The following is a 57,671-nucleotide window of genomic DNA, read 5'->3' on the forward strand; positions in this document are numbered from 1 at the left end:
AAAGCATAGTTTAAAGTCATGTTGGCACTTGTCATTCTAAACAGACTTCCGCCATTATGTGGATGGCGGAGCTGGGCAGCAGCGTCGCCAGCAGCGCGCGTTCGAAACCGCGCGGGTCGTCCTGGGCATGCGGCGCCTCGGGGCCGACAAGGTTGTGGCGGCGCGCCAGCGCGTCCAGCAGCGGCAGCATGGGCGCGGCCATGGCGCCGCGCTGCACCATGACGCTGGCCTCAATGACATGACGCGCGAGCCGGGCGCTGTTCTCGGCGCGCTCGGTGTAGCGGCCAAGCCAGAAGAGGTTTTCGGCGGCACGGCTGGTCACCGTCCAGTGCACGTCGCGCAGGTCGGTGGCCTGCAGGGGCTGGGCCAGCAGCGAGGTCGGGTCGACCTCGCCGTCGGTCATGACCCAGGTGTCGGCGCTCAGGGAGCCGCGCTGGATGGACAGCCAGGCGTCGGCCAGCGGGTCGCGCTTTGGCGCCACGCGCGCGAGGCCGCCGGGCAGCACGGTCCAGCCGCCCTTGCCGTCACTGTCATGCCCATACAGCGCAAAGACGCGCAGCACGGCCACGCGCGGCTCCAGCGCACCGCGCACCCAGACGGGCTGCTTGGTGGGCTTGACGCGCGCCTGCAGCGTGTAGGCGGTGGGGTTGGCGTCGATGCGAGTGACCAGGGCGCGCAGCTCCACCTCGTCCAGTTCTGCGGCCACGATGGGCCCGAAGTGCTGCGTCGTGCTGCTGGCCGAGAAGGTGGGCACGACGACGAACTCGGCCAGGCGGGGGCGCAGCGAACGCCAGGCGCTTTCCTCGCCGCACCACCAGCTTTGAATGGCCGGCAGCTTCAGGTCCTCGCCCAGCAGGCTTTCGGCGACGCCGGGCCAGAAGGCGGTGAGGCCGGGGCTTTCCAGCCAGCCGGCGCCGGGCGCGTTGGCGATGACGACCTCGCCGGCGCGCGCCGCCTGCAGCAGGCCGGGCACGCCGAGGATGGAGTCGGGGCGCAGCTCCAGCGGGTCCAGCCAGGTGTCGTCCACACGGCGCAGCAGCACATGCACGCGCTCCAGGCCGGCCAGCGTCTTGAGGTAGACCTTGTCGGCGCGCACGGTGAGGTCGGCGCCCTCAACCAGGGTGATGCCCAGATAGCGCGCCAGGAAGGCCTGCTCGAAATAGGTTTCGTTGCGCGGCCCCGGCGTCAGCAGTGCAATGCGGCTGCGCTCGCCGGCGGGTGACAGCTGCATCAGCGTGCGGATGAAGTCGCGGTAGCTGGCGGCCAGGCGCTGCACGGCCATCTGCCGGAAGGCCTCAGGGAACTGCTGGGCAATGATGAGGCGGTTCTCGAGCACATAGCCCAGACCCGAGGCGGCCTGCGTGCGCTGGCCGACCACCCACCACTTGCCGTCGGCGCAGCGGGTCAGGTCGAAGGCCAGCACCTGCAGGTGCACGCCACCAGCGGGTTTGCTGCCGTGCATGGCGCGCAGGTATTGCGGGTGGGCCAGCACGAGGGACGCCGGCAGCAGGCCTTCGCGCAGCAGCTTGCGCTCGCCGTAGGTGTCGGCCATGACGGCGTCGAGCAGCCGCGCGCGCTGGGCAATGCCGGCTTCGATCTCGCGCCACTCGTCGGGCGCGATGAGCATGGGCAGCAGCTCCAGCGGCCAGTGGCGGGCCAGCGGCGCGCCGTGCTGGCCGTTCTCGCCGGGCAGCGGCGGGCCGTCGCTGTGCACGTTGTAGCTGGCGCCGTCCTCCAGCACCCGGCGCTGCACGCGCAGGGCCTTGGCCGACAGCTCCTGCCAGCCGGCCGCACCACCGGCCTCGAAGAAACGCTGCCAGCGCTCGGCCAAGCCGGCTTGAGGCTCGCCGGCGTGGTTGACCTCGCCCGTCAGTTCGTAGAAGTGGCCATCACGGCTGCGCAAGGCGGCGGACGCGGCCCGCACCAGGGGATCGGGCGCGGCTGGCTCATCCGGCTCATCGGGGAGCAGGCTCCACTGACTGGGTGTGAGCTCGGGCATGGTGGCGGCTGGGGGTGAAGCGGGATTGTCAAGCAATGTCCAGGCACCACCAGGCCGCCGCCGATGCTGGCCGCCCCTTTTTCTCGAAAGGCTGCCGACTCTCGATCACGCGCCGAGAAAGCGGCGCAGCGCGCGCTCGGCCGCCTCCGGGGCGTCGCGCCAGGCACCGTGGCCCACGCCGGGGAAGCGCTCGAAGCGGGCCCATTGCGGCGGCAGCGCGGCCACGATCTCCTCGGCGTCTTCGAGCGGCGTGACCGGGTCTTGCTCACCCGCCATGACGAGCACCGGGCATTGCACCTTCGCCAGGCCGGGCGCCAAGTCCATGCCGGGCAGCTCGACGCGCGTGTGCTCGAACAGGATCTCGGGCTTGAAGATCTTTCCGCCCCCGGCGTCCGCCTGCTGGGGTTGGGTGTTGTAGAGATGGCGGCAGAGCCGCTCATAGACGGCCCAGGTGTCCGGGCCGGGCCGCTCCCAGAAGTCGCGCGTGGCGTCTGCCGCCGCTGGCCCGCCGAGCCGGCCGAAGTGCTCGATCTTGCGCGCCAGGCCGAAGTGGTGCGAGGTGCTCGACAGCACGACCTTGGCCGGATGCGCCGGGTGGCGCGCCAGATAGCGCTGCGCAACGAAGCCGCCGAAGCTCTGGCCGAGCACGATGGGCTTGACGATGCCGAGCGCATCGCAGAGGCGCACGACGTCGTCGGCAAACACATCCAGCCGCCACTCCTCGGCCGGGCGCGGGTCACTGCGGCCATGGCCGCGTTGGTCGAAGTAGACGACCTGGCAGAGGTCGGTGAAGCGGCTGAAGAAGGGGCGAAAGCCGGTGTGGTCGAAGCCCGGGCCGCCGTGGATGAGCAGCAGCGTCGGCTTCTCGCGCAGGCGGCGGCCGTCGGGCGATTCGTCAGGCACCAGGCCCAGGCCTTCGATGTCGACGAAGAGGCGGACGCCGGGTTGGATTTCGATGTGCATGGATGTCGACGACTAGCGGGATTCGCGCTGATGGCGGATGGCCACGATGACAGCGACATCGGTACGGGGCATGTAGCGATAGCGCACGACATATCCACGAGCGCCACGGCCCACGACCAATTCGCGCGTCCCGGCGCCAACCCGGCGCCCGATTTCAGGCGCATGCGTCAACACACGAAGTGCCCCTATCAAATCGTCCTTGCGGTCTAACGCATTGTCTGGATCGTGTGCCATCAGGAAGTCGGTGATGCGATCAAGATCAGTCAGCGCACCCCGCTGGAACTCAACGCCCGTCATTAGATGATCTTGCGCGGCACCGGCAAGGCGGCGGGTCGTCCCGCCAACTTGGCATCGAGATAGGTCTGGACTTCCTCAAGGCTGACCGCCTCACCAGTCACCAAAAACTCCGCCCAGCGCTCCTCGCAGATCTGGTCCATCTCTGCGTCGAACTCCGCCTGCGCGACGGACTCGGCGATGGCATCGCGGATGAAGGCGTGGGAGGTCTTGCCGGCACGCGCGGCGGCCTCGCTCACGCGCTCCTTGAGGTCGTCTTCGAGGCGGATGGTGGTCGTCGACATGGCGCTACTCCTGCAAAAATGAGTAGCGCAATTGTGCTACAGCAGCGCTTAATAAGCTCCCGCGAGGGACTCGTTCAGCGTTGCCGTCTATCACCCCACCTTGCGCAGATCCAGCGTGAACGGGAACTCCAGGCTGCGCTGGAGCTCAGTCGCCTCGACCTTGCCCGGCGTGTGGCCCATGGCCACGAAGCGTGCGAGGCGGCGGCTTTCGGCCTCGTAGGCGTTGACGGGCAGCGTCTCGTAGCTGCGGCCACCCGGGTGGGTGACGAAGTAGCGGCAGCCGCCCAGGCTCTTGTTCTGCCAGGAGTCGACGAGGTCCACCGTCAGCGGCGCGTGGATGCCGATGGTCGGGTGCAGGGCCGACGGTGGCAGCCAGGCGCGGTAGCGCACGCCGGCCACGTACTCGCCGACACGGCCGGTGGGCTGCAGCGGCAGCGACACGCCGTTGACGGTCACCCGGTGGCGGGTGTCGACGAGGCCGGTGACGTGCACCTCCAGCCGCTCCAGCGACGAGTCCACATAACGCGCCGTGCCGCTGGAGGAGCCCTCCTCGCCCATCACATGCCAGGGCTCCAGCGCGCTGCGCAGCGTGACATGCACGCCGCGCGCTGCGAACTCGCCGTACTTGGGGAAGCGGAACTCGAGGTGCGGCGCGAACCAGGCGGCGTCCAGCGCATAGCCGGCGTCGCCCATGTCCTGCATGACGTCGGCGAAGTCCTCGCGCACGAAGTGCGGCAGCAGCCAGCGGTCGTGCAGTTCGGTGCCCCAGCGCACCAGGGGCGCGCGGTAGGGCGTCTTCCAGAAACGGGCCACGAGGGCGCGCAGCAGCAACTGCTGCACGATGCTCATGCGCGCATGTGGCGGCATCTCGAAGGCGCGCAGCTCCAGCAGGCCCAGGCGGCCGGTCGCGGAGTCCGGCGAGTAGAGCTTGTCGATGCAGAACTCGCTGCGGTGGGTGTTGCCGGTCACGTCGACCAGCACATTGCGCAGCGTGCGGTCCACCACCCAAGGCGGCATGAACGAGCCCCCACGCCCATCCGGCGAGCCGGACGTGCTGCCCCCCGAGGGGGCGCTCGCGCCTTGGGACGGCCCGGCGGCGCTCAGCTCGCCGTACTCGTCACTGGCCTTGAAGATCTCGCCCAGCGCGATCTCCATCTCGCGCAGTTGGTCGTTGCGTGCTTCGTCCACACGCGGCGCCTGGCTGGTGGGGCCGATGAACAGGCCGCTGAACAGATAGCTCAGCGACGGGTGGTTGTGCCAGTAAGCAAGCAGCGAGGCGAGCACTGTGGGCCGGCGCAGGAAGGGCGAGTCTGCCGGCGTGGCGCCGCCGAGCACGAAGTGGTTGCCGCCGCCGGTGCCGCTGTGGCGGCCGTCCAGCATGAACTTCTCGGTGGACAGCCGCGTCAGGCGCGCCGCCTCGTAGAGGAACTCGGTGTTCGCCACCAGTTCGCCCCAGTTCTGCGCCGGGTGGATGTTGACCTCGATGACGCCGGGGTCAGGTGTGATGGCCAGCAGCTTGAGGCGCGGGTCGCGCGGCGGCGGGTAGCCTTCCAGCACGATCTTGTAGCCGGTGTCCTCGCAAGCCGTCTCGATGGCCGCCAGCAGCTCCAGGTAATGCTCCAGCTTTTCGAGCGGCGGCATGAAGACGTAGAGCGCGCAGCTGGCCTTGCCCTTGCGCTCGGCCTTGGGGCCATTGGCCCGTCGCGGGTCACGCGCCTCGACGCAGAGCGCCGTGCGCGTGAGGTCGCGGGCACTTTCAAAGCGGGCCGGCGCGGCTGCCGTTGCAGCCGTCCCAGCGACACCGGCCGCAGCCGTGCCCGCAGGGCCTGCGCTCGAACCCGCAACAGCACCCGCAGCCTGGCCACCGCGCGGCACACCGGCCACAGGGCCGACGGCCGCCACGCTCATCGTCTGCGCGCGCAGGGCGGCCGCTGCGGGCAGCATGCCGCGCGGGGCGAACGGGTCCTGTTCGATCAAATGCGGGAAGTCACCCTTGCTGACCCAGGGCAGCGAATCCAGCGGCAGGCGCCAGCCCATCGGCGAGTCACCGGGGAAGAGGTAGAGCCGCTCGCCGCGGAAGTACCACGGCCCCGTCTGCCAACGGTTGCCACCCAGCGGCGGCGCGGCCTCGCTGCGGCTCAGCGGCAGCGCGTAGCCGACGACATGGGCCAGGCCCTGTTCATAGATGCGGCGCAGGCGCGCGCGCTCCATCTCGTCGTCCAGCCGCGAGTCGAAGGGGTCGACGTTGACCGGCAGGCGGCGCTCGCGCCACAGGTAGTAGAAGGTGTCCTCGTAGCCCGGCTGCACATGGCTGTCCGTCACGCCCAGGCGGCGGGTCAGCGCGGCCATGAAGGCCTTGGCGTCGTCACTGGTGTAGGTGTGGCCGGCACTCTCGTCGGCAAACCAGTCGGGGTTGCGCCAGCAGGGCTGGCCGTCGGCGCGCCAGTAGATGGACAGCGCCCAGCGCGGCAACTGCTCGCCGGGGTACCACTTGCCCTGGCCGAAGTGCAGGAAGCCGCCCTGGCCGTATTCGTCACGCAGCCGGTGCGTGAGTTGCTGGGCATAAAGGCGCTTGGTCGGACCGAGCGCGTCAGTGTTCCATTCGTCCGCGTCGCGGTCCTCGACGGCGACGAAGGTCGGCTCGCCGCCCATCGTCAGCCGCACGTCGCCGGCGACGAGATCGCGGTCGACCTTCTCGCCGAGCTTGAGCACCTCGACCCACTGCTCGTCGGTATAGGGCCGGGTCACGCGCGGCGACTCGTAGATGCGCGTGACGCCCATCTCATGCTCGAACTCGACCTCGCTCTCGTCGACGCCGCCACTGATGGGCGCGGCGCTGCCGGGCGTGGGCGTGGCGGCCAGCGGAATGTGGCCTTCGCCGGCCAGCAGGCCCGACGTTGGGTCCAGGCCGATCCAGCCGGCGCCGGGCAGGTAGACCTCGCACCAGGCGTGCAGGTCGGTGAAGTCGACCTCGGTGCCGCTGGGGCCGTCGAGCGCCTTTTCGTCGGGCGCCAGCTGGATCAGGTAGCCCGACACGAAGCGCGCCGCTAGGCCGAGGTGGCGAAGCAGTTCCACCAGCAGCCAGCCGGAGTCACGACAGGAGCCGGACGCCTTGCTCAGCGTCTCCTCGGGCGTCTGCACGCCCGGCTCCATGCGGATCAGGTAAGAGACGGCGTTCTGCACCTTGCGGTTGATCTCGACCAGGAAGTCGTTGGTCGTGCGAGGGGTACGCGGCACCTCGGCCGCGAAGGCCGCCAGCAACGGCGTGGCGGGATCGACCTGCAGATAGGGCGCCAGCTCGATCTTCTGCGCCTCGTCGTATTCGAACGGGAACTGCTGCGCGTGCTCTTCGAGGAAGAAGTCGAAGGGGTTGTAGACCGCCATCTCGGCGACCAGGTCGACGGTGACCGTGAACTCGGTGGTCTTCTCGGGGAAGACCAGCCGCGCCAGATAGTTGGCGAACGGGTCCTGCTGCCAGTTCAGGAAATGGGTCTTGGGCTCGATGCTGAGCGAGTAGGCCAGCACCGGGGTGCGGCAGTGCGGCGCGGGCCGCAGGCGCACGACCTGCGGGCCGAGGCTGACCGGGCGGTCGTATTTGTAGCGGGTGACGTGTTTGAGGGCGACGTGGATGCTCATGTCATTTGCTCCGCCGCGCGCGCTGCGGGCTGCTGTTTCGTTGAATTCGATCGGTCATGCCAGGCCATCAAGCCGACGGCACAAGGAAATCGCGGCTGATGCTCGCGCCCAGATCAGCCACCTCGGCCAGGAAGCCGTCCAGGAACGGATGCAGCCCGCCCGCCTGGATTTCATCGATGCGCGCAAAGGCCAGTTCGGCCTCCAGCCGGCCGACGCGCCGAAGCGTCTCGCCGGACTGTGGATTGGCCACCCGCTTCAGGTTGGCCAGCATGCGCGTGACGCAGTGCGACATCGACCGCGGCATGTCCGGCCGCAGGATCAGCAGCTCGGCCACCTTTTCTGGCTGGATGACATTGCTGTAGACCTTGCGATAGATCTCGAAGCCCGACACCGAGCGCAGCACGGCTGACCAGTAATAGAAGTCGCGCGCGTCGTCGTGCTCGTCCGAGATCTCTTCCTGGCGGTAGAACTTGACGTCCAGCAGCCGCGCCGTGTTGTCGGCGCGCTCCAGGAAGGAGCCGATGCGGATGAAGTGGAAGGCCTCGTCCTGCAGCATGGTGCCGACCGTCACGCCGCGCGACAGGTGGCTGCGGTACTTGACCCACTCGAACAGCGCCGACGGATCGCGCGCCAGCAGGCCGTCGCGCAGCAGGCGGCGGAACTCCAACCAGGTCTGGTTCATCGTTTCCCAGACCTCGGTCGTCAACGCACCGCGCACGGCCCGCGCGTTCTCGCGGGCGGCGCGCAGGCAGCTGAAGATGGACGATGCGTTGTCCTCGTCGGCCACCATGAAGTGCATGACGCTGCGGCTGTCGATGCGCGCGTGCTTGGTGTTGTAGAGGCTGTTCAGCTCGGAGATGGACACCAGGCTGCGCCAGGACTGCTCGGAATCCTCGGCCGACTGCGGCTGCAGCGAGGTCTGGTAGGCGATGTCCAGCATGCGAGCGGTGTTTTCGGCCCGTTCGATGTAACGGCTGAGCCAAAAGAGATGGTCGGCAGTCCTAGACAGCATGCTTCGACTCCCGTTCGTTGGCCGAAAACACCGCCCGCGCTGACGCGCTCCGCTGTGTTTTGGCTTCGCCACAAGCGCTGCGCGCTTGACCCGCTCGTTCGATGTATCGGCTCAGCCAGAAGAGGTGGTCTGCGGTTCTAGAAAGCATCGTTCAGTCCTCCAGAACCCAAGTGTCTTTTGTCCCGCCGCCCTGGCTGCTGTTCACCACCAGGGAGCCGTCCTTCAACGCCACCCGCGTCAGCCCGCCCGGCACCATGCGCACAGTCGATCCCGACAGCACGAAGGGACGCAGGTCGATGTGGCGCGGCGCGATGCCGCTCTCGACGAATGTCGGGCAGGTGGACAGCGACAGCGTCGGCTGGGCGATGTAGTTGCTCGGGTTGGCAATCAGCTGCGCGCGGAAGGCCTCGACCTCCGCCTTGGTCGCCGCCGGGCCCACCAGCATGCCGTAGCCGCCCGCGCCATGCACTTCCTTGACGACCAGTTCGTTCAAGTGCGCCAGCGTGTAGGCCAGGTCTTCCTTGTCGCGGCAGACGTAGGTCGGCACGTTCTGCAGGATGGGTTTCTCGCCGAGATAGAACTCGATCATCTTCGGCACGTAGGGGTAGATGGACTTGTCGTCCGCGATGCCGGTGCCGATGGCGTTGGACAGCGTCACCTTGCCGGCCTTGTAGGCGTCCACCAGGCCGGCGCAGCCCAGGGTGGAGTCGGCGCGGAAGACCTTGGGGTCGAGGAAGTCGTCGTCCAGGCGGCGGTAGATGACGTCCACTCGCTTGGGGCCGCGCGTGGTGCGCATGTACACAAAGCCGCCGTCGACGAACAAGTCCTGACCCTCGACCAGTTCCACACCCATCTGCTGGGCCAGGAAGGCATGCTCGAAGTAGGCCGAGTTGTACATGCCGGGGGTCAGCACGACGACGGTGGGGTCCGACACGCCCTGCGGCGCCACGCTGCGCAGCGTGTCCAGCAGCAGGTCGGGGTAGTGAGCCACGGGCGCGACGCGGTGGCCGGTGAACAGCTCGGGGAAGAGCCGCATCATCATCTTGCGGTTTTCGAGCATGTAGCTCACGCCGCTGGGCACGCGCAGGTTGTCTTCCAGCACGTAGTAGTGGCCCGTGCCGTCGCTGTGGCCGGCGCGCACGATGTCGACGCCGGCGATGTGGCTGTAGACGCCGCCGGGGACGTCCACGCCCATCATCTCGGGGCGGAACTGCGCGTTGTTCAGGATCTCGTCGGCGGGCACGATGCCGGCCTTGAGGATGTCCTGGTCGTGATAGACGTCGTGGATGAAGCGGTTCAGCGCCGTGACCCGCTGGGCCAGGCCGGCCTGCATCGTCGTCCATTCACTGGCCGGGATGACGCGCGGAATCAGGTCGAACGGGATCAGCCGCTCGGTGCCCTCGCCGCTGTCCTTGTCGCCGTAGACGGCAAACGTGATGCCCACGCGGCGGAAGATCAGCTCCGCTTGCTCGCGCCGTTCGCGCATCAGCGACTCGGGCTGCTCGGCCAGCCAGCGGGCGTAGCTCTCGTAGTGGGCGCGCACGCCGGCAGCCTGCTGGCCCTGGCCGGTGGCGCCTTGCCACTGCTGTGCAGCGGCGTTCATTTCGTCAAAGGCGGTCTGCATCGTTGCTCCTCTCGCAGCCTGACGACGCAAATTCCGCGCCCACTCGGGCTGCGGTTTCTGGTGCGTGCGGGCACTGCAAAGGTGCAGTGCGCCCGCCGCACAGGCGCCAAGGCACCAGGGTTATACCGTCAGAAGCGCAACTGAAGGCCCGTGCTCGCCGAACGGCCCGCCTGCGGTGCCAGGTCGCGGATGGTCGGCACGGCCGTGGCGTTGTAGGCCAGCTTGTTGCCGAGGTTGTCCAGTTTCAGGTACCAGAACGCGTCCGTCTGGCCCCAGCGGAGCTGGCGCGCGACGGACAGGCGCACGGTGCCGTAGCCCGGCGTGGGCGTGTCGAACTCGGCCACGCGGGTCTGGCGGGCGGCGCCGCGCCACTCCAGCTTGCCGGACCAGTCGCCCTGCCGTGCCTCCAGCCCCAGCATGGCGCGCAGCGGCGCCAGGCGCGGCAACGGTTCACCGGTCGCCCGGTTGTCGCCTCGCACGATGTCGAGCTGGGCCAGCAGCGCGACGGCCGGGTGGGCCTGCCAGCGGCCTTCTAGCTCCACGCCGCGCAGCCGCGCCGGCACGGCCTGGAAGTTGTAGACGGGCACAGCCTCGCCGTCGTTGTCGACCATCTCGCCGGTCGCCTGCAGCGCGATGTAGTTGGTGAAGCGCGTCTCATAGACGTTGACGTGCACATGGCTCTGCTCGCCTTCCCACTTCAGGCCGATGTCCGCGCCCTTGGAGCGCTCCAGGCCCAGCGTCGCGTCACCGCGCTCGAAGGCGGCGCTGGCCACATGCAGGCCATTGGCGAACAGCTCGTAGTAGGCAGGCGCACGCTGGGTGCGGTTCAGGTTGGCGCTCAGGCTCCAGGCCTTGTCCAGCGGCAGCACGCCACTGAAGGCCAGGCTCAGCGGGCTGAAGCGGCGCGACTGCGCGGGGCCGAAACGATCTCCGCCCTCCGAGTCGACCGTCACGCGCTCGGTGCGCGCGCCGGCCGACCAGTCCACGCCGCCCAGCCGCGCCTGCTCCAACACGAAGACGCCGGTGCTGCGCGTGCGCGTGCTGGGCACGAAGGCTTCCTCGCCGAGGGCCGAAAAGTCCAGCGCCTCGGTCTGCACGCCGACGATGCCCTTGACTGGCCCAAGGGAGGCATGTTCCACCTCCAGCCGCCCGTCGGTGCCGGAGCTCTTGAAGGTCGTGCCGACCTCGTCGCCCTCCATCTCCACGTGCTCGTAGCGGTTGCGGCTGAGCTGCCAGCTGATGCGGTGGATGGGCCCGTCGGCGGTCGCCCACTCACCCGCCGTGGCGATGCGCTGGCGCTGCATCTTGATGGTCACGTCGGCTTCCGCCGTGGTGCCGTAGTCGGTGTGGAAGTCGTCCACCGACACGCCGGCAAAGCCGCCCTGGAAGAACACCGAGCCGCCCACCGCGCCGCCGTGGCTGCGTGCGGCGGAGTTGCGCACGCTGGTGCGGCTGTCGCCATCACTGTCGAAGCGCGGCGCACGCTGGTCGTCGGCGTCGCGGCCGGCCAGATCGACGTGCCAGCCGACACCCGACTGCGGCGTGCCGCTGCCGCCGTCCAGCACAACCGCGCCACTCTTGTCGTTGCTGGCCCCGCCGAAGCGCACCTCGGCGGCGCCGCTCAGGCCATCGATCAACGTGCGCGGGATGCGGTTGTCGAGCGTGTTGACGACGCCGCCCACCGCGTTGCCGCCGTACAGCAGCGCCGCCGCGCCGCGCAGCACCTCGACCTTGTCGATGACCAGCGGGTCGATGGCCACGCCGTGGTCGAAGCTGAGGTTGGACGCGTCCACCGAGGCACCGGAGTTGTTCAGGATGCGCACCCGGTCGCCATCGAGCCCGCGGATGCTGGGCCGGCTGGCGTTGGGGCCGAAGTTGGTGGCCGCCACGCCGGGCAGGCCCTGCAGCGTGTCGCCGAGGTTGGCGGCGCGGGTCAGCACGAGCTGGTCGCCGGAGAGGGAATCGCTGGGCTGGGCCAGCACCTGGCTCTTCAGCGGGTTGCCGGTGACGACGACCTTGTCGAGAGATTCGGCCGGGTCGGCATGGGCGATGGAGACGAGAACGGACAGGCAGGCGGCCGCAACGGGCGCCAGGGCAAAGGAACGCATGAGGGTACTTCCACGAGAAAACGTTGTGCCCGCGCCCCGAAACATCGGGCGCGGGGAGGCTTGACGAGTTCAGGCGGAAGCGGGTGGCCCTCGGGCGGGCGGCAGGCTGAGGCTGACGGCGCGCGGCGCCGTGCCGCGTGCGACCAGAGGCGCGGCGTGCGTGGCGGCGCTGGCGACACGTTGAACCGGCTCGGCGGCCGGCGCGCCGCTGGCCAGGTCCGCTGCGGTCAGGCAGAGATCGCAATGGACCAGATGGGCGATGCCATCGTCCTGCCGGTCGCCGACGTGCGAGAGCGCGTGCACCCCCGCCAACGCCTGCGCGATGGGGAGGAGCAAGACCAGCCACAAAAGCCAGCCGCGGACGTTGCGACTCATATTCACGGGCGCAATCCTAAACTCGGGCCCTCACAGAGCCTGAAGTCACCCTCTCATGAAGCTCATCGACACCATCCTGGCCGACGCGGCCGAGATCACGGCCATCCGCCGCGACCTGCACAAGCACCCCGAACTCTGCTTCCACGAGGAGCGCACCGCGGACGTCATCGCCAAGGCGCTGACCGACTGGGGCATTCCCGTCCACCGGGGCCTGGGCACGACCGGCGTCGTCGGCATCGTCAAGAACGGCACGTCCGACCGCGCCGTCGGCCTGCGCGCCGACATCGATGCGCTGCCGATGACCGAGCGCAACGAGTTCCCGCATGCCAGCAGCACCCTCGGCCGCATGCATGCCTGTGGCCACGACGGCCACACGGCCATGCTGCTGGCGGCGGCCAAGCACCTGGCCACGAACCGCAACTTCGACGGCACGGTCTACCTCGTCTTCCAGCCCGCAGAGGAAGGTGGCGGCGGCGCGCGCGAAATGATCAAGGACGGCCTGTTCGAGAAGTTCCCGATGGAGGCCATGTTCGGCGCCCACAACTGGCCCGGCATGCAGGCCGGCCAGTTCGCGCTGCGGACCGGCCCGGTGTTCGCCAGCAGCAACGAATTCAAGATCACGCTCAAGGGCAAGGGCTCGCACGCCGCCATGCCGCATCTGGGCGTGGACCCGGTGCCCGCAGCCTGCCAGCTCGTCACGGCCTTCCAGACCATCATCAGCCGCAACAAGCGTCCCATCGACCCGGGCGTTATTTCCGTGACGATGATCCATGCCGGCGAGGCCACCAACGTCGTGCCGGACACGGTCGTCATGGAAGGCACGGTGCGCACCTTCACGCTGGAGCTGCTGGACCTGCTGGAGCGCCGCATGAAGGACATGACCGAACAGCTGGCCGGTGCCTTCGAGCTGACGGCCGAGTTCGAATTCCGCCGCAACTACCCACCGACCATCAACCACCCGCAGGAGACCGAGTTCGTGCGCGGCGTGCTGACCGACATGGTGGGCGCCGACAACGTGCAGGACTTCGAGCCGACGATGGGCGCCGAGGATTTCAGCTACTACCTGCTCGACAAGCCGGGCTGCTACTTCCTCATCGGCAATGGCGACGGCGAGCACCGCATCGGCGGCCACGGCATGGGGCCCTGCATGCTGCACAACCCGAGCTATGACTTCAACGACGAGCTCATCCCTTTGGGCGGCTCGATGTGGGTGCGGCTCGCTGAAGCCTGGCTGAATCGAAAGTAAGAAAGAAACACAGCCACAGAGGCACAGAGGCACAGAGAGAGCACCACTTTCTCTGTGCCTCTGTGTCTGCAGTGGCTGTGTTCAAAGGATCTAGGAATGAATCAACAGCAAGTGATCAACGACACCCGCAACTGGGTCGTCAAGGCCGTCATTGGCCTCAACCTCTGCCCGTTCGCGAAGGCGGTGCATGTCAATGAACGGATCCGTTATGTCGTCAGCGATGCGACCGACCCCGAAGCGCTGCTGAAGGATCTGGCCCGCGAACTTTTGGCGTTGAACCGGGCCGATCCTGAAGAGGTCGACACGACATTGCTGATCCACCCCGGCGTGCTGGCCGACTTCCTGGACTTCAACGACTTCCTCGACGCGGCCGACGCGCTGGTGGAGGAACTCAAACTGGACGGCGTCCTGCAGATCGCCGACTTCCACCCCGACTACCAGTTCGAGGGCAACGAACCCGACGACATCGCCAACTACACGAACCGCTCGCCCTACCCGACGCTGCACCTGCTGCGCGAGGAGAGCATCGAGCGTGCGGTGGAGTCGATGCCGGACACGGCGTCCATCTACGAGAACAACCTCGACACGCTGGGCAAGCTGGGACATGACGGCTGGCGCCAACTCGGCCTCAAGGGCTGAGCGCCTTCCCCAGACATCACGCGTTCGGGCCGAGCGCCGGGCCGCTCCCAAGCCGGCCCGCTTGGCGATGTGCTTGGCGGTCGAGCCGCCAAGCATCGCCGTCCCCTCGGGGGACCGGCTGGGCTCGCCCGCGTGCAGCGGGAGCGAGCCCAGACGAGGGGTTCACTCTTTCACCCACGAGAAGCCACCAACCTTCTTCGGCGCATTGGCCCGCGTGCGCAGTACCGCGTCGAAGCCACTCTTGCCGCCGTTCCAGAGCGCCGTCAGCAGGCCGACGACATCCTCGCGCGTGTAAGGGTCCAGGTCGGCCCGGAACTGCTTGATGGCTGCGGCCAGCACGTCGCGCGGCAGCTCCTGGTGGGTGGCCAGTACGGCGAACATCGCGGCGTGCAGATCGGGCCAGGCCGCACACAGCGCCTGGATGCGCCGCAGCGCCTCGGCCGGCGCGGGGCGGTGGCCAGGCAGCAGCCAGTCCAGCCCGTCGGCGCTTTCAGCGCCATCTTCTTGCGTGGCATCGTCCATCGCTTGTCTCCTTGTGCCGCGATATTTCCCGAGATTTCTCACTTCCGGCTGCCGATGTCAATCATTTATCGCCTATGGCACTGCGCAAATCCGCACGACAAGGGCGGGTGATTGCGCCCTGACGCCTCAGTCATACGGCAAACTCGCCCGCTGCTCCCGTGCCCCCGCCGCCATGCAACCCAAGACCCTCGCCCTGATCGACGACGACGCCGAATACTCGGAGTTCCTGACGCAATTCCTGCAGGAGCAGGGCATCGCGGTGAGCCGCTACGACGACAGCAACGCCTTGCTCGCCGCACCCGAGGCCTTCGCCTTCGACTTCTATCTGGTGGACCTGATGTTGCCGGGCGTCAGCGGCGTGGAGCTGATCAAGATCCTGCGCCGCCGCACCGATGCCGGCGTCGTCGTCGTGTCCGGGCGCCTGGGGCCCGAGGTGTTCCGCGAGGTCATCACGGCCGGTGCCGACATGTACCTCGTCAAGCCCGTGCAATTCGAACAGGTGGCGCTGGCCATCGCCGCCGTGCAGCGCCGCGTGGCCAAGCCCGCTGCGGCCGACGCCGCCTGGAAGCTGGACCGCGCCAGCGGCGAGCTCATCGTGCCGGACGGCACCCGCATCCAGCTCAGCGAGGCCGACCGCCAGTTGCTCGAATGCTTCGCGGCTGCGGGTGGCGAGCCCGTCACGCGCGAGGCCTTGCTGAACAAGCTCGGCCGCGAGCTGCCCGAGGGCGAGACGGACGACGGCCTGTCGGCCACCATCTACCGCCTGCGCCGCCGCATCGAGCGGGCCACGCCCACGCTGGTGCCGTTGCAGAGCAAGTCGCGCGTCGGCTATGTGTTTCGCGCGCCGCTGCAGCTGATCTGAGCGGGGTATCGCGGGCTGAGCGCCGGGCCGCTCCCAAGCCGGCCCGCCTTTGGCGATGTGCGAGCGGGGCCTTCCCCGCGAGCATCGCCGTCCCCTTGGGGGCTGAGGCCGGACACGGCAAGTCCAGTGGACTTGTCGTGCCTGCCGAAGAGCAGCCGTTCCGTCGGCTGCGCGGTCTGCAAGACCGACCAGATTTGCGCGCGTTCAGCGGCGCGAGGCTGGGCGAGGGGCTTCATTCCTGCGGCAAGGTCAGCCGCATCACCGTGCCCAGCGGGCCGGTGCGCTGCAGCTCGGCCCCGCCACCATGCAAGTCCATCACGCGGCGGACGATGTACAGGCCCAGGCCGTGGGCAGACTCCGCCCCGCCGCCGCGCGCGCCGCGTGTGAACAGGCGCGGCAGCAGCTCGCGAGGGATGCCGGGGCCGGCGTCGGCCACCTCGAACTGCAACACGGCCGGCTCGTCGAAGTCCATCACGTGCAAGGTGACCGGGCTGACGCCGGGCGCGTACTTGAGCGCGTTGGACAGCAGGTTGCGCAGCGCCAGGCGCATCAGGCTCATGTCCATCATGGCCGTGCGCGTGGCGGTGTGGCGGTCCACGACGACACGGTCGCGCTGGTCGCGCGGCAGGTCGGCAATGGTCACGGCGATCAGCGTGTCGATGTCGGTGTCCAGCCGCGCGATGCGCCCGCCACCGGCCAGCAGGCTGGCGGCTGCCAGCGTGTTGTCCACACCTGCCAGCACCTGGCCCAGCACGGCCTGGGCGCGCATCAGCCGCTCCTGGGCCTGGCGCTCGCCACGGCCGGCCAGGCTGGCGGCTGCGCTCTGCAGCGCGGCGCTGGCGTTGTTGAGCGGCTGGCGCACCTCGTGGGCCAGCACGTCGAGCATCTCGGAGCGCTCGCGCAGCAGCTGGTCGAGCTCCTGCACATGGCGCTCGGTCTGGCGGCGCATCTGCTGCTCCTGCGCCAGCTCGGCGCGGCGTTGCAGCTCCTCGGTGATGTCCTCCACCAGCGCCTGGGCACGCTGCGGGCGGCCGAGGGCGTCGTACTCGGCCACCACCGAGACGAGCACGTCACGCAGCCGGCCGTCGGCGCAGATGAGCTGCACGGGGCAGTCATCGACATGACCGTCGCGCCACAGCGCCGGCCGGTAGACCTCCCGCACCTGCTGGCTGGCGGCAGGCGTCAGGAAGTCATCGATCGAGCGGCCGATGACCTCCGCGCGCCGGTAGCCCAGCCGCTCCAGCCAGCGGTCCGACACGCTCAGCACGCGCCCGGCCGCGTCGATCGAGTGCATCAGCGCCGGCGTCGACTCGTAAAGCGCCCGCAGCCGCTGGCGGTTGTGCTCCAGTTCGACGGCGGCGCGGTGGTGCTCGGTGACGTCCTGCATGGCGCCCACCAGCCGCACCGGCGCGCCGTCCTGCCAGTCCACCTGGCCCTGCGCCAGCACCCAGATCTCGCGGCCGGTGGCGGTGAGCAGCGGCAGCTCCAGGCTCCACGGTTCGCCCTGGCTGATGCCGCGATGCATCGCGGCCTCGATGGCGGCACGGGCCTCGGGCCGGAAATAGCCGATGGCCTCTTCCAGCGTCGGCCGGTGGCCCGGCGGGAGGTCGTGGATGCGACAGGTCTGGTCGCTCCAGACCAGCTCCTCGCTTTGCAGGTCCAGGCTCCAGCCACCCACGCCCGCAACGCGGCCGGTGCGGTCCAGCAGGGCCTTGCTGTCGCGCAACTCGCGCTCGGCGCTGAGCTTGTCGGTCACGTCCTCGGCGATGCCGACATAGCCAGCCAGTTCGCCGTCAGGCGCCAGCAGCGGCCGTGCGCGCGCCCACACCTGGCGCAGGCCGCCCGATGCCGGATTCGTGGGGCTGCGCACGCGGTAGCGCATCTCGAAGGACTGACGCCGCTCCACGCAGCGCGCCCAATGGGCCAGTACGGAGTCCAGGTCCTCCGGCGCCAGCGTGGCGGCCCAGCCTTCGCCCAGCGCGTCCCGCGCATTGATGCCGTAGATGCGCTGCCAGACGGGGTTGGTGTAGACGCAGCGGCCCGCCGCATCGGCCCGGAAGATGCCCAGCGGCGCCGTCTCGGCTAGCAGGTGAAAGGGCTGCTCGCCCGCGCCGGAATCGGCCTTGCCGTGGGCACGCTCGCGCATCATCAGCGCCTCGGCGGCCGCGTCGGCCAGGCGCGTCAACGCCTCGCGCTGCGCCTGGGTCAGCTCGCGCGGCCGGAAGTCCACCACGCACAACGTGCCCGGTTGGCTGCCGTCATCCAGGCGGATAGGCACGCCGGCATAAAAGCGCAGCGACGGCTGGGCCAGCACGTCGGGGTGGTCGACGAAGCGCTCGTCCAGCCGCGCATCCTTCACCTCGAAGAGACCGTCACCCAGCAGCGTGTGGGCGCAGAAGGTCAGCGCCCGCGGCGTCTCGCTGCGGCCCCAGCCCACCCCCACGGCGGCCTTGAACCACTGCCGCTTGTCGTCCAGCAGGCCCAGCAGGGCGACGGGCGTGCCGCAGATCTGCGCGGCCAGGGCGGTGAGATGGTCGAACAGCGGCTCGGGCTCGGTGTCCATGACGGCCAGCGCGGCCAGGCGGGCCAGGCGGCGGTCTTCGTCGGGCGGCAGGTCGGGGGTCACCATGGGTGGCAAGCTTATGACACGGTGATGTCACGGCGCGCACGTCACGTGGCCGGCAACGCCATCAACACCACCAACAACGGCGCGGTCAGCTTCCAGACCGTGGCCTGAGCGACGTCATCCCGACTGGGGTTGCGGCCCCGCAGCGACATGGCTAGCCTCCCGGCTTTATTCCGGGGGAGCCGCCATGCCCAGAATCCCTTGCGCCGCTGGCGCCTTGCTGCTGGCCCTGCTGGCAGCCTTGCCGGCGAGCGCCGACGTCGTCAGCGACTTGGCCGAGGCCACGCCCAAGGTGCTGTCCAGATCGCCGCGATCGCAGCTACTGCACACAACGCTGCTGACCGACCTGGCGATGTTCAATGCGCTGAACGCCATCACGCCGCGTTACCAGGCCTATGGCGTGGCGCCCGCGTCGGTGCCGGATGCCTCGCCCGACGCGACCGTCGCCTCGGCCGCCCGCGTGGTGCTGGGCAGCGTGCCGGGCGCCGATCAGGCCTTGCTCGACAAGACCTACGAAGTCTCGCTGAAGAGCGTGACCGATGCCGCCGCCCGCACCCGGGGCGTGGCGTTGGGGCGCCGCGTGGCGCTGGCCTTGCTGGCGATGCGGGCCGATGACGCCTTTGGCCGCGTCGAGCCGCCCAAGGTAGAGCCGGCCGCAGGCGTGCATGTGCTGACGCCGGAGTACAAGCAGGAATCCGGCGTGGGCCTGGCGCGCATGAAGCCCTTCGGCATAAAGGACGCTGCCGCCTTCGACCCCGGCCCACCGCCGGCCGTGGGCAGTGCCATCGCGCTGCGCGACCTGGCCGAGGTCAAGGCCCTGGGTGGCCGGGTCAGCACGGCGCGCACTGGCGAGCAGTCGGTCATCGCGCTGTTCTGGAACTCCGGCGAGGGCGAGGACGGCGTGCAGATGCTGAAGACGCTGGCCGAGCACCGCAAGGCCACGCCGCTGGAGTTCGCGCGCATGCTGGCGCTGATGGACATGGCCGATCTGGACTCGCGCATCGTCTACAGCGGCATCAAGACCAAGTACCGCCACTGGCGGCCGTACAACGCACTGCGCGGCCCATTCGCCGATGCCACGTTGCGCGACGCGACCTGGGAGCCTCTGATCCACACGCCGCCCAACAGCGACTACCCCTCGGGCGGTGCCGTCGGCGGCGGCACGCTGCAGACGCTGATGGCGGCCTTTCGTGGTGACAGCGGGGCGCCGCTGGTGTGGGTCAACAGCGCGCTGTCCATGACGCGCAGCTGGGCCACGCCCGAGGCCATGGGCCAGGAGCTGGCCAACTCACGGGTGTGGAGCGGCGTGCATTTCCGCAACTCCGTCGACGTGGGCTACCGCCTCGGCCAGAAGGTGGCCGAGGAAGTGCTGGCGACGCAGCTGCGGCCGCTTCCTTAGCGTTGTCAGGGCGCTGCACGGGCTTGGCATTCCTGGTGAGCCCGGCGTGCAGCCGGCCGCCCGCCGGGGCGGACTCACGGCAACGGTAATCGGCACAAAGGAGGAGCCGCTAAAAGGACCTGCACGCTGCGGCGGCGGCCATGGCGGGTTTCAACCCGCCCTACACGACTGTTCGTCACGGCGCCACGATGCGCGGCGGCGTCGAGTCCCGCGACTTGCGCCACAGTGCGATCGCCACATGGATGGCCAATCCCGTACCCAGCAGCAGCACGGCGCCAACGCTCCACACCACCCAGGCCAGCGCGTGCACCCAGCCGGACAAGCCCGGCAGCGCCCCGACAAGCGCGTGAAGCTGCGGCGAGAAGTTCTCCAGCGTGCCGACCAGCCACTCAGCCGCCCATGCCGGCAGCAGGTCGGCCAGCGACTGCGGCAGGCTCCAGTCGCCCGAGCCCAGCACGCTGGCATGCGACAGCAACGCCGCCAGCATCGCTTCGCCAGACCACACCAGTGCGGACCACAAGGCCAGCAGCAGCAACACCAGCACCCAACCCGCGAGGAACACCATTTGCGCCGTCTCCATTTATTGAAGCGTTGGAGTGTGTGTGGGCGGGTGGCGTTGGGTAAGAGGCCTGAGGCTCAGGGAGGGTTCGGGAAAGCGGAAGCTGTGTGGTCGGCGTTCGCGGGTTGATCAGGTGGTTTAAGTGGGTCCATCTTTGTGCCGAGTAAGGTTGCCGGGAGTCCCGCCCGGCGGCGGGGTAACTTTCTTCTGCGGGGCCAGAAGAAAGTCACCAAAGAAGAGGCCCTGAACCGCACTCGAGTGCCACGACGCCACCAACGGCGCGCGAAAACAATCGGCGTCGTTGCGGCCAGACGCGACCCGCTGCGCTCTCGCTGCTGTCCTTGTCACCAGCACCATTCATCGCACCGTTAGCCCGCTTAACGCGCAGCTGCACGCCGTGCTCACCAGGAATGCAAACATAGCGGCGCTCGGGCGCCGCGACAGCGCCGTAGAGCGGGTCGTGACCCGCCGGCACCGTTGCCACACGGCCCGATGGCGGGTCTCGACCCGCCCTACTCGTCGCCCCAGCGACGCGGCTTTCGCATTCCTGATGAGCCCGGCGTACAGCCGGCGTTAAGCGGCGTGCTGGCACGGGCAGTAGCACTCGTAACAAGGACAGCAGCGAGAGCGCAGCGGGTCGCGTGCGGGCACGGTCCAGTGCCAAGCCCGTCAGCCCGCTGGCGTGCGGATTCAGGGCCTCTTCTTTGGTGACTTTCTTCTGGCCCCGCAGAAGAAAGTTACCCGCCCGCCGGGGCGGACTCCCGGCAACCGGACTCGGCACAAAGAAGGCACCGTTTAAACGCCCTGCCTCCAGCCGCAGCAGCGATGGCGGGTTTCAACCCGCCCTACACAGCGAGACGCTTGCGCATTCAGACGGACCAATGCACCTCGAAGACATCGCCCAATGAGGCCATCGTGGCATCGATCTGCTGAATCTCGTCAACGTTGATCCTTGGCCCGACACCATGACCACGAACCGCCTGCAGAAGCTCCGGGTGCTTCTGCGCGGCAAGGATCACCGCAGCTTCAAGAGCGGCTTGAGCGTTCTGCGCACACACCACAGCGGACAACTCGAAAGAAGAGGTCTGCCCTTCGCGCACAAAGCCTTCGCCGGAAAGCTGTACCTGCCAAGTCCTCTGGTCTTCAGCCAACAGATCTCTCCAGCACCGGCCGCAACGCCACGCCCGTATGACTGCCACTCGCCACCACCTGCTCCGGCGTCCCCTCGACAACGACGCGACCACCCGCATCGCCTCCTTCCGGCCCCAGATCCAACACCCAGTCAGCCTCCGCAATCACATCCAGGTCATGCTCGATGACGACGACCGAGTGACCGCCACCAACGAGCCGATGCAGCACCCGGATCAACTTCTCCACATCCGCCATGTGCAACCCCACGGTGGGCTCATCCAACACGTAGAGCGTATGCGGCGCCTTCTGCCCGCGCCGCGCCACGTCATCCCGCACCTTGACCAGTTCCGACACCAGCTTGATCCGCTGCGCCTCACCACCCGACAACGTCGGCGACGGCTGGCCCAACGTGAGATACCCCAGCCCCACGTCCTTCAACAACTGCAGCGGATGCCCAATCGACGGCATGGCCGCGAAGAACTCGACGGCCTCGTCGACCTCCATCGCCAGCACGTCGCCAATGCTCTTCCCCCGCCACGAAACGCCCAGCGTCTCCGGGTTGAAGCGCTGGCCGTGGCATTGGTCGCAGGGCACCTTCACGTCGGGCAAAAAGCTCATCTCGATGGTCTTCATGCCCTGGCCTTCGCAGCCGGGGCAGCGGCCCGCGCCGGTGTTGAAGCTGAAGCGCGCGGGCGCATAGCCGCGCGCCTTGGACTCCAGCGTCTCGGCGAACAGCTTGCGGATGGCGTCCCAGAAGCCGATGTAGGTCGCCGGGCAGGAACGCGGCGTCTTGCCGATCGGGGTCTGGTCGACCTCCAGCACGCGGTCCACCTGCTCGTGGCCTTCAATGCCGTCGCAGCCCGTCCACTTGGCCGGCGCCTTGCGCAGAGGCACAGCGACGGCGATGTTAGCCAGCAGCACATCGCGCGCCAGCGTCGACTTGCCGGAGCCCGACACGCCGGTCACGGCCACCAGCCGGTGCAGCGGCACATCGACGGTGACCGCCTTGAGGTTGTGCAGTGACGCGTTCAACACCCGCAGCTTTGGCGCCTCAGGGTCGATGGGTCGCCGAGCCTGCAGCGGGTGGATCAGCGGGTGGGCCAGCATGCGGCCCGTCACGCTCTCGGGCTCCAGCGCGAGCTGCGCCGCCGTGCCTTGCGCCACCACGCGGCCACCGCGTTTGCCGGCGCCGGGGCCGATGTCGATGATGTGGTCGGCGCGGCGAATCGTGTCCTCGTCGTGCTCCACCACGACCAGCGTGTTGCCCTTGTCGCCGAGCGTCGCCAGTGCCTTCAGCAGGATCTGGTTGTCGCGCGGATGCAGGCCGATGGTGGGTTCGTCCAGCACGTAGCAGACGCCCTGCAGGTTGCTGCCTAACTGCGCCGCCAGGCGGATGCGCTGAGCCTCGCCGCCGGACAACGTGGGCGCCGCGCGATCCAGCGTCAGGTAGCCCAGGCCGACCTCCTGCAGAAACTCCAGCCGGCCGAGGATTTCGCTGACGACGTCGCGGGCGATGTCGGCGTCGCGGCCGTGCAGGTGCAGGCCCTTCACCCAGGCCTGCGCCTCGCCCACGCTCCACGCGGCCACGTCGCCGATGCCCTTGTGCTCGAACTCGACCGAGCGCGCGGTCGCGTTCAGTCGCGTGCCGTGGCAGTCGGGGCAGGCCGCATCGGTCAGGCCTTCGACCTCGGCCTCCTCGGACGGAAAGCTTTGCTCGCGGCCGCGGTTGTCGTCGCTCTGCACGCTGTCGTCGAGCTCCTTGCGCTGATCGCGCGTCAAGGCGAGGCCGGTGCCGACGCAGCTGGTGCACCAACCGTGCTTGGAGTTGTACGAGAACAGACGCGGGTCCAGCTCGGGGTAGCTGGTGCCGCAGACCGGGCAGGCGCGCTTGGTGGAGAAGACCTTCACCGTGCCCACGCCAGCGCCGGTCGCACCGCCCTCCACGCTGAGGCCGTCCAGCGGCGCCAACAGATGCAGCACGCCCTTGCCGATGTCCAGCGCCTTGGCGAGCAGCTCGCGCAGTTCGGCCTCGCGTTCGGGCGCGATGACGAGGTCGCCGACCGGCAGCTCGAGCGTGTGCTCCTTGAAGCGGTCGATGCGCGGCCAGGGGCTTGTCGGCAGGAACTCGCCGTCCACGCGCAGATGCGTGTGGCCACGGCCCTTGGCCCACTTCGCCAGGTCGGTGTAGATGCCCTTGCGATTGACCACCAGCGGCGCGAGCAGGCCGACGTGTTGGCCACGGTAGTCGCGCATCAGCTGCGCGGCGATGGACTCGACGCTCTGCGGCCGCACCGGCGCGCCGTCGTGGATGCAATGCTGCACGCCCAGCTTGACGTAGAGCAGGCGCAGGAAGTGCCAGACCTCGGTCGTCGTGGCCACCGTGCTCTTGCGGCCACCACGGCTCAGGCGCTGTTCGATGGCGACGGTGGGCGGGATGCCCCAGACGGCATCCACCTCGGGCCGGCCGGCCGGCTGCACGATGCTGCGCGCGTAGGCGTTCAGCGATTCGAGGTAGCGGCGCTGGCCTTCGTTGAACAGGATGTCGAAGGCGAGCGTGGACTTGCCCGAGCCCGACACGCCCGTGACGACGTTGAACTTGCCGCGCGGGATGTCCACGCTCAGGCCCTTGAGGTTGTGTTCGCGGGCGTTGACGATGCGGATGGCCTCGTCGGCCTGGCGGCGCCCGCGCACGATGGACTGCAGCGGGCGGCCTTCTTCAACGGCCATGGCCGGGCGGTCCATGTGCAGCGCGTAGTCGCGCAGCGCGGCGGCGGTGTGCGAGGTGGCGTGCTTGGTGATCTCCTCGGGGGTGCCGACGCAGACGATCTCGCCGCCGGTCTCGCCGCCTTCGGGGCCGAGGTCGATGAGCCAATCGGCCGCGCGGATGACGTCGAGGTTGTGCTCGATGACGATCAGCGAGTGGCCGGCGCCGAGCAGCTTGCGCAGCGCGCGCATCAGCTTGGCGATGTCGTCGAAATGCAGGCCCGTCGTCGGCTCGTCGAACAGGAAGAGCGTGCCCTTCTTGGCGACGCCGCAGCGCGGTGACGCCGCCGCTTCGGCCAAGAAACCGGCGAGCTTCAGGCGCTGCGCCTCGCCGCCCGACAGCGTCGGCACGGGCTGGCCCAGGCGCACGTATTCCAGGCCCACATCGACGATGGGCTGCAGCTTGGCGATGACGGCGCGGTGGTCGCTGAACAGGTGCACCGCTTCGGCGACGGTCAGCTCCAGCACGTCGGCCACGCTGAGGTCACGGTCCTTCAAGGTCAGCTTGGCGTCCAGCATCTCGGCGCGGAAGCGCTTGCCGTCGCAGTCGGGGCAGCGCAGGTAGACGTCGCTGAGGAACTGCATCTCGACGTGCTCGAAGCCCGAGCCGCCGCAGGTCGGGCAGCGGCCGTCACCGGCGTTGAAGCTGAACATGCTTGCGGTGTAGCTGCGCTCACGCGCCACGGGCGCATCGGCGAGCAGCTTGCGGATCTCGTCCCAGGCGCCAACGTAGCTGGCCGGGTTGGAGCGCGCCGTCTTGCCGATGGGGCTTTGATCGACGAACACGGCGTCGGCCAGAAAGTCGCCGCCCAGCAGCCGCTCGTGCGAGCCCGGCGTTTCAGTCGCCTTGCCGAACTGGCGCGCCAGCGCGGGGTAGAGCACGTCCTGCATCAGCGTGCTCTTGCCCGAGCCGCTCACGCCGGTGACGACGACGAGGCGCTGCAGCGGGAAGGCGACGGACACGTCCTTCAGGTTGTGCTCGCGCACGCCTTCGAGGATGAGCTTGGGCGTGGACTCGTCCACCAGGCGCTTCAGGCCCATGCCGACGTGCTTGCGCCCGCCGAGGTAGGCGCCGGTCAGCGTGTCCGCCGAGCGGATGCTGTCGGGCGTGCCGTCGTAGACGATCTGGCCGCCGCGCTCGCCGGGGCCGGGGCCCATGTCGATGAGGCGGTCGGCGGCCAGCATGACGGCCGGGTCATGCTCGACGACGACCAGCGTGTTGCCCGCATCGCGCAGCCGCTTCATGGCCTGCACGATGCGGCCCATGTCGCGCGGGTGCAGGCCGATGCTGGGCTCGTCCAGCACGAACAGCGTGTTGACAAGCGAGGTGCCTAACGCCGTGGTCAGGTTGATGCGCTGCACCTCGCCGCCAGAGAGCGTGCGGCTTTGGCGGTCCAGCGTCAGGTAGCCCAGGCCCACGTCGCAGAGGTAGCGGCTGCGGTGGCGGATCTCGTCGAGCAACAGCTTCAGCGCTTCGTCCAGCATCGTGCTGGGCAGCTGCAGGCCGTCGACGAAATCGCGCAGGCGCTGGATGGGCAACTGCATCAGGTCGTGCAGGCTCAGGCCGGGCAGCGCTTCGAGCTGTTCGCGGGTCCAGTCCACGCCGACCGGCAGGAAGCGTTGCGCCGCAGGCAATGCCACATCAGCGAGCGCCTTGCTGCCCACGCGCCACAGCAGTGCCTCGGTCTTCAGCCGCGCGCCCCGGCAGCTCGGGCATTCGGTGTAGCTGCGGTACTTGGACAAGAGCACGCGGATGTGCATCTTGTAGGCCTTGCTTTCGAGGTACTCGAAGAAGCGCATGACCCCGTACCACTGCTTGTTCCAGTTGCCGTTCCAGTTCGGCGTGCCGTTGATGACCCACGCCCGGTGCGCGGGCGACAAGTCCTTCCACGGCGTGTCACGCGGGATGCCGGCTTCGCCCGCGTACTTCAGCAGGTCGTCGTGGCTGTCCTTCCAGGCCGGCGTGGCCAGCGTCTTGATGGCGCCGTTGCGCAGCGTCTTGCGGTCGTCGGGAATGACGAGGCCGAGATCGACGCCGATGACGCGGCCGAAACCCCGGCAGGTGTCGCAGGCGCCGAACGCGGAATTGAACGAGAACAGCGCCGGCTGTGGGTCGGCGTAGCGGATGTCGCTTTCAGGGCAGTGCAGGCCGGTGGAGAACCGCCACAGCGTGGCGCCTTCGTCTCCCACGTAGACGCTGAGTCGGCCTGACCCTCGTTTAAGCGACAGCTCGATGGCCTCCATGGCACGCTGCTTGTCCGCGCCCAGAATGCGGAAGCGGTCGGCAACGACGTCCAACAGCTTCTTGCCGTCCGATTCGCGCTCGGCTTGCACCCGCGTGAAGCCGCTGGCGGACAACCACTGCTGGACTTGCTCGGCACTCGTGTTGGCTGGCAGCTCGACGGGAAATGTGAGCACCATCCTGGGGTCGCCAGCACCCTCCGCGCGAGCCATCAGCTCCGCATAAATGCTCTGTGCGGTGTCATGCCTGACGAGCGCCGCCGTCTTGCGGTCAAAAAGTTCGGCCGCGCGGGCGAAGAGCAGCTTCAGGTGGTCGTTAAGTTCCGTCATGGTGCCGACCGTGGAGCGGCTGGTGCGCACCGGGTTGGTCTGGTCGATGGCGATGGCGGGCGGCACGCCGTCCACCTTGTCGACGGCGGGCCGGTCCATGCGGTCCAGGAACTGGCGGGCGTAGGCGGAGAAGGTTTCCACATAACGCCGCTGGCCCTCGGCGTAGAGGGTGTCGAACACCAAGCTGGACTTGCCCGAGCCGCTGGGCCCGGTCACGACAGTCAGCTCCGCGGTGCGCAGATCCAGGTCGAGGTTCTTGAGGTTGTGCTGCCGAGCGCCTCGGATGCGGATCAGACCGTCGGTCATTGCGGGGGGTCAAAACTGCGAAGGCCAGCAGTGTAGGGATGGGGGTGGCCGAAAACTGTCAGCACATGAAGCAAGGCCAGAGCCGACCAACGGTCGATTCAGCCTCCGCGAGCGGCCAAGGCTCACCGCAATTGCGGCGCGTGCGGGTTGCATACCGGCACAACCTGCGGCAACAATGCCCCCACCCCTTACCGGGGGACATAAAAACAAATGCATCGAGGACATGGGATGGACGACTCAAGGCTGCTTGCTGAAGTGCCCAAACACCCGCTCTGGCTGAGCGCCGCCGCTGGCGGTATGGGAGCCGGTGTGCCGCTGCCAGGCCCTGACGAGACCGCGCCGGAGCGCCCCCAGCCAGACGTGCTGCTGGTGGAAGACAACCACATCAACCAGGTCGTCGCGCTGGAGTTCCTCGCGCTGATGGGCGTCAACGCCCGCCTGGCGAAGAATGGCATCGAAGCCCTCGCCGCCTGTGAACAAGCTGCGCCCGACCTCGTGCTGATGGACATCCAGATGCCCGGCATGGACGGCCTGGAATGCGCCCGCCGCATCCGCGCCCTGCAGCGCGACGGCAAGCTGCCCAGTTTCCCCATCCTCGCCCTGACCGCCCACGCGCTGGACGCCGACGTGGCCGCCAGCATGGAAGCCGGCATGGACGAGCACCTGACCAAGCCGCTGGACTTCGTCGCGCTGCGCACGCGGTTGCAGCGGTGGCTGCAGCTGCCGGACACGCACTGACGAGCGGCCCAGGGCTTAAACCGGTGGGCCGGTATACAGCCGCCACCGCGCCCGCCCCGCGTGCTTGGCTTCGTAGAGCGCCACGTCGGCCGCCTTGTAGAGGGCGTCCACGTCCTGCGCATCCCGCGGGTAGCAGGCGGCACCGATGCTCGCTCCGGGCAGGGCCGGCAGCGCCGAATCCTGCGGCAGCACCCGGGCCAGGCCCTCGGCAATGCGGCGGCAGGCGGCTTCGGCGGCTTCGGGCTCACTGGTATCGGGCAGCAGCACGGCAAACTCATCTCCGCCCAGGCGGGCGGCGCGGTCGGACTCCCGCACCGACGCGTTCAGGCACGCCGCCACCGCTGTCAGCACCGCGTCGCCGACGTCGTGGCCCAGCGTGTCGTTGATCTGCTTGAAATGGTCCAGGTCGATCAGCAGCAGGTACAGGCCCAGGCCGTTGCGTTGCGCCTGCGCCATCAGGCGCCGCAGGTCATCGTTGAATAGCCGCCGGTTGGGCAGCCCTGTCAGCCCGTCGTAATAGGCCATCTGCTCCAGCATTTGCTGGCTGGCCTGGAGTTCACGCGTGCGCTGCTCCAGCGCCATGGTGCGCTCGGTCACCAGCAGCTCCAGCGCCTGCTGGCGCCGCCGCAGGATGAGCGTGCGCGCCTGCACCAGCGCAGCGAGCAGCAGGCAAAGCGCCAGGCCCGCGCCGACGCGGAACCACAGCGTCTCATGCCAGCGCGGGCGAACATTCAGCGGCAGCCGCAGCACGTCGGACCACGGGCCCTGCGCGCCGGCGCCACGCAGCTCCAGCACGTGGTCACCGGGCGGCAGGTTGGCGTAGCTGGCGATGCGCCGGTTCGGCTCGGTGGCAATCCAATCGGCGTCGATGCCCGGCAGCCGGTACTCGTAGCGGTTGCGCTCGGGCGCGCCGTAGTCGAGCACCGAGAACTCGACGAGCAGGCTGCGCCGTTCCGGTTCGATGGTCAGCACGTCGAGGCCCGCTTCCCGGGCGGCCCGCAGACGACTCGGCACCGTGGTGCGGACGTCGCCCAGCCGCACTTCCGTGACCACCAGCGGCGCCTGTTCGGCACGCGCCGCCGCCGGCTGTCGCGGGTTGACGATGGTCAGGCCGCCGATGCCCCCGAACAGCAGCATGCCGTCGGCGGTGGCCGCGCCGGCGTTGCTCCAGTAGGTGGGGATGCCCACGCCTTCGGCCGTGCCCAGGCTGCGCGCGCGCAGGCTGTCCTGCGCGATGTGAGCGAGGCCGCCGTCGGTGCTGACCCAGACATCGCCGCTCGGTGCCTGCACCAGCGCGTCGACGCCGTTGTGCGGCAGGCCGTCGGCCGTGGTGATGCGCGTGACATGGGGCTGTGCACTCGGCGCCTGCGCGGTCTCCATCACACGCACACCGGCGCCGAGGTCGCCCACCCACAGGCGGCCCCGGCGGTCCAGCAGCATCGAGGAGACATAACCCACGGGCAGGCCGACACGGCCCGGCGCGTCCTGGGGCGGTTTGCTCAGCGCCATCGTCACCGTGTCCAGCCGCAGCACGCCCGCGCGCGTGCCCACCCACAGCACGCTATCCTGGCCCGGCAGCAGAGCGGTGACGCGCTGCTCGCCGAGGCGGACGCCGTCCTCATGCGCCAGCAGCCGCAGGCGCAAGCCGTCGGTCACAGCCACTGCCCACAGGCCGTCGAGCCCGCCCAGCCACAACCGGTCGCCCTGCAGCGCCAGCGCCCACACCGACGCGGTGGGCGAGCGCCCAGGGATCTGCAGTCGCTGTACCGTGCGGCCGTCGGCCGTGGCCCGGTACAGCCCGCGCTGGGTGCCCAGGTAGACGGACCCGTCCGGCGCACGCTGCATGCTCAGGACGCGCCCCGGCGGCAAGGCCGTGGCGGGGGCGGAGGCGTCGGGCCTCAACGTCGCCACCCGGCCCTGCTCGGCCCGCACGATGTCGATGCCGCCGTCTCCCCCGCTGAGCCAGACGCTGCCGTCAGGCATGGGCATCACGAAGGGCACGTTGGTGTGGCTGATGCCAGACGTTGCGCCGGGGCCGCCGAACCAGGTGCTGACCGTCGTTTGGCGCGAGTTGTAGTGGCTCAGGCCCATGTCCGTGGCCACCCAGACCAGCCCGCTGCGGTCGCGGTAGATCCCGGAGATGCCGTCATCGGGCAGGCTGGATGCGCTGTCCGGGCGGTGCCGCACGCGGCGAACCTCCCAGCTGCGGGTGTCGACGCGCAGGATGCCGCCGCCGTCGGTGCCCAGCCACACGTCGCCCGGCGCCGCTTCGGCCATGAAGAGGATCCCCGTCTTGGCCATGCCCGTCTTGCCGGCGCCCGCCGCCTTCAACCTGCGATCCAGCGGCACCGCGTCGACCGTGCCGGCCTCCACCACGAAAGCGCCATGCGAGCGCGTGCCGACCCAGAGGCGCTGCTCGCCGTCCAGCAGCAGCATGGCGACGAATGGCGTCCCCTCTTCCGCCGGCAGTTCGACCTTCGCAAAGCGCTCGCTGCCCGCCGTGCGCCGGAACAAGCCTTGGTCGGTGCCGATCCACAAGCCGCCCGCCGCGTCGCGCCGCAGCGATTGCACGGCGCTGTCGGGCAGGCCTTGCGCCCGAGCCAGCACGGCATGGCGCTGCACCGTGCCGCTGCGGGTATCCAGCAGGTCCAGGCCCCCGCTGGTGCCCACCCACAGCAAGCCGGGGCCTGCGTCGAGCATGGCATGCACGCTCCTGCGGCTCAGCTCGGCGCCGGCAGCCAACCCGGCGACGAAACGATCACTCTGCGCGTCATAACGCACCAAGCCACCGGCGTTGGTGCCTATCCACAGGCGCTGCTGGTCATCGACATGAAGCCCCAGCACGTAGTTGTCAGGCAGGGCGCCGGGCGACGCCGTGTCGCCGACGTAGTTGCGAAGCTGGTAGCCGTCCCAGCGGGACAGCCCGTACTGCGTGCCTATCCACAGAAAGCCGTCGCCGTCCTGAATCAGGCCGGTGACGGACATCGGCGCGGTCAACACGCGGTGAAACACCGCATCCGAGCGGCCGGCCCACGGCACGGGCACGGGCACAGGTCCGTCGGCAGCCATTGCAGTGCCGGCCAGCGCGAGGCTGAGCAGCACGGCGAAACGCCCCAACGCCTTGATCAACAGGTGGAGATGACTCATGCGCATCGGAAAGATGCTCGCGCCGGTGCGGTTCTGGCGCAACGCTGCTTCGCGCCTCCCTGCGGGGCAGGATACGGCAGACCTTGTGGGCAGCGCCAGCAGTGCCGCGCTCGCGGCGCGGGAACTACCAGGGGCTCAGCCGGCCATCGGCACGTACACGTAGCCGACGTTTCTCACCGTCTTGATGACCTCCGGCTTGTCCGGGTTGCGCTCCACCTTGCGGCGCAGGCGCATAACGCGCAGGTCGATGCTGCGGTCGAAGACGTCCCAGCCGCGGTTGTGCGCCTGCTCCATGATCTGGTCGCGGTTCAGCGGGCGGTTGGGGTGGCGCGCAAACAAGGCCAGCAGATCGAACTCGGCGGCGGTGATGTCGATCTCCGCGCCGTCCGCGCCGAAGAGCTTGCGGCTCGCCATGTCGAGCTGGCAGGGGCCGAACGGCATGCGCTCCACGTCCACCTCGGCGGCCACCGCTGCTGGCGGGGCCGTGACCTGCAGGCGGCGCAGCACCGCGCGCACGCGGGCCAGCAGTTCGCGCAACTCGAAGGGCTTGGCGATGTAGTCGTCGGCGCCCACCTCCAGGCCGACGATGCGGTCGATGGCCTCGCCAGCCGTCGTCAGCATCAGCACGGCCAGGCGTGGGTGGGCTTCGCGCAGCGCGCGGGCCAGGGACAGGCCGTTCTCCCCGGGCATGTTGATGTCCAGCACGGCCACGTCGGGCACGCGCTCCGCAACCAGCGCGCGAGCAGCGGCGGCGTTTTCGGCCTGCATGACCTCGAAGCCGTTGCGGCCGAAGTACTCGGCCAGCAAGGCGCGCAATTCGGGCTCGTCGTCGACGAGCAGTACGGTGGCAGTGGCGGAGGTGTCAGGCATGGCGGCGAATGATAGGCAGGCCCTGTAGCTCCCGGCGCGACGTTGAAACAAACGCAACACAAGGCGGGCAACGCTGAAGCCGGGCTGAAACGCGCGCTGTCGACAGTCCTGTCACCGAACCGGAGCACCGCCATGAACTTCCGCAGCGACAACCTTCATACCGACTGGCCCGACACGATGGCCATGATTTTCCGCAGCGAGGCCTTTGCCGAAGACCTCGATGACAGCTACGAAGCCCCGGCTGCTCCTTCCGGCGCTTGGCACTCGCTCGAGCGCCTCGTTGCTGCGGTGCCGCTGCTGTGCATCTTTGCTCCCGTTGCCGACGCCTATCTCAGCTGAAAGACCTCCCCATGACCCCGCACCAGATCCACCTCATCCGCAGCAGCTTCGAGCCGCTCAAGCCCCTGGCCGCCACGGTCGCCGCGGCTTTCTACGCGCAGCTTTTTGCCCGCGACCCTGCCCTGCGCGCCCTCTTCCGCGGCGGCGACATGCACGAGCAGGGTGAGCGCTTGATGCAGATGCTCAGCGCCGCCATCGATCTGCTGGACCGGCCTGGCGCCCTGATCCCGGTGCTGCTGCGCCTGGGGCAGCGACACGTCGACTACGGTGTCGCGAGTGAGCACTACGACAGCGTCGGCGCCGCACTGCTGGACACGCTGGCCGCCGGCCTGGGCGACGGCTTCACGGCCGAGGTGCGCGAGGCCTGGACAACGATGTACGGCTTCGTGGCCCGCAAGATGCAAGAAGGCGCCGTATCGGCCGTCCTGGCAGCCTGACCGTCCTGATTTGCGGAGCGTCCTTATCATCGGCCGCGATGACAGAAGACATCCATTTCCACCCCACGCCCGACGCCGGCGAGGGCGAGCTCAGCTCGGTGCTGCAGGCCACGCTGCCGCTGCTGTCGCAATTGCTGGAGGCCGTGCCGGCGCGCGTCGTCGTCATCGACGTGGGCGAGCGCCTCGTCTGGGCCAACCAGGAGTTCTTCCGCTTCACGCGGCTGCACCCCAAGCAGGTGCTGACCCAACGCATCAGCCGCATCATCGGCGAGGCGGCCTACGCCAGTTATACGGCCGTGCGCCCGCGCTTGGCCAGTGGCCAGACCGTGGCCTGGGAGGGCTGGACGGAGTTGGCCGGCATGGGCCGGCGCTACATGCGCGAACACCTCGTGCCGGTGGACCTGCGCGGCGGCGTGCCGCAGGCCACGGTGGTCATGAGTCTGGACCTGACCGAGCTGAAGAAGCGCGATGCCGAGCTGTCGGCCAAAGTGGCGGAGCTGGAAGCCACGGAGGCGCTCAAGTCCTCCATCTTCGACAACGCGATGGCGGCCCTGGTGTCGACGGACGAGACCGGCCACATCGTCGAGTTCAACCCGGCGGCGGTGACCATGTTCGGCATCGTGCGCGAGCAGGCGCTGGGCCGCTCGGTGGCCGACGTGATGATCCCGCCGCGCCTGCGCGAGGCCCACAACGCCGGCATGGCCCGCGTGACGGCCGGCGGTGAACAGCGCCTGATGGGCCGGCGCATCGAGATGACCGCCCTGCGCGCCGATGGCAGCGAGTTCCCCATCGAGATGCTGCTGTGGCGCACCGCCGTGGGCAACCAGACCTTCTACACCGCGTCGCTGTTCGACCTGTCGGAGCGCGAGGCCGCGCACAGCCAGATCGAGCGCCAACGCGAGGCGCTGCGCCAGAGCGAGAAGCTCACCGCCATGGGCAGCCTGCTGGCGGGCGTGGCGCATGAGCTGAACAACCCGCTGTCCATCGTCATGGGCCGCGCGGCGCTGCTGGCCGAGAAGCTGAGCGACAACCCGCTGGCCGCCGACGCCCAGCGCATTCACGAGGCCGCCGAGCGCTGCGGCCGCATCGTGCGCACCTTCCTGAACATGGCGCGCAGCCGCCCGGCCAACCGCAGCGAGGTGGCGCTGAACGACCTTGCCACGGCGGCCATCGACATGCTCGGTTATGTGCTGCGCAGCCACGGCATCGCCGTCACGCTGGACCTGCTGCCGGGCCTGCCGCCAGTCAAGGCCGATGCCGACCAGATCGGCCAGATCGTGCTCAACCTCATCGTCAATGCGCAGCAGGCGCTGGGCGCGCGCGACCACGGCCGGCGCCTCACCGTCTCCACCGGTGTGGCGCCCATGACCGACGGCGACCGCCGCCGCACGCCTCGCGTGTGGATGCGCGTGCGCGACAACGGCCCCGGCATCGCGCCGGAGTTGCGCGAGCGCGTCTTCGAGCCCTTTTTCACGACCAAGAGCGAGGGCGTGGGCACGGGCCTCGGCCTGGCCGTGTCGCGCTCCATCGCGCGCGAACACGGCGGCGAGCTGACGGTGCAGGATGACGGCGCCGGGGCCTGCTTCTGCCTGCAGATGCCCGTCAGCGGCGAGCCCGAGGCCACCGAGACTGAGCCCGTGCCGCTGGCCGATGCCAACGAGATCAGCGCCCGCCTGCTCGTCGTCGACGACGAGCCGGAGATCGCCGAGCTGATCGGCGAGATGCTGGCCGGTGCGGGCTACGAGGTCATGACGGCCGAGTCCGGCGCTGTGGCGCTGGCCATGCTGGCCGAGGCGCGCTTTGACGCCATCGTCAGCGACCTGCACATGCCCGAGCTGGACGGCGCCGGCCTGTGGCGCGAGGTCAAGCGCACGCATCCGGCGCTGGCGCGGCGCATGCTCTTCGTCACCGGCGACACGCTGTCGCCCACGGCCCGGCAATTCCTCGACGAGGCGCGCTGCGACCGCCTGAACAAGCCGTTTGCGAAGGCCGAATTGCTGGCCCGCGTCGCCGCCCTTTTGCAGGGCTGATACGGATCTGATGCCCCGGTGCGGCAACCATAATCGCCGCACAACGCCCCAAGAGCATCTGGAGACAAGGCGATGCACGCCGAAACCGCGACGCCTTGGGGCAGTTCGGGACTGAATTGAAAACCAAGCAAGGCCACAGAGGCACAGAGACACAGAGAGGGCGTCATTTGTCCTCCTCTGTGTCTCTGTGCCTCTGTGGCTGTGTTCTGAAGCAGCCCCCGAGATGAACCTCTATTCCGCCCTGCGCGCCAGCTTTCCGGCCGACCTCGATTCGACCGCCATCGACCACGACGGCGCGCTGTATTCCTGGCGCGACCTGGAATGTGGCAGCGCGATGCTGGCCAACTGGCTGGGCAGGCTGGACCTGGCCCCAGGCAGCCGCGTCGCCGTGCACACGGACAAGAGCGTCGAGGGGCTGATGCTGTATCTGGCGGTGCTGCGCGCGGGCTTCGTCTACTTGCCGCTGAACCCGGCCTACCAGGCCAGTGAGCTGGAGCACTTCATCAGCGACGCGGCGCCGGGCGTCGTCGTCTGCGCGGGGCGCAACTTCGGCTGGGTCAGCAAGCTGGCCTTCCAGCGCGGCGTGCGCTGGGTGTTCACGCTTGACGACGACCGCCGCGGCACGCTGCTGGACCGCGCGGCGCAGATGCCGCTGACCCATGAGCCCGTCCCGCGCGAGCCCGGCGACCTCGCCGCCATCCTGTACACCAGCGGCACGACCGGGCGCAGCAAGGGCGCGATGCTGAGCCACGGCAACCTGCTGAGCAACGCGCAGACGCTGCAGACCTTCTGGGATTGGCGGCGCGATGACGTGCTCTTGCACGCGCTGCCCATCTTCCACGTCCACGGCCTGTTCGTCGCCTCGCACGGCGCGCTGCTGAACGGCAGCCGCATGCTGAGGTTCAACAAGTTCGACGCCACGGCCGTGGCCCGCCGCCTGCCCGAGGCGACCGTCTTCATGGGCGTGCCCACGCTCTACGTGCGATTGCTGCAGGAGAAGGCGCTGGACACGCGCAACGTGCGCCTCGTCATCAGCGGCTCGGCGCCCCTGCTCATCGAGACCTGGCGCGACTGGCAGGCGCGCACCGGCCACCTCATCCTGGAGCGCTACGGCATGAGCGAGACGCTTATGCTGACGTCCAACCCTTGCCGGCCCGAAGACGGGGACCGCATCGGCGGCACGGTGGGCAAGCCGCTGCCCGGCGTCGGCCTGCGCATCCTGCGCGACGACGGCGGGCCTTGCGCGGCGCACGAGATCGGCCACGTGCAGGTGCGCGGCCGCAACGTCTTCAGCGGCTACTGGCAGATGCCCGAGAAGACGGCCGAGGAGTTCACGGCCGATGGCTGGTTCAAGACCGGCGACGTCGGCCGCGTCGATGCCAACGGCTACCTGACGCTGATCGGCCGCAGCAAGGACCTCATCATCAGCGGCGGCTTCAACGTCTACCCGGCGGAGGTGGAGGGCTTCCTGAACGAGCTGCCCGGCGTGGGTGAATCGGCCGTCATCGGCGTGCCGCACGCCGACTTCGGCGAGGCCGTCGTTGCCGTCATCACGGCCCTGGGCCAGCCACCCGACCCCGAGGCGCTGATCCGCGAGCTGAAGGGCCGCATCGCCGGCTTCAAGGTGCCCAAGCGCGTCATCGTCGTGGCCGAGCTGCCGCGCAACGCGATGGGCAAGGTGCAGAAAAAACTGCTGCGCGAGCAGTACACAGGGTTGTTTGCATAAAACTGTCGCACTCAGACTAAACGCACGGCAGCATTCGGCGACAGACGTTCGCCACACAGCTTTATGGCAAACAAAGAACATCCTTTTTCAATCACCGCGCTGAAATCCAAGGCTCAAGTGGTTCGCCAAGTGGCATGCGAACAAGGTTTAGCTTTCGATGAGGAAGCCGTGGCCGGCGAGGACGATGCACTCCGCTTCAATTTCGCCCCGGTGGACGACGTGACGAGTCGCAAATTTCTTTCTTCTATTCCGCGCGGCGTGTACTACTTCCGTGCGATTGTTGTTGGCAGCTCATTGCCGAACGACGTCGCCAAGGTGCTAGGCCCGCCGTTCAGCTCGTAGGTTAGGGTGAGCGCAGAGAACCCCAACGCCGAAGACATCCCGCATTGTTGGGATGCTTTCTCGCAAGGCTGGCGTCTCAACACTGCATTGCCGGGAGTCCCGCCCGGCGGCGGGGTAACTTTCTTCTGCGGGGCCAGAAGAAAGTCACCAAAGAAGAGGCCCTGAATCCGCACTCCAGCGGCGTTGCGGGCTTGGCTTTGAGCCATGCCCACACGCGACCCGCTGCGCTCTCGCTGCTGTCCCTGTGACGAGCACCAGCCATCGTCCCTTCACGCCGCTTAACGCCGGCTGCACGCCGGGCTCACCAGAAATTCCGAATGCAGCGTCGCTCGGGCGACGTCGCCGTCATCACGCCGCTGGGCCAGCCCGACCCGCAGCTCGGTAGGTTGGGGTGAACGCAGAGAACCCCAACACTGAGTACCTGCCGCTTCGTTGCGGGCTGGCGTCTGAACGCTGCATTGCCGGGAGTCCCGCCCGCCGGGGCGGACCCCCGGCAGCTCGGCACCGGGTCACAAGGCTCATCGCAAAGCAACCCACAAACCACCAAGTCAGCAGTTAACCCCCGCCTTCACCTCACCCAACGCCAGCTGCAACACCCTCGCATCGCTGCTGGCTCGGTGCCGCTTCAGCTGCTGCCGCGCACGCACCGCCTCGGTGACGCCCTTCCAGCGTTGCGCCTCATCCTCGCTGAGCAGCTTGCGCAGGTCGTCCAGCCGGAAGCCGATGCGCAGCTCGACCGCCTCGTACAGCCGCGCCAGCCAGGTGTAGTCGTGGCCCCAGCCGTCGCAGAAGACGGTCTGGCCGCGCAGCCGCACGTTGAGCTGCTCAGCCATCCAGCGCGCCGGCCGGCCGTGAGTGCTCAGCAGCTCGCGACTGATGCCGTGCAGGGCTTCGGCGCTGTCGTCCCAGTGCAGCCAGTCGGCCTCGGGCTGGATGAGGCTGCAGAACAGCCCGCCCTGGCCGTCGCTGAAGCCGATCTCGATGGGATAGCTGCCGCGACCGAAACCGGAGGCTTCGATGTCGAGGATGGTGGGCAACGGGTCCATCAAGTCACACAGGGTTGTCGATGACGCCTTCGCGCTCGAAGAGCTGCAGTGCGGCACGGCCGACCTGGCGGGTATCCCACCAGGCATAGGCGCCCACGCCGGCGGCGCCCACCAGCGGCACCCAGCGCGACAGCGCCTTGCCCACCACCTTGCGGCCCAGCTGCATGCCCACGGCCCCGGCCACCTTCTGCAACACGGCCTGGGCGGCCGGGCGCACGATGACGCGCTCGCCCACGCGCACGGTCAGGTCACGCAGCGCCTGCGCGGCCGTGTGGCGAAACAGGCACCACAGCATCTGCGTGGGGCCGAGCTCGGCACTGCGGCCGTAGAGGGCGGCGATGTCGGCCACCAACTGGCGCTGGATGTGCCACACGGCCAGCATCTCCGGCGCAATGGTGGCCCAGCCCAGCGGCCCGAGCGGCAGGGCCAGCGCGCCAGCGGCCAGCGCGGCCTTGGACGCCGCGCTCTCGATGGCCTTGGCCGCCGCGTCGGCCGGCCTGGCGCTGACGGTGAACTCGGGCTCGGGCGACCGCGCCACCAGGGCCAGCACCCTCTCACCCAGATTTCCCAGTTTTGCTTCCTGCTTCATGCCCGTTCACTCCACCGCTGCCGAGACCGGCTGCACTTTCGCTGCCGCAGAACCCACAGAATGGCACAGACGCGCAAAGGTCGCGCCGGGCAGGCACCAGGCACTCGCCACGTTTGTCACTTGAGCGAACATCGGGCACCTCAGCGCAGGAGCCCCAGCGATGCAGACCATCCAATGGCGCGGCGTCTTCCCCGCCGTCACGACCAAGTTCCACGCCGACGAAAGCCTCGATGCCGAGGGCACGGCGCGCCACATCGACTTCCAGATCCGCAACGGCATCCATGGCGTCGTCACCTGTGGCTCTCTCGGCGAAGCCAGCACGCTGACGCTGGACGAGAAGGTGCAGGTGGCGCGCATCGCGCTCGACGCCGCCGCCGGCCGCGTGCCGGTGTTGGGCACCGTGTCCGAGGGCAGCACGCGCGAGGCGCTGCGCTACATCGACGCAGCGCTGAAGGCCGGCGTGGCCGGCTTCATGGTCATGCCCTCGGTCATCTACGTGGCCGATGCGCGCGAGGCCATGGCCAATCTGCGCACGCTGGCGGCCGCCGCGCAAGCGCCGCTGCTGGTCTACAACAACCCGGTGGCCTACAAGGTCGACCTGCGGCCCGAACACTTCGCCGAACTGGCCGACTGCGCGCACATCGCCGCCATCAAGGAAAGCAGCGGCCTGACCCACCGCATCACCGACCTCCGCAACCTCTGCGGCGACCGCTACGCGCTCTTCATGGGCGTGGACGACCTCGCCTTCGAGGGGCTCGCCCTGGGCTGCGACGGCCTGCTGGCCGGCGTGGGCTGCGCCTTCCCGCGCGAGACGGTGGCGCTGTTCGACCTGGTGCAGGCAGGCCGCTGGCACGAGGCGCGCGCCATCTACCGCTGGATGACGCCGCTGTTGCACCTCGATGTCTCGACCAAGCTGGTGCAGAACTTGAAGCTCATCGATGCGCTGGTGGGCGTGGGCAGCGAGCACATGCGCCGCCCGCGGCTACCGCTGGTGGGCGCGGAGCGCGAGCACGTGCAGGCGCTGGTGGCCACGGCGCTGGCCACGCGGCCGGTGGAATGGCAGTCACAGGCCTGAGCCACCCCATGCACTACCTCCACGTCATCGACTCGCACACCGGCGGCGAGCCCACACGGGTCGTCATCGACGGCTTCCCGAACCTCGGCGCGGGCTCGATGGCCGAGCGGCTGGAGCGCCTGCGCGTTGACCACGACCGCTACCGCCGCGCCACGCTGCTGGAGCCGCGCGGCAGCGACGTGCTCGTCGGCGCCCTGCTCTGCGCGCCGCAAGACCCGGCACACACGGCCGGCGTGGTCTTCTTCAACAACGCCGGCTACCTGGGCATGTGCGGGCACGGCACGATCGGCCTGGTCGCGACGCTGGCGCATCTGGGGCGTATCCACACGGGCGAGCACGTCATCGAGACGCCGGTGGGCGATGTACGCGCGACGCTGCACGAGGATGGCCGCGTGAGCGTGCGCAATGTGCCGGCCTACCGGCTGGCTGCCGATGTGGCCGTCACGCTGCAGACATCGACAGGAGGCCAGACGGTGACCGGCGACATCGCCTGGGGCGGTAACTGGTTCTTCCTGTGTGCCGACCATGGCCAGCTCATCGCGCCCGAACGGGTCGCGGCGCTGACCGACTTCACGGCGATGCTGCGCGAGGCACTGAATGCCCAGGGCCACCCCGAGGTCGACCACATCGAACTGTTTGCCGACGACGTCGACGGCGCCGACAGCCGCAACTTCGTGCTCTGCCCCGGCAACGAGTACGACCGCTCGCCCTGCGGCACCGGCACCAGCGCCAAGCTGGCCTGCCTGGCTGCGGCCGCGAAGCTGCGGCCCGGCGAGGTGTGGCGCCAGGCCAGCGTCATCGGCAGCGTGTTCGAAGGCTGGTACGAAGTGGCCGGCGAACAAATCATTCCGACCATTCGCGGCCAGGCCTTCATCAGCGCCGAGGCGACCTTGCTGATCGACCCGGCAGACCCGTTCGGCTGGGGCCTGCCCTAGGGTCTCAGTACGCCTAATCGCCGTCGCGCTGCTGCTGGAGCACGGCCGCCACGTGCGCGAAGGCCGGCAGCAGGTCGGCCCATGCCTGGCGGCCGAGGAGCTGCGGCTTGCGCGCCTGGCCCTGCAGCCCCTGCAATGCCTTCTGCCCAGCGAAGGCGACGGTGTTGCTGCACTCGCTGTCGCCGACAAGCAGCACATCGCCGTCGAAGGCCCGCTCCAGCCGTGCCGTGTGGCGCCGGAACTCGGGGTGGGGGGTGTGCAGGTTGACCACCAGCAGGCCGTCCGGGCGCAGTGCGCCGCGGCAGTCGTCGTAGAAGGCCTGCGAGCACAGGGCTGGCGGCTGGCCTTCGTGGTCGAAGCCGTCCACGAGCAGCACGTCCAGCCGGGCATTCGCGTCGCGAACGAAGTGGGCCCCATCGCCGCGCCGGACCTGGAAGCGCCCATCGTCCTTGGGCACCTGGAACTGCTCGCGCAGCGCGATGACGTGGGGGTTGATCTCGACGACCTCGATGCGCGTGTGGGGCAGTTCGCGGTGGCAGAACTTGGCCATGGAGCCGCCGCCCAGCCCGATCATGGCCAGCGCCGCGGGCTGCGGCACGAAGAGCAGGAAGGCCATCATCGTGCGCGTGTAGGCCAGGTCCAGCGCGTGGGGATGCTGGACCTGCATGCGGCTCTGGATCTCGCAGATCGAGAAATGCATCGCGCGGGTATCCAGCGTCTCGTAGACGAAGGGCTTGACGAAGGCGTGCGGGTCGGCGGTGTCGGGCATGGATGCACAAAAAAAGCGGCGGCCTTCAGGCGAGCTGCAGGTCGTGGATGAGCGGCGGCAAGGCCAGCAGCACCAGCAGCAGCGCGATGGGCAGGGTGGCCGAGAAGCCGAATTGCTTGAAGGCCAGCGCGCCGACGACGCCGCCGACGAAGAACAGGCCCAGCACCAGGCTGTGGATGAAAAGCTTGTCGCGATTGGCACGCACGAAGTGGACCGAGTCGGGCGCAGTGGCGCCGTTCCAGTACAGCAACCGGCCCAGTTCTAGCCCCAAATCGGTGACGACGCCGGTCATGTGGGTGGTGCGGATCTCGGCCTGGGAGATCTTGGTCAGGATGGCGTTCTGCAGACCCATGATGAAACACAGCAGCAGCACGGCGGTCGGCACCAGCAGATGGGCCAGGGCTTCGAGATGCGCGCCCACCAGGCCGAATGCCAGCAGCAGCGCCGCCTCCAGCAGCAGGGGCAGGGCGTACTTGCTGTGCATCTGGCGCTGGCGCGCCCAGTTCACAAGCAGCGCCGTGCAGGCTGCACCCGCCATGAAGGCGAACAGCGAGAACAGCCCGGCGAGCGCCAACGCAAAGCCGCCGCTGGCCAGGTCATCGGCCACGCCGGAGATCACGCCGGTCATGTGCGAGGTGTAGCGCTGCACCGCCAGGAAGCCGCCTGCATTGGCCGCGCCGGCCACGAAGGCCAGGACGGCACCCAGCTGCCGGTTGGCCGACCGCGTGCGGTGCTTGCCCGTGAGGCGGTGCAGGAAGCTGAGTGTCACAACGCAAATTTAATGCCAATTCAATATGATTGCAATTATCATTTGATGAACATATGGAGCCGGTATGGAACAAAAGACCGCCCGCCTGACGGTGCTGATCGACCCGGACAAGAAAAAGGCCTTCGAGACCCTGTGCTCGCAACAGGACGTGACGCCCTCGCAGGTGGTGAGGCGGCTGATACGCGACTACCTGGCCGCGCACGGTGTGGACTACAAGCCCGACGCGGCGGCGCCGAGCCCGCGCTGAACCCGCGCCGCGCCCGCGCATTGGCGCGCGGCACGGCCTCGTCCACGACGTCCACGACGTAGAGCGTGCGCCGGCATGTAAGCGGCTCAAAGTCCTACAGGCACGCGCCGGCGACCGAGGCATCGTTCACCGGCGCAGTGGTTTGCGCGAAAGAGGCCCTCACATGAGAACCCCCTTCCGACTTGCAGTACCGAACTGGTTCAACACCCTTGGCGCGGAGCCGGCTGGCCCGCGCGCTGCGCGCCTGCCCCTCTGGCGCAGCGCCGTCGAGCGTGCGCGCCGAGCTGGCGGGCAGGCGCTGCTGCAACTGAGCTCACCCGTGACCGCCGGCCGCTGCGCGCCATCCGCCATGCGCCAACGCGTCCAGCAAGGGCCGGCGACATGAGGCGGAGCGCCGGCAGCAGGCCGCGACGGCGAATGCGCCCATGAGCTTCTGGATCTCCACGCCCTACTCGCAGGAACCCAGGCTCGTGCTGGTCCGCTGGCGGGCGTGGGAGGCCCAGGTGCCCAACTACGACGCGCCAAGCTGGCATCTGGTGGGCTACCTGGCCGACGAACACTGCGCGAAGGTGTCGTCCGCTGTCGCCTTCGTGCACCCCGACACTGACGAAGTGACCACCAAGACCGGGCGCACCTACGCCCTCAGCGGGCCGCCCGGCGTCGACGCGCACGTTGCCGCGCTGTGGGAGTCCTGGCAGAGGCAGCACAGCGTCACCGTGCTGCGGGAAGTGACCACGGACGTGCTGGACGGGCGGCAGCCGGTGGCGGTCAAGCTGATTCGAGGCCCTGACACGCGCGGCGACGGGAACTCGTCGGACCTCTGAAGGCCGCTTGGCAACGGCGACGGCGCGCAGGGCGCCCGTCCGCACGCGCGGACAATCCGCGCCCCATGACATCCCTTCGACAACACTGGGCCCGCGTGCCCGAAGGCTCGGCCGTGCTCTTCATGGTGCAGGTCTTCGCCACGCTGGGCTTCGCGGTCCTGCAGTCCACGCTGGTGCTGTACGCCACGCGCCGCCTGGGTTTCAGCAGCGAGCAGGCGGCGCTGATGATGGGCCTGTTCGGCGCCTTCAACTACGGGCTGCACCTGTTCGGTGGCTACCTCGGCGGGCGTTACTTAAGCAACCGCAACCTCTTCGTCGGCGGCATGCTGCTGCAGGTGCTGGGCTGCGGCGCCATCGCCGGCGGCGGCCTCACCGGGCTGTACTGGGGCCTGGCGCTGTTCCTGACCGGCAGCGGGCTGAACGTGACCTGCCTGAACATGATGCTGACGCAGCGCTTCGAGCCGGAGGACGACCGCCGCGAAGCCGCCTTCCTGTGGAACTACGCGGGCATGAACGTCGGCTTCTTCATCGGCTTCACGGTGGCGGGCCACTACCAGCTCGACGAGCTCTACAGCACCATCTTCTGGTTTGCCACGCTGGGCAACGCCGGGGCCATCGTGCTGGCGCTGATCTTCTGGCGCACGCTGGCCGACCGCGACACGCCGCTGTCGCACCGGCACGGCGCCGGTTTCTGGGGCCGCTTCGCCATCGGCGTCGCCGTGCTGACCGGCCTTGTGCCGCTGCTGGCCTGGCTGCTGCAACGCCCGAGCGACACGGCCGTCGGCATGAAGGGGCTGTGCGCGGCGGTGGGCGTGGCGCTGCTGGTGATGACACAACGCCATCCGGTGCTGGCCGAGAAGCGCCGCATGCAGGCCTACCTCGTGCTGATGCTGGGCTCGCTGGTGTTCTGGTCGCTCTACCAGATGGCGCCCAACGGCCTGCAGATGTACGCGGTGGGCAATGTCTGGCTGAACGTCTGGGGCGTGCCCGTGGCGCCGCAGTGGGTGCAGAACATCAATACCGTCGTCATCGTGCTGGCCGGCCCCTGGCTGGCCGCCGTGTTCGCGCGATGGCGAGTGCGCGGCTGGCCGGTGGACATCCCGCTGCAGTTCTCGGCGTCCCTCGTGCTGATGGGCCTGGGCTTTCTGGCCCTGCCGCTGGGCATCCAGTTCGCCGACGCCAGCGGTCACGCCGATTTCTCATGGCTGTTCATCAGCTACGTGCTGCAGTCGGTGGGCGAACTGCTGATCTCCCCGATCGGCTACGCCATGATCGGCCGCCTCGCGCCCAGGCAGCACCAGGGCGTCATGATGGGCAGTTGGATGCTGGTGACAGGCCTGGCCTCGCTGTTCGCCGGCGACTTCTCGGCCGTGGTGGCGCAGCCGGTGGATGGCTCGCCGCTGACGACCAACGCGGCCTACGCGACGCTGTTCACGCAGCTGGCGGTGGGCAGCTTGATCACCGGGACGGTGATGTTGGGCTTGCGGCCGTGGTTGCGGCGGCTGATCGACGGCGCGCGGGATTGACGTTCACATGGCAGCCAGCCGCCACAGCGAGGTGAGTTCGGCGGCACGCGCGGCGTGCAATGGGTCGCTCGGGTCGAGCGCCTGGGGATGGGTCGGCCGGGTGTCTAGGCGGCCCAGCACCTGCAGGCCCGCCTGCGCGATCCAGCCCAGCAGTTCGGTGCGTGAGCGCAGGCCCAGGTGCTCGGCCAGGTCCGACAGGATCAACCAGCCCTCGCCGCCTGGCACCAGGTGGGCCGCGAGCCCGTCGAGAAAGCCGCGCAGCATGCGGCTGTCGGGGTCGTACACGGCCACCTCCAGCGGTGCGCCGGCCGGCGCCGGCACCCACGGCGGGTTGCACACCACGAGGCCGGCCCGGCCGGGCGGAAACAGGTCGGCCTGCAGCACCTGGATCTTCTGGCGCAGGCCCAGGCGCCGGGCGTTCTCGGCGGCGTTGGCGACGGCGGCGGGCGAGATGTCGGTGGCGGTGACAGCCAGCCCGCGCCGGGCCAGCACGGCCGCGAGCACGCCGGTGCCGGTGCCGATGTCGAACGCGCCCTGCTCGGCGGCGACGGCCGGCAGCGGCGCCTGCGCCACCAGCGGCACGTACTCGCCGCGCACCGGCGAGAACACACCGTGGTGGGGGTGGATGCGCGCCCCCAACGCCGCGATGACGACGCCTTTCTTGCGCCACTCGTGGGCGCCCACCACGCCCAGCAATTCGCGCAGCGACTGCACGTAATGCCCCGACTGCGGGCCATGCACCTGGGCCCCGGCGGAACGCACATCGGGCGCGCGCGGCAGCGGCACGGCGTGGTCGGCATCGAAAGGCAGCAGCAGGCCGCCCAGCACGCGCGTGCGGTGGGCCTGCTCTTCGCGCTGCGCGGCAAAGGCCTCGGCCGGCGCCATGCGCTCGGGTGCACGGCGCCGGCGCTTGTCCAGCCGCCGGCCCAGTGCCTGCAGCAGATGTCGGGCGTTCTGGTAGTCGCCCAGCCAGAGCAGGGCAATGCCGGCGTCGAGCAGCCGGTAGGCGGCATCGGCCGGCATGTCGTCACCGGCCAGTTGCACGCGCTGCGGTGGTGGGTGGCCCACCGCCGAACGCCACGGCGCCTGCTGGTGCTGGCCGTCCGGGGTGGTCCAGTTCACGAGCGGTGTCGTGCCGGCTGCGACAGCGGCTGGAGACGGGTTCGGCGGGGTCGGCGGGGCGGCGCCCTGGAGGCTGTTCATCGCGCGATTCTGCGGCCGTCTTGCTCAGGCACAGGCGTCGGCCCTCGTCGCACAGCCGGGCATGCCCGGGCGGCGGCGGTTGATGCGCTTGATCGACGCTCGGATGGGCCGTCAACCGGCAAGCTGCAGTTAGGCTTCAGGCATGGACACCGGCCCCTGCCGCCCGCCGATCAAACCAGTCGAACCACCTGGGCTGGACAGGCGACGCTGCCTGGGTGGCCTGTGCCTGCTCGCGGGCTTGGCGCGCGGCGCGGGCGCCGCCGTGCCGCGCGAAGCCACTGGCCCGAGGCGCGTGCTTTTCCTGGTCCAGGACTATCGCAACGGCGGCATCACGAAGGTCTACCGCAGCTTCGAGGAAGCCTGCCGGGAACTCGGCTGGCAGCTGCACGTCGCCAACGGCGAGGGTGACCGGGCCAAGCTCGTGCAATTGTTCGAGCAAGCGCTGCGGGCCCGTGTGGATGGCGTCGTGCTGGGCGGCTTCGATGAGGGCGACTTTGCCGAAGCTTTGGCGCGCCACAGCGGCAGCGCACCGGTACTCGTCGGCTGGCACGCAGCGTCCCGGCCGGGGCCGACGGCCACGCTTTTTGCCAACGTGAGCAGCGACCCGCTGGCCGTGGCCGACATGGCGGCCGCGCTGGTGCTGCAGACCGCGCCACGGCGCGCTGGCGTTGTCATCTTCAACGACAGCCGCTTCGAGATCGCCAACGTGAAAACGCAGCGCATGCGCGAGGCACTCTTGCGCAGCGGCCGCTGTGACATTCTTGCCGTCGAGGACCTGCCGATCTCGCAGGCCTCACGCGACGTGCCAGCCGCGTTGGCCCGCCTGCAGCAACGTTTTGGCCCACGCTGGACCCACCTGCTGGCGATCAACGACGCCTACATGGATTCGATGCATTTCCCGTTGCAGGATTTGGGCCGCGGCGACATCGTCGGCATTGCTGCGGGCGACGGCTCGCGCACCGCGCTCAGCCGCATCAGGTCCGGCCGGTCGCAGCAGGTCGCCACGATCGCCGAGCCCGCCGGGATGCAGGGCTGGCAGCTCGCCGACGAATTGCACCGAGCCTTCCAGGGCCTGCCCCACAGCGGCCGCGTGGCCCAGCCCGTCGCGGTGACGACAGACTACCTGCGCAACTTGGGCGGCGGGGAAATCGACGACGCCCTGCCCTTTCGGGCCGAGTACCGCCAGCAATGGCGGGTGCCTGCGTCAGCACCCCGATCTCCGTCGTCCTCGTCGCGCTGAGACTCAGCCGCACTGCCCCACATACCCGCAAGCGGTGCAGAAATCGCAGCCATCCTTGTGGATCATGGTCGCGTTGCCGCACTCCGGGCAGGGCTTGCCGGGCTGGACCTGCAGCGTGCCTGCCGCCGCCGCCAGCTTGGGAGCGGGCGTCTGCAGCAGGCCCATGTCGGTCAGCGGCTGGCCGGCTTCGTCGAGGATGCCGAGCATCGCATAGCGGTGGATGACGAGCCGCGCGACGTAGGCCACGGTCGACGGCCAGACCTGCTGGCGCCTGGCCTTCGCATCCGCACCGCTCAGTGACGGCACCGGCGCCATGAAGTGGCCCAGCGGCTCGCCGACATTGAGCAGTTTGCGCAGCTTCATCGCGATCCAGCCGGGGTCCATCACGCGCATGTCGAGCGACAGCAGGCGCGCCAGGCCGTCCAGCGCCTTGGGGTAGTTGCCCGAGAAGCCCATGGCGCAGGGGCGGGTCACGCTGCCGCCATCGGGCGTTGGCAACACGACTTCCTTCAGCGTCAACGTGAACTGCTCGTTGGTCGCCGGGTTGTCCACGTCGACCGCCCAGGCCAGCGTGCCTGACGTACCGGTGCGCGGCTCGTTGCGGCTGAACATGGCGTCCACGACCGGCGTCGGACCGCCCTCCTGCAGGGCGCCGAGCTGCTCGCAGCGCCAGCGGATGACGGCGGCCGTCGCGGCGACAACGCCGGGGAACAGGCGCTGCTCGCCGCTCGGCGGCATGGGCATCTCGAAGGCGCGCTCCTCGGCCACGGTGGCGAGCGCGTCAAGCTTCAGGCGCAGCCAGGCGGCGTCGTTGGTGCGCAGGTCCATGGACAGCGTCTTGGCCAGGGCCGACAGCCCGCGCGGCTGCTCGGCGCCGTTGACCCACACCTCGAACGGCAGGTTGCGGCCAAACAGGCCGCCGTCGGGACCGTCCAGCGGCAGTTCGCCGATGAACAGCGCGAAGTCGCCGTGCGGGTGCTGGATCAGGTAGCTCCAGGCTGGGTTGCCGCCAGGCATGTCGGGGCGGCTGGGCCAGCGCAGGGAGGCGACGACGGCGTTGGGCAGGCGCTCCACGCGCAGGCGCTGGTTGGCGCCGTCGACGTCGGCTCGCAACGGCTCAGGCTGCTTGACCTCGGGCGTGACGGACAGCACCGAGCCGAGCACGCTGTTGGGCCGATACGTGGCCAGGCCCTTGAGCTTGGTCTGCCAGGCCTGGATGTAGAGGTTCTGGAAGTCCTCGTAGGGGTAGTCGGCCGGAACGTTGACCGTCTTGCTGATCGACGTGTCGATGTAGGGCGCCACGGCCGCGACCATGGACGCATGGTCGGCGGCGCTCAATTCGAGTGCGGTGACGAAGGCATCGCTGAGCGGCGCGTCGGCGCCGAACAGATGTCTATACAAGCGCCAGGCATGGTCCTCGACCGCGTACTCCTTGAAGCCGCCGCCTTCGGCCTGGCCGAGGCGTTTCTTGCGCGTGTAGGTCCAGGAGAACGCCGGTTCGATGCCGTTGCTCGCGTTGTCGGCAAAGGCCAGGCTGATGGTGCCGGTGGGCGCGATGGAGAGCAGGTGCGAGTTGCGCAGGCCCTGGGCGCGGATCTTGTCCTTCAAGCCCTGCGGCAGGCGCGACGCGAAGCTTCCCCCGGACAGGTACAGGTCGGCGTTGAACAGCGGGAAGCTGCCGCGCTCGACGGCGAGGTCACTGGACGCCGCGTAAGACGCATCGCGCATGACCTCGCTGATGCGGCTGGCCATGTCGCGCGCAGCTTGCGTGTCGTAGCGCAGGTTCAGCATCACCAGCGCATCGCCCAGGCCGGTAAAGCCCAGGCCGACACGGCGTTTGTTGGCGGCCTCCTGCCGTTGCGCCGGCAGCGGCCACGGCGTCACGTCGAGCACGTTGTCCAGCATGCGCGTGGCGACGGCGACGACGTCGGCAAAGCCAGCTTCGTTGAACACCGGCCTGGCGCTGAACGGGTCGCTCACGAAGCGCGTCAAGTCGATGGAGCCGAGGCAGCAGCAGCCGTAGGGAGGTAAAGGCTGCTCCGCGCAGTTGTGTACATACAGCCCGTTCGCATCGAAGGCATGGACGTGCTCGACAGTCACGTCGTAGACCGCCTCCACACCGTCGGGCTCGATGGTCTCGACCGTGGCCGTGAAGCGTTCGCGGTTCAGCTCGCGGCGGTAGGCACCGAGCAGTTCGTCCAGGCGGGACTGTTTGGCGCTGTCCTCGAAGCCGACCAGCTCGGCATAGCGGCGCAGGTTGTCGCCGCTGATGACCAGCTCATGCACGGCACGGCGCGCGTAGTCGCGCGCGCCACCACGACCATCGGGCATGCGCTGCATGCCTGCGGGATGGCGATCGCGGTAAATCGTCGAGGCGATGCCCAGCCGAGCCAACATGCGTTGCACGGCCTGCAACTGGGCGGAATCGACCTGCGTCAGGCGAACGCTGACGCCTTTGTCCTGAGCGCCCTGCACAGAACCGTCGGCATCGAACAGGCCGCGCAGCAGGCCTCGGTGAAAGTCCGAGGACGTGGCTTCCATGGCCGGCGTGATGCGCTTGTTGCCAGGCGTCGCACCCAGCGTCCCGGCCAGATCGCGCAGGCCGGTGGATGCGAGGCGGAACTCGCCGCGCCCGGCAATCGGGCACTGCCAACCTTTGAAATCTGCGCGGCTGGCGATGGTGGCTTTCATCGCCGTCTCCGCGGCGCGCATGACGCTATCGACACTCGCTGGCCGGTGGCTCACGTCACTGCCGACCGCCTTCAGTTCGGGCGCCCAGACCGACAGCACGGCCTTGTCAGCCTTTAGCGTGCCGTCACCGATCAATAGGCCGAGCAGATAGCCCTCGGCCTCGCTGCGTGGGCCGTCCCAGCCTTGAAGCGCGCGGTGGTCGTGCAGCATCAGCTCGTCGCCCGGCCGCACGTCGGCGGCCGGCGTCCATTCGGCGTCGATGAGATAGCGCGTCTTGCGCGTGACGCGTCGCACTGGGTGGTCGCCGGTCAGGCGCAGCTCATGGCCCTCGCGGGTGCTCAAGCGCAGCACGGGCTTGACGCCAGTGGCGAAAAAGCCAGCCGACTCGGTGACATAGGCCTTGCCGTCGACGATGGCGTGGAAGGGCTGGCCGATCAGATCGCGCACTTGGCGCGGGCCATCGCCCGTCATCGTCCAGGTGTCAGCGGTCACGCACGGATTCGTCGCCGCAATCGTCTCGCAGTAATGCAAGTTGTTGTCGGCATTGATGCGGTCCAGAAACAGCACACCCGGCTCAGCGTGGTCGTAGGTGGAGCGCATGACCTGGTCCCACAGCGCGCGGGCCTGCACCTTGCGGTAGACCCACTGCCCATCGCCGCGCTGGTAGGCGCCGGCTTCGATCTGGCCGGCGCTGGGCTGGGCCTTGTGTGCGAGTTCGACGGCGCCGTCGGCCTGCACGGCTTCCATGAAGGCGTCGGTCACGCCGACGGAGATGTTGAAGTTGCGCAGGTCGCCCTGGTCCTTGGCGTGGATGAAGGCTTCGATGTCGGGGTGGTCGCAGCGCAGCACGCCCATCTGCGCGCCACGGCGGCTGCCGGCGCTTTCCACTGTCTCGCAGCTGCGGTCGAAGACGCGCATATAGCTGATGGGGCCGGAGGCATGGCTGCGCGTGGAGCCGACCCAGGCACCCATCGGCCGGATGCGGCTGAAGTCGTAGCCGACGCCGCCACCACGGCGCATGGTTTCGGCCGCTTCGGTCAGCGCGGTGTAGATGCCGGGCACGCCGTCTTCGGTCGTGGCGATGGAGTCGCCCACGGGCTGCACGAAGCAGTTGATGAGGGTGGCCGACAGCTCGGTGCCGGCGGCGGACATGATGCGGCCGGCCGGCACGAAGCCGCGTTGCTGCACGTCCAGGAAGGCCGCCTCCCAGCGGGCGCGGTCGGCCGGTTTCTCGGCCTGGGCCAAGGCAACGGCGACGCGTTCGCGCAGCTCGTCGGGCGTCTGCTCGCCGCCCTTGGCGTATTTCTCGATGAGGACTTCGCTGGAAATGTCCTGCACGGGCAGGTCGGTGGTGGAGCTCACGATCACCTCGCAATGCTGTATGGAAATACAGTCTACGCCCGGCGGAGCAGGCGCTTAGCGTTCAAAACGGATTGATGCTTTTCTGACGCCGGTAGTGCACGTAGCCGACGCTGGCCCCTGCGCGCAACCCCACGCCCAGACGGATGGGCGCCAGCGTGATGCCGTTGAGGCGTTGGTAGTTGATGCCCGCGCCGCTGATGTAGTAGAGGCTGCCGTCCACACCGGGGAAGCGCTGGTAGATGGCGCTCGCCTTGGGCAGCTTGTAGACCAGCGTGAAGACCTTGGAGGCGTTGGCGCCCAGGTCGAAGCCGATGGACGGCCCGGCCCAATAAACCCGGGAGGCGCCGCCGCCCTTCATCAACAGTTCCCCGTCGCCATAGCGCAGGCCCACCGTGATGGCAGCGCTGGCCTCCTCGCCCTTGATGTAGGCATTGGGGCGCCCCTGCTCCTTGAAGGCCTTCTCGATGACCTTGGCCAGGCCCTCGGTGGTCGAGCCGAAGAAATCGGTGGCGGCCTTGACGATGGAGTCCTCGTCGTAGGTGCTGTCCTTGTCGTCCGCAGCCAGCGCGGGCAGGGCCGAGGCGGTGGCCAGGGCGGCGAGGTGTTGCAGGTGCTGGCGACGGTCGAACATGGGGCTTCCTCTGAGATTCTCGGAAAGGGCCAGCATAGCCGCGTGAACTTTGGCCTGTCGCTGCCTATACAGACGGCCTAGACTCAGCGCCCATGTCGTCCAACCCCGACCTCCAACGCCTGTCAGCCGCGCTCGAATACGTCGACCTTGCCGCCGGTCTCTATCTGGCGGGCGGGGCCGACCAGGCCGCGCATTTGCTGGCGGCCGCGGCCGAGCAGCAACTGGGCGACCTCGTGCGCCTCATCGACGCGCCGAGCGCGACGATGGACACGCGTGAGCTGCTGGCGCGCATCGCCCGCGCGCATCGGCCGGCCGTCGTCGCGCCGCGCCAGGCGCAGACACGCGACTGGGAAGCCGACCCCGCACCGGCCGACGCGACCCGCGAGGAGATCGTGGCCTATCTGCGCGCCGCCTGGTTCATGCTCGAAGCCATGGGCCTGGCCTCGCTGGCGCCCGAGCGGCTGCAGCAGGCCGTCGAGCACAGCACCGTGTTCGGTTCCGCAGGCGCGCTGGAACCCTTCGTCTAGGGCCACTGGAGAGCATCATCACCACCGAACGCCGTCAATTCACCCGCATCGCCTTTGCTGCCGGCGCCGAGCTGATCACCACGCAGGCGCAGCTGCGCTGCCAGGTCATCGACATCTCGCTCAAGGGCGTGCTGCTGCAGCTGCCCGATGGCGCGGCGCCGCAGGCGGGCATGCCCTGCCTCGTCAAGCTGCCCCTGGGAACAGGTGCTGGCGATGAAGGGGCCGAAACCGTCATCGCGATGGCCGGCGAGCTCGCGCATGTCGAAGGCCGTCACGCCGGCGTGATCTGCCGCAGCATCGACCTCGAATCCATCACCCATCTGCGCCGCCTCATCGAGGTCAACCTCGGCGACCCGAGCGCGTCGGAGCGGGAACTCAAGGCGCTGATTGCCGGAGCCGGCTCGCTCTGAGCCCACTTCGTCGCATCCCTGCCTCGCCCCCGGCCGGCCGCCGAGAATTGCCGGCATGGAGGACCTGACCCCGCTGCAAGCCTTTCGCCGCGTCTGCAATCTGCGCATGCTGGCGGGCGTCTATTACTTCTGCGCGCTGTACGCCATTTCGCGTTCCCTGACCTGGTTCGACAACGAAGGTGCCGCGAACCTGCTCGATTCGCTGTTCGACCTGGTGCGCTTCAGCCGCCAGTGCCTGCTGACCGGGCTGTCGCTGCTGCTGATGGTGGCCCTGGCCGAGGCGCTGCTGGCCGGGCGGCGCTGGCCGCTGCCGCCCAAGCTGGCCGTGCAGGCCCTGGCCGTGGGCCTGGGCGCGGCATTGGGCACTGGCTTGCGGTATGCGGTGGCCACGCTCGACGAAACCACGCCGGCCAATCTCGGCTGGGCCGTCTCGACGATGGCCGTCTGGGCGCTGCTGGGCGGCATGGCCTACGCGCTGCTGCTGGTCGGCCGCGCGCAGCGCCAGGGGCGCGACCAGCTGGCGCAGCTGTTTCGCGAACGCGAGTCGCTCAAGGCCCAGCAGACCGAGGCCCAGCTGTCGGCGCTGAACGCGCAGATCGAGCCGCACTTCCTGTTCAACACGCTGGCCAACGTCAAGCGCCTGTACGAGACCCGCCCCGAGCGTGGCCGCGACATGCTGGTGGCCCTCATCGCCTACCTGCGCGCCGCGCTGCCCGGCATGCGCCGGCATGAGTCCACGCTGGCCGACGAGCTGGAGCTGGTGCGCCACTACCTGGCCATCCTGCAGATGCGCATGGGCGAGCGGTTGACCTTCCACATCGCCGTGCCGCCCGAGCTGCTGCAGGCCCGGCTGCCCACGCTGGTGCTGCCGACGCTGGTGGAGAACGCCATCAAGCATGGCCTGTCGCCGCTGCCCGAAGGCGGGCGCATCGACATTCGTGCCCAGCCCGCAGACGGCGGCGGGCTGACCGTCGAGGTGGCCGACAACGGCCAGGGCTTTGGCGCGGCCACCGGCGGCGCCGGCGTGGGCCTGGCCAACACGCGGGCCCGGCTGGCCGCCCGTTTCGGCGACGCGGCCGCGCTGGAGCTGGAAGCCGTCCAGCCGCGAGGCGTGGTGGCCCGCGTTCGCCTGCCCGCCGAGGCTTTTCAATGATCGGCCATGTGCTGCGCTCCTGGCGCTCGCTGCGCCTCTACGAGGCCTTGGTCTTCATCGTTGCGGCGCTGCTGTTCGGCGCCATCGACCTGACCTCGCTGGTGGAGCTCGACGTGGGCGACCGTCTGCCCCAGCTGCTCGGCCGCCACCTGGGCCTGCCGGTGGTGAGCTGCACGGTACTGCTGCTGTGCTGGCTGCCCGCCGCGCGCAGCAGCCCCATTCACCCGGCTCGGCGCGCGCGCCTCGTCGGTGCCACGCTGCTTGGCTCGGCGCTCACCATGGCCATCATCTACCCGCTGGCCGCCGCCCTGCCCTGGCCGTCCATCTGCGACCTGTACGCGGCCAAGCACGGCAAGACCAGCTGCAATTTCTTCCGCGTCTCGGCCGTCATCGGCGACACGCTGTGGGTCTTCATGCCGGCGCTGATGCTGGTGGGCATGCTCGAGTTCCGCACGCTGCGCCGCCGCCAGGACCAGGCCGCGCAGGACCTGCTGCGCGAGCACAGCCAGCTGCGCCGCCACGCATTGGGCGCCAGGCTGGCGGCCTTGCAGGCGCAGATGGACCCTGCCCTGCTGTTCGACGCCCTCGTCTCCGTCGAGCAGGCCTACGCCCGCCAGGACCCGACCGCCAGCGCACGGCTGGAGCGCCTCATCCGCCACCTGCGCGTGGCCCTGCCGCGGCTGCGCGAATCGGGGGCGACGCTGGGCGGCGAGGCTGAGCTGATCGCCAGCTATCTCGATTTGCTGCGCGACCTGAATGGTCAGCCGCCCGACTTCAACTGCGAACTCGGGCGCCATGGTGCCACGCCGTTGCCGCCCATGCTGCTGCTGCCGCTGGTGCAGCGCGCGCTGCGCTTGGGCCACCCTGCGCATTGCTGGCTGAAGGTCGAGGCCGGCGATGGCGTCACGCTGGGCTTCAGCCAGGAAGGCCTGTGCAGCGACGATGCCGACCTCGTCTCGCTGCGCGAGCGCCTGACCGTGCTGGGCGCGAAGCTCGTCTGCACGAGTGGCCAGGGCCGTACCGAATTCACGCTTCAACTGCCATGACAAAGCCCCCACGTTCACGTTGCTCGCTGCCTTGCAGGCCGCACCGGGTCAGTGACCCGGTTCTTCGCCAGCCACGCAGCGTCCACTGGACGCTGCTTGCGCAGGCTCAGCCCCCCGAGGGGGTGTGTCAGTGGCTTCGGACGGCCGGGCACCACTGACATGAGCCAGTTCTCTCCCACCGCCGTGGTGGCCGAAGACGAAGCCGCGCTGCGCGGCGAACTCGTCGAGCAGCTCGACCGGCTATGGCCCGAACTCAGCATCGTCGGCGAGGCGGCCGACGGCCTGGAGGCGCTGCGCCTGCTGGACCAGCACCAGCCCGACATCCTCTTCCTCGACATCGAGATGCCCGGTGCCACCGGCCTGGACGTGGCGCGCCAGGTGGGCAGCCGCTGCCATGTCGTCTTCGTGACTGCGTATGACCAGTACGCTGTCGCCGCCTTCGATCAAGGTGCAGTGGACTACCTGCTCAAGCCGCTGGCTGGCGCGCGGCTGTTCACGGCCATCACGCGGCTGAAGGCGCGGCTGGGCCAGGGCCAGCCACCGGCGCCGCTGGGGGGCGTGCTGGAGCAGCTCAGCGCCCGCCCTGTGCCCTCGGCGGGGCGCGCGCCGCTGCGCTGGATCAACGCATCGGTGGGGCAGACGCTGCGCCTCATCACGGTCGACGAGGTGATGTTCTTCCAGAGCGACAACAAGTACACGCGGCTGGCGCTGAAGGACGGCGAGGCTTTGATCCGCAAGCCGCTGAAGGAGCTCATCGACGAGCTGGACCCGCAGCAGTTCTGGCAGATCCACCGCTCCACGCTGGTCAATGTGAACGCGGTGGCGAGTGTGAGCCGGGACTTTCGGGGGCGGATGCAGATCAAGCTGAAGCACGGCAGCGAGATGCTGTTGGTGGCGGAGAGCTGTGCGCATCTGTTTCGGCAGATGTGAAGGGGTTGGGGTTGGGGTTGGTTGCTTTTGCGAAGAGGCGTCTGCTCGCTGCATTGCCGGGAGTCCGCCCCGGCGGGCGGGTAACTTTCTTCTGCGGGGCCAGAAGAAAGTCACCAAAGAAGAGGCCCTGAATCCGCACGCCAACGGCTTGACGGGCTTGGCACTGGATCGCGCCCACATGCGACCCGCTTCGCGCTCGCTGCTGTCCTTGTCACCAGCACCATTCATCGCGCCGTTAGCCCGCTTAACGCGCGGCTGCACGCCGTGCTCACCAGAACAGCCGAAGACAGCGGCGCTCGGGCGACGCGGCTTTTACATTCCTGGTGAGCCCGGCGTGCAGCTGGCGTTAAGCGGCGTGAAGGGGCGAGGTGTGGCGCCCTTCACAAGGACAGCAGCGAGAGCGCAGCGGTTCGCTTCGGGGCGCAACCCGGTTCGAGCTTCGCGAGCGCGTCATGCCGCTCGAATGCGGATTGCATTGAGCGCCTCTCTTTGGTGACTTTGCTCTGGCGCGACAGAGAAAAGTCACCCGCCCGCCGGGGCGGACTCCCGGCAACTCGGCACCGAGTCGAAAGAACAAGCGCAAAGACACCCCAGGCACTCAAACCCTCAAGCCGCATGCTCCACATGCGCATTCGGGGGCGGATGCAGATCAAGCTGAAGCAGGGCAGCGAGATGCTGATGGCGTAGAGCTGCGCGCACTCGATCCGGCAGATTTTGACGGCAGGCGATGTGGCCCCAGGCATGACTTGGCGCAAGCCCTGGCCTGAGCCCTGGCCTTAGACTCGATGCGCCATACCGGCAAGGCATGCAGCGGCGCTCGCCGCGAGTGGTCGGCCTGCCCGGATGGGCCCACGATCCCAACCCATGGACAACAAGCGCAATCCACGTCGACTGGCCCTGCATCGAGCAGCGATGGCCTGGCTGCTGAGCGGCCTGCTGTGCTGCGCGCTCGGCACGGTGGATGCCCTGGCCCAGCCGGCGTCTGCCGCGTCAGGGGCGGCGCTGCCTGCCCCCTCGGACGTCCGCGCCATCAGGGCCCGCATCGCTACGGACGACCGCAGGCGGCCCGTCGTTTCGATCGAGCTGGCGCAGGAGGCGCTCGCCGATGTTTCGCTGTCCAGCGAGGATCAGCGCTGGCTTCGCTCACGGCTGATCAGGGACCTGGTGCGGATGCACCGCAACGACGGGGCCCTCGCGCAGGCACAGCTGGGCCACAAGCAGGCCCGCACCCTGAAGGATCAAGTCCACTTCGGCACGCTCGAGTTGCTGGCGCTCAACGAAGCGCGGCGCTATGACGACTTGCTCAAGCGCTACCAAGGTTTCGCGGCGTCCCTGCCCGCGCTCGCCAACGACACCCAGGACGCAGCCGCCAGCATGGACGCCGCCAACGCGTGGCGGCTGGCGGGCTCCGCGCTGCTCGGCACGGGCCGGCTTCCCGACAGCATGAACCTGCTCACCAGCGCCCTGCGCGTCTTCGACGCGCGCACCGACGCGGCGTACGAGGTCTCCGAAACGCTGACCACCATGGCCCTCCTGCACTCCCGCTCGGGCCACGTCGATGAAGCGCTGCGCACCGTGCAGCGAGCCATCGACGGATCGGAGGCGGCCGGTGATCGTTCGAACCTGTCCTCCTACTACCTGCGCAAGGCCTATTTCCTGGGCCTCCTCGACCGCGATAACGAACAGCAGGCGACGCTGCTGACGGCCAGGACGCTGGCCCAGGAAGAACTGAGCGACTACAACCTCGCCGTCGCTGCGACCAACCTGGCCGACGTCGCCTTGAAGAGGCAGGACTACCACGGCACGTTGAAGTATGCGCAGGAGGCCATCCCGCTGGTGGAGCGCTCGGGCGACAAGGAGTCGCTGTGGGTCTGCTGGGTCAACAAGGGTACCGCGCTAAACCGGTTGGGCCGGCCTGGCGGCATCGAGTGGATCCGCAAGGCGATCGCCGCCTTCGCAACGGCCCCGGGCATGGCGGGCAACGTTGCGGAAGTGCACGGCCTGCTCGCCGAAGAACTGGCCTTCAACCACGACTTCGAGCCCGCCTACCAGGCCGCGATGCAGTTCCAGCGCCTCACCGATCAGGTACGCAAGGCGGCGGACCAGAAGCGCATCGCGCAGGCCAACGCTGCCTACGAGAGCGACAAGCG

At 68.9% G+C, this 57,671-nt stretch carries 46 protein-coding genes (1 of these 46 running past the window's edge); 22 read left to right on the forward strand and 24 right to left on the reverse strand.

What is annotated here, in order from left to right; all coding sequences use genetic code 11:
- Positions 1–31: 31 nt before the first annotated feature.
- From ABIS05_RS13840 to ABIS05_RS13880, 10 genes are all read right to left on the reverse strand, one after another.
- Positions 32–1,999: a circularly permuted type 2 ATP-grasp protein gene (locus ABIS05_RS13840; protein WP_348014310.1), complete on the reverse strand. Its 1,968-nt coding sequence runs from the start codon at positions 1,997–1,999 to the stop codon at positions 32–34.
- 105 nt (positions 2,000–2,104) lie between these two features.
- Positions 2,105–2,962, reverse strand: a complete 858-nt coding sequence (locus ABIS05_RS13845; protein WP_348014311.1) for an alpha/beta hydrolase — start codon at positions 2,960–2,962, stop codon at positions 2,105–2,107.
- 12 nt (positions 2,963–2,974) lie between these two features.
- Positions 2,975–3,259, reverse strand: a complete 285-nt coding sequence (locus ABIS05_RS13850; RefSeq protein WP_348014312.1) for a type II toxin-antitoxin system RelE/ParE family toxin — start codon at positions 3,257–3,259, stop codon at positions 2,975–2,977.
- Positions 3,259–3,540 (reverse strand): ribbon-helix-helix protein, CopG family, encoded by a 282-nt coding sequence (locus tag ABIS05_RS13855; RefSeq protein ID WP_348014313.1) that lies wholly within the window; start codon positions 3,538–3,540, stop codon positions 3,259–3,261. The genes ABIS05_RS13850 and ABIS05_RS13855 overlap by 1 nt, the downstream gene beginning before the upstream one ends.
- 90 nt (positions 3,541–3,630) lie before the next feature.
- Positions 3,631–7,176: a transglutaminase family protein gene (locus ABIS05_RS13860; protein ID WP_348014314.1), complete on the reverse strand. Its 3,546-nt coding sequence runs from the start codon at positions 7,174–7,176 to the stop codon at positions 3,631–3,633.
- 67 nt (positions 7,177–7,243) lie between these two features.
- Positions 7,244–8,188 carry an alpha-E domain-containing protein gene (locus tag ABIS05_RS13865; RefSeq protein WP_348014315.1) on the reverse strand — a complete coding sequence of 315 codons (945 nt, stop codon included), beginning with the start codon at positions 8,186–8,188 and terminating at the stop codon, positions 7,244–7,246.
- Entirely contained in the window at positions 8,178–8,336 is a 159-nt protein-coding gene (locus tag ABIS05_RS28225) for an alpha-E domain-containing protein (protein WP_407074913.1), read from the reverse strand. The genes ABIS05_RS13865 and ABIS05_RS28225 overlap by 11 nt, the downstream gene beginning before the upstream one ends.
- A gap of 3 nt (positions 8,337–8,339) precedes the next feature.
- Positions 8,340–9,812: a circularly permuted type 2 ATP-grasp protein gene (locus tag ABIS05_RS13870; protein ID WP_407074914.1), complete on the reverse strand. Its 1,473-nt coding sequence runs from the start codon at positions 9,810–9,812 to the stop codon at positions 8,340–8,342.
- A gap of 128 nt (positions 9,813–9,940) precedes the next feature.
- Entirely contained in the window at positions 9,941–11,920 is a 1,980-nt protein-coding gene (locus tag ABIS05_RS13875; RefSeq protein WP_348014316.1) for a TonB-dependent receptor domain-containing protein, read from the reverse strand.
- Positions 11,921–11,989: 69 nt separating this feature from the next.
- Positions 11,990–12,295: a hypothetical protein gene (locus ABIS05_RS13880; protein ID WP_348014317.1), complete on the reverse strand. Its 306-nt coding sequence runs from the start codon at positions 12,293–12,295 to the stop codon at positions 11,990–11,992.
- 55 nt (positions 12,296–12,350) lie between these two features.
- On the opposite strand from ABIS05_RS13880, the gene ABIS05_RS13885 reads away from it, so the two are divergent.
- Entirely contained in the window at positions 12,351–13,541 is a 1,191-nt protein-coding gene (locus ABIS05_RS13885) for a M20 aminoacylase family protein (RefSeq protein WP_348014318.1), read from the forward strand.
- Between the two features lie 96 nt (positions 13,542–13,637).
- Positions 13,638–14,180, forward strand: a complete 543-nt coding sequence (locus ABIS05_RS13890) for a DUF1415 domain-containing protein (RefSeq protein ID WP_348014319.1) — start codon at positions 13,638–13,640, stop codon at positions 14,178–14,180.
- A 162-nt stretch (positions 14,181–14,342) separates the two neighbouring features.
- Here ABIS05_RS13890 and ABIS05_RS13895 read toward each other — a convergent pair whose 3' ends face one another.
- The gene (locus ABIS05_RS13895) at positions 14,343–14,702 is read right to left on the reverse strand and encodes a hypothetical protein (RefSeq protein WP_348014320.1); all 360 of its coding nucleotides are present in this window, start codon (positions 14,700–14,702) and stop codon (positions 14,343–14,345) included.
- A gap of 172 nt (positions 14,703–14,874) precedes the next feature.
- Between ABIS05_RS13895 and ABIS05_RS13900 the strand changes: the two genes are divergently transcribed.
- Entirely contained in the window at positions 14,875–15,564 is a 690-nt protein-coding gene (locus ABIS05_RS13900; protein WP_348014321.1) for a response regulator transcription factor, read from the forward strand.
- A gap of 232 nt (positions 15,565–15,796) precedes the next feature.
- Here ABIS05_RS13900 and ABIS05_RS13905 read toward each other — a convergent pair whose 3' ends face one another.
- Positions 15,797–18,193 (reverse strand): PAS domain S-box protein, encoded by a 2,397-nt coding sequence (locus tag ABIS05_RS13905; protein WP_348014322.1) that lies wholly within the window; start codon positions 18,191–18,193, stop codon positions 15,797–15,799.
- Positions 18,194–18,377: 184 nt separating this feature from the next.
- On the opposite strand from ABIS05_RS13905, the gene ABIS05_RS13910 reads away from it, so the two are divergent.
- Positions 18,378–19,589, forward strand: a complete 1,212-nt coding sequence (locus tag ABIS05_RS13910; protein WP_348014323.1) for a vanadium-dependent haloperoxidase — start codon at positions 18,378–18,380, stop codon at positions 19,587–19,589.
- 175 nt (positions 19,590–19,764) lie between these two features.
- Here the strand turns inward: ABIS05_RS13910 and ABIS05_RS13915 are convergent, their stop codons facing one another.
- The 3 genes from ABIS05_RS13915 to uvrA form a co-directional block, all read right to left on the reverse strand.
- Positions 19,765–20,169 (reverse strand): hypothetical protein, encoded by a 405-nt coding sequence (locus ABIS05_RS13915; RefSeq protein ID WP_348014324.1) that lies wholly within the window; start codon positions 20,167–20,169, stop codon positions 19,765–19,767.
- An 848-nt stretch (positions 20,170–21,017) separates the two neighbouring features.
- Positions 21,018–21,299: a hypothetical protein gene (locus ABIS05_RS13920; protein WP_348014325.1), complete on the reverse strand. Its 282-nt coding sequence runs from the start codon at positions 21,297–21,299 to the stop codon at positions 21,018–21,020.
- Complete coding sequence (uvrA, locus tag ABIS05_RS13925; RefSeq protein ID WP_348014326.1) at positions 21,292–26,919, reverse strand: excinuclease ABC subunit UvrA; 5,628 nt, start codon at positions 26,917–26,919, stop codon at positions 21,292–21,294. The genes ABIS05_RS13920 and uvrA overlap by 8 nt, the downstream gene beginning before the upstream one ends.
- A gap of 228 nt (positions 26,920–27,147) precedes the next feature.
- On the opposite strand from uvrA, the gene ABIS05_RS13930 reads away from it, so the two are divergent.
- Positions 27,148–27,657 (forward strand): response regulator, encoded by a 510-nt coding sequence (locus tag ABIS05_RS13930; protein WP_348014327.1) that lies wholly within the window; start codon positions 27,148–27,150, stop codon positions 27,655–27,657.
- Between the two features lie 15 nt (positions 27,658–27,672).
- On the opposite strand, the gene ABIS05_RS13935 is transcribed toward ABIS05_RS13930, so the two are convergent.
- A complete protein-coding gene (locus tag ABIS05_RS13935; RefSeq protein WP_348014328.1) occupies positions 27,673–30,804 on the reverse strand; it encodes a diguanylate cyclase domain-containing protein in 3,132 nt (1,043 codons plus the stop codon).
- A 135-nt stretch (positions 30,805–30,939) separates the two neighbouring features.
- Complete coding sequence (locus tag ABIS05_RS13940) at positions 30,940–31,674, reverse strand: response regulator (protein ID WP_348014329.1); 735 nt, start codon at positions 31,672–31,674, stop codon at positions 30,940–30,942.
- A gap of 132 nt (positions 31,675–31,806) precedes the next feature.
- Between ABIS05_RS13940 and ABIS05_RS13945 the strand changes: the two genes are divergently transcribed.
- The 5 genes from ABIS05_RS13945 (at position 31,807) to ABIS05_RS13965 (ending at position 36,548) form a co-directional block, all read left to right on the forward strand.
- Positions 31,807–32,013, forward strand: a complete 207-nt coding sequence (locus ABIS05_RS13945) for a hypothetical protein (protein ID WP_348014330.1) — start codon at positions 31,807–31,809, stop codon at positions 32,011–32,013.
- Between the two features lie 11 nt (positions 32,014–32,024).
- A complete protein-coding gene (locus ABIS05_RS13950) occupies positions 32,025–32,450 on the forward strand; it encodes a globin domain-containing protein (protein WP_348014331.1) in 426 nt (141 codons plus the stop codon).
- A 38-nt stretch (positions 32,451–32,488) separates the two neighbouring features.
- Positions 32,489–34,480, forward strand: coding sequence for a PAS domain S-box protein (locus tag ABIS05_RS13955; RefSeq protein ID WP_348014332.1), 1,992 nt, complete (start codon positions 32,489–32,491; stop codon positions 34,478–34,480).
- A 223-nt stretch (positions 34,481–34,703) separates the two neighbouring features.
- Positions 34,704–36,206, forward strand: coding sequence for a malonyl-CoA synthase (locus ABIS05_RS13960; protein ID WP_348014333.1), 1,503 nt, complete (start codon positions 34,704–34,706; stop codon positions 36,204–36,206).
- Between the two features lie 63 nt (positions 36,207–36,269).
- Positions 36,270–36,548: a hypothetical protein gene (locus ABIS05_RS13965; RefSeq protein ID WP_348014334.1), complete on the forward strand. Its 279-nt coding sequence runs from the start codon at positions 36,270–36,272 to the stop codon at positions 36,546–36,548.
- 548 nt (positions 36,549–37,096) lie between these two features.
- Here ABIS05_RS13965 and ABIS05_RS13970 read toward each other — a convergent pair.
- Positions 37,097–37,594: a hypothetical protein gene (locus ABIS05_RS13970; protein WP_348014335.1), complete on the reverse strand. Its 498-nt coding sequence runs from the start codon at positions 37,592–37,594 to the stop codon at positions 37,097–37,099.
- Between the two features lie 4 nt (positions 37,595–37,598).
- Positions 37,599–38,183 carry a hypothetical protein gene (locus tag ABIS05_RS13975; protein ID WP_348014336.1) on the reverse strand — a complete coding sequence of 195 codons (585 nt, stop codon included), beginning with the start codon at positions 38,181–38,183 and terminating at the stop codon, positions 37,599–37,601.
- Between the two features lie 160 nt (positions 38,184–38,343).
- Here ABIS05_RS13975 and ABIS05_RS13980 point away from each other — a divergent pair, with 160 nt between their 5' ends.
- Together ABIS05_RS13980 and ABIS05_RS13985 are read left to right on the forward strand one after the other, a co-directional pair.
- On the forward strand, positions 38,344–39,258 hold the full coding sequence (locus ABIS05_RS13980) for a dihydrodipicolinate synthase family protein (protein ID WP_348014337.1): 915 nt from the start codon (positions 38,344–38,346) through the stop codon (positions 39,256–39,258).
- Positions 39,259–39,266: 8 nt separating this feature from the next.
- Positions 39,267–40,193, forward strand: coding sequence for a 4-hydroxyproline epimerase (locus tag ABIS05_RS13985; protein WP_348014338.1), 927 nt, complete (start codon positions 39,267–39,269; stop codon positions 40,191–40,193).
- 13 nt (positions 40,194–40,206) lie between these two features.
- Here ABIS05_RS13985 and ABIS05_RS13990 read toward each other — a convergent pair whose 3' ends face one another.
- Positions 40,207–40,962, reverse strand: a complete 756-nt coding sequence (locus ABIS05_RS13990; RefSeq protein WP_348014339.1) for a transferase — start codon at positions 40,960–40,962, stop codon at positions 40,207–40,209.
- 25 nt (positions 40,963–40,987) lie between these two features.
- Positions 40,988–41,731 (reverse strand): YoaK family protein, encoded by a 744-nt coding sequence (locus ABIS05_RS13995; protein ID WP_348014340.1) that lies wholly within the window; start codon positions 41,729–41,731, stop codon positions 40,988–40,990.
- Between the two features lie 64 nt (positions 41,732–41,795).
- On the opposite strand from ABIS05_RS13995, the gene ABIS05_RS14000 reads away from it, so the two are divergent.
- The 3 genes from ABIS05_RS14000 (at position 41,796) to ABIS05_RS14010 (ending at position 44,328) form a co-directional block, all read left to right on the forward strand.
- On the forward strand, positions 41,796–41,978 hold the full coding sequence (locus ABIS05_RS14000; RefSeq protein WP_348014341.1) for a CopG family transcriptional regulator: 183 nt from the start codon (positions 41,796–41,798) through the stop codon (positions 41,976–41,978).
- Positions 41,979–42,403: 425 nt separating this feature from the next.
- Positions 42,404–42,802 (forward strand): hypothetical protein, encoded by a 399-nt coding sequence (locus ABIS05_RS14005; protein WP_348014342.1) that lies wholly within the window; start codon positions 42,404–42,406, stop codon positions 42,800–42,802.
- Positions 42,799–44,328, forward strand: coding sequence for an oligopeptide:H+ symporter (locus tag ABIS05_RS14010; protein WP_348014370.1), 1,530 nt, complete (start codon positions 42,799–42,801; stop codon positions 44,326–44,328). Before ABIS05_RS14005 ends, ABIS05_RS14010 begins: the two co-directional genes overlap by 4 nt.
- Positions 44,329–44,331: 3 nt before the next feature.
- On the opposite strand, the gene ABIS05_RS14015 is transcribed toward ABIS05_RS14010, so the two are convergent.
- Positions 44,332–45,450 (reverse strand): class I SAM-dependent methyltransferase, encoded by a 1,119-nt coding sequence (locus ABIS05_RS14015; RefSeq protein WP_348014343.1) that lies wholly within the window; start codon positions 45,448–45,450, stop codon positions 44,332–44,334.
- A gap of 223 nt (positions 45,451–45,673) precedes the next feature.
- Between ABIS05_RS14015 and ABIS05_RS14020 the strand changes: the two genes are divergently transcribed.
- Positions 45,674–46,771: a substrate-binding domain-containing protein gene (locus tag ABIS05_RS14020; protein ID WP_348014344.1), complete on the forward strand. Its 1,098-nt coding sequence runs from the start codon at positions 45,674–45,676 to the stop codon at positions 46,769–46,771.
- 3 nt (positions 46,772–46,774) lie between these two features.
- On the opposite strand, the gene ABIS05_RS14025 is transcribed toward ABIS05_RS14020, so the two are convergent.
- The gene (locus tag ABIS05_RS14025; RefSeq protein WP_348014345.1) at positions 46,775–50,824 is read right to left on the reverse strand and encodes an LAGLIDADG family homing endonuclease; all 4,050 of its coding nucleotides are present in this window, start codon (positions 50,822–50,824) and stop codon (positions 46,775–46,777) included.
- Between the two features lie 61 nt (positions 50,825–50,885).
- Entirely contained in the window at positions 50,886–51,455 is a 570-nt protein-coding gene (locus ABIS05_RS14030) for a DUF1134 domain-containing protein (RefSeq protein WP_348014346.1), read from the reverse strand.
- 92 nt (positions 51,456–51,547) lie between these two features.
- On the opposite strand from ABIS05_RS14030, the gene ABIS05_RS14035 reads away from it, so the two are divergent.
- The 6 genes from ABIS05_RS14035 to ABIS05_RS14060 form a co-directional block, all read left to right on the forward strand.
- Positions 51,548–51,982 (forward strand): hypothetical protein, encoded by a 435-nt coding sequence (locus ABIS05_RS14035; protein ID WP_348014347.1) that lies wholly within the window; start codon positions 51,548–51,550, stop codon positions 51,980–51,982.
- A 17-nt stretch (positions 51,983–51,999) separates the two neighbouring features.
- Positions 52,000–52,392, forward strand: a complete 393-nt coding sequence (locus tag ABIS05_RS14040) for a PilZ domain-containing protein (protein ID WP_348014371.1) — start codon at positions 52,000–52,002, stop codon at positions 52,390–52,392.
- 55 nt (positions 52,393–52,447) lie between these two features.
- Positions 52,448–53,545 (forward strand): histidine kinase, encoded by a 1,098-nt coding sequence (locus ABIS05_RS14045; RefSeq protein WP_348014348.1) that lies wholly within the window; start codon positions 52,448–52,450, stop codon positions 53,543–53,545.
- Positions 53,542–54,591 carry a histidine kinase gene (locus ABIS05_RS14050; protein ID WP_348014349.1) on the forward strand — a complete coding sequence of 350 codons (1,050 nt, stop codon included), beginning with the start codon at positions 53,542–53,544 and terminating at the stop codon, positions 54,589–54,591. The genes ABIS05_RS14045 and ABIS05_RS14050 overlap by 4 nt, the downstream gene beginning before the upstream one ends.
- 159 nt (positions 54,592–54,750) lie before the next feature.
- The gene (locus ABIS05_RS14055) at positions 54,751–55,521 is read left to right on the forward strand and encodes a LytTR family DNA-binding domain-containing protein (RefSeq protein ID WP_348014350.1); all 771 of its coding nucleotides are present in this window, start codon (positions 54,751–54,753) and stop codon (positions 55,519–55,521) included.
- Between the two features lie 864 nt (positions 55,522–56,385).
- Positions 56,386–57,671, forward strand: partial view of a diguanylate cyclase gene (locus ABIS05_RS14060; protein WP_348014351.1) — the 5' portion only. Its footprint extends 823 nt past the window's final position; the window shows 1,286 of its 2,109 coding nt (coding positions 1–1,286); it begins with the start codon at positions 56,386–56,388; the stop codon falls past the right edge of the window.

It is taken from the genome of Roseateles sp., from assembly GCF_039929605.1.
In the GTDB taxonomy this organism is placed as follows: Bacteria; Pseudomonadota; Gammaproteobacteria; order Burkholderiales; family Burkholderiaceae_C; genus Pelomonas.

Excerpts from the sequence above, each read along its gene's own strand:
- ABIS05_RS13840 (WP_348014310.1), bottom strand. The coding sequence starts at position 1,999 with ATGCCCGAGCTCACACCCAGTCAGTGGAGCCTGCTCCCCGATGAGCCG.
- ABIS05_RS13845 (WP_348014311.1), bottom strand. The coding sequence starts at position 2,962 with ATGCACATCGAAATCCAACCCGGCGTCCGCCTCTTCGTCGACATCGAA.
- ABIS05_RS13850 (WP_348014312.1), bottom strand. The coding sequence starts at position 3,259 with ATGACGGGCGTTGAGTTCCAGCGGGGTGCGCTGACTGATCTTGATCGC.
- ABIS05_RS13855 (WP_348014313.1), bottom strand. The coding sequence starts at position 3,540 with ATGTCGACGACCACCATCCGCCTCGAAGACGACCTCAAGGAGCGCGTG.
- ABIS05_RS13860 (WP_348014314.1), bottom strand. The coding sequence starts at position 7,176 with ATGAGCATCCACGTCGCCCTCAAACACGTCACCCGCTACAAATACGAC.
- ABIS05_RS13865 (WP_348014315.1), bottom strand. The coding sequence starts at position 8,188 with ATGCTGTCTAGGACTGCCGACCATCTCTTTTGGCTCAGCCGTTACATC.
- ABIS05_RS28225 (WP_407074913.1), bottom strand. The coding sequence starts at position 8,336 with ATGCTTTCTAGAACCGCAGACCACCTCTTCTGGCTGAGCCGATACATC.
- ABIS05_RS13870 (WP_407074914.1), bottom strand. The coding sequence starts at position 9,812 with ATGCAGACCGCCTTTGACGAAATGAACGCCGCTGCACAGCAGTGGCAA.
- ABIS05_RS13875 (WP_348014316.1), bottom strand. The coding sequence starts at position 11,920 with ATGCGTTCCTTTGCCCTGGCGCCCGTTGCGGCCGCCTGCCTGTCCGTT.
- ABIS05_RS13880 (WP_348014317.1), bottom strand. The coding sequence starts at position 12,295 with ATGAGTCGCAACGTCCGCGGCTGGCTTTTGTGGCTGGTCTTGCTCCTC.
- ABIS05_RS13885 (WP_348014318.1), top strand. The coding sequence starts at position 12,351 with ATGAAGCTCATCGACACCATCCTGGCCGACGCGGCCGAGATCACGGCC.
- ABIS05_RS13890 (WP_348014319.1), top strand. The coding sequence starts at position 13,638 with ATGAATCAACAGCAAGTGATCAACGACACCCGCAACTGGGTCGTCAAG.
- ABIS05_RS13895 (WP_348014320.1), bottom strand. The coding sequence starts at position 14,702 with ATGGACGATGCCACGCAAGAAGATGGCGCTGAAAGCGCCGACGGGCTG.
- ABIS05_RS13900 (WP_348014321.1), top strand. The coding sequence starts at position 14,875 with ATGCAACCCAAGACCCTCGCCCTGATCGACGACGACGCCGAATACTCG.
- ABIS05_RS13905 (WP_348014322.1), bottom strand. The coding sequence starts at position 18,193 with ATGGTGACCCCCGACCTGCCGCCCGACGAAGACCGCCGCCTGGCCCGC.
- ABIS05_RS13910 (WP_348014323.1), top strand. The coding sequence starts at position 18,378 with ATGCCCAGAATCCCTTGCGCCGCTGGCGCCTTGCTGCTGGCCCTGCTG.
- ABIS05_RS13915 (WP_348014324.1), bottom strand. The coding sequence starts at position 20,169 with ATGGAGACGGCGCAAATGGTGTTCCTCGCGGGTTGGGTGCTGGTGTTG.
- uvrA (WP_348014326.1), bottom strand. The coding sequence starts at position 26,919 with ATGACCGACGGTCTGATCCGCATCCGAGGCGCTCGGCAGCACAACCTC.
- ABIS05_RS13930 (WP_348014327.1), top strand. The coding sequence starts at position 27,148 with ATGGACGACTCAAGGCTGCTTGCTGAAGTGCCCAAACACCCGCTCTGG.
- ABIS05_RS13935 (WP_348014328.1), bottom strand. The coding sequence starts at position 30,804 with ATGAGTCATCTCCACCTGTTGATCAAGGCGTTGGGGCGTTTCGCCGTG.
- ABIS05_RS13940 (WP_348014329.1), bottom strand. The coding sequence starts at position 31,674 with ATGCCTGACACCTCCGCCACTGCCACCGTACTGCTCGTCGACGACGAG.
- ABIS05_RS13945 (WP_348014330.1), top strand. The coding sequence starts at position 31,807 with ATGAACTTCCGCAGCGACAACCTTCATACCGACTGGCCCGACACGATG.
- ABIS05_RS13950 (WP_348014331.1), top strand. The coding sequence starts at position 32,025 with ATGACCCCGCACCAGATCCACCTCATCCGCAGCAGCTTCGAGCCGCTC.
- ABIS05_RS13955 (WP_348014332.1), top strand. The coding sequence starts at position 32,489 with ATGACAGAAGACATCCATTTCCACCCCACGCCCGACGCCGGCGAGGGC.
- ABIS05_RS13960 (WP_348014333.1), top strand. The coding sequence starts at position 34,704 with ATGAACCTCTATTCCGCCCTGCGCGCCAGCTTTCCGGCCGACCTCGAT.
- ABIS05_RS13965 (WP_348014334.1), top strand. The coding sequence starts at position 36,270 with ATGGCAAACAAAGAACATCCTTTTTCAATCACCGCGCTGAAATCCAAG.
- ABIS05_RS13970 (WP_348014335.1), bottom strand. The coding sequence starts at position 37,594 with ATGGACCCGTTGCCCACCATCCTCGACATCGAAGCCTCCGGTTTCGGT.
- ABIS05_RS13975 (WP_348014336.1), bottom strand. The coding sequence starts at position 38,183 with ATGAAGCAGGAAGCAAAACTGGGAAATCTGGGTGAGAGGGTGCTGGCC.
- ABIS05_RS13980 (WP_348014337.1), top strand. The coding sequence starts at position 38,344 with ATGCAGACCATCCAATGGCGCGGCGTCTTCCCCGCCGTCACGACCAAG.
- ABIS05_RS13985 (WP_348014338.1), top strand. The coding sequence starts at position 39,267 with ATGCACTACCTCCACGTCATCGACTCGCACACCGGCGGCGAGCCCACA.
- ABIS05_RS13990 (WP_348014339.1), bottom strand. The coding sequence starts at position 40,962 with ATGCCCGACACCGCCGACCCGCACGCCTTCGTCAAGCCCTTCGTCTAC.
- ABIS05_RS14000 (WP_348014341.1), top strand. The coding sequence starts at position 41,796 with ATGGAACAAAAGACCGCCCGCCTGACGGTGCTGATCGACCCGGACAAG.
- ABIS05_RS14005 (WP_348014342.1), top strand. The coding sequence starts at position 42,404 with ATGAGCTTCTGGATCTCCACGCCCTACTCGCAGGAACCCAGGCTCGTG.
- ABIS05_RS14020 (WP_348014344.1), top strand. The coding sequence starts at position 45,674 with ATGGACACCGGCCCCTGCCGCCCGCCGATCAAACCAGTCGAACCACCT.
- ABIS05_RS14030 (WP_348014346.1), bottom strand. The coding sequence starts at position 51,455 with ATGTTCGACCGTCGCCAGCACCTGCAACACCTCGCCGCCCTGGCCACC.
- ABIS05_RS14035 (WP_348014347.1), top strand. The coding sequence starts at position 51,548 with ATGTCGTCCAACCCCGACCTCCAACGCCTGTCAGCCGCGCTCGAATAC.
- ABIS05_RS14045 (WP_348014348.1), top strand. The coding sequence starts at position 52,448 with ATGGAGGACCTGACCCCGCTGCAAGCCTTTCGCCGCGTCTGCAATCTG.
- ABIS05_RS14050 (WP_348014349.1), top strand. The coding sequence starts at position 53,542 with ATGATCGGCCATGTGCTGCGCTCCTGGCGCTCGCTGCGCCTCTACGAG.
- ABIS05_RS14055 (WP_348014350.1), top strand. The coding sequence starts at position 54,751 with ATGAGCCAGTTCTCTCCCACCGCCGTGGTGGCCGAAGACGAAGCCGCG.